This window comes from Oceanobacillus jordanicus, assembly GCF_022095695.1.
Classification (GTDB): domain Bacteria; phylum Bacillota; class Bacilli; order Bacillales; family Amphibacillaceae; genus Oceanobacillus_B; species Oceanobacillus_B jordanicus.
In genome coordinates, this window is record NZ_JAIFZM010000001.1 from 230,340 (window position 1) to 288,010 (window position 57,671).

48 protein-coding genes (2 of these 48 cut by a window edge) are annotated in these 57,671 nt (G+C 41.1%); 32 read left to right on the plus strand and 16 right to left on the minus strand.

All coding sequences use genetic code 11. The features are described from left to right. Positions 1-278 carry the 3' end of a Cof-type HAD-IIB family hydrolase gene (locus K3T81_RS01165; protein ID WP_238017651.1) on the plus strand. Its footprint begins 568 nt before the window's first position, so the window shows 278 of its 846 coding nt (coding positions 569-846); its start codon lies beyond the left edge, outside the window; it ends in the stop codon at positions 276-278. A 90-nt stretch (positions 279-368) separates the two neighbouring features. Here K3T81_RS01165 and K3T81_RS01170 read toward each other — a convergent pair whose 3' ends face one another. Continuing rightward, positions 369-1,175, minus strand: a complete 807-nt coding sequence (locus K3T81_RS01170) for an N-acetylmuramoyl-L-alanine amidase (protein WP_238017654.1) — start codon at positions 1,173-1,175, stop codon at positions 369-371. A 207-nt stretch (positions 1,176-1,382) separates the two neighbouring features. Here K3T81_RS01170 and K3T81_RS01175 point away from each other — a divergent pair, with 207 nt between their 5' ends. Beyond that, a complete protein-coding gene (locus K3T81_RS01175) occupies positions 1,383-1,532 on the plus strand; it encodes a GNAT family N-acetyltransferase (RefSeq protein ID WP_238017656.1) in 150 nt (49 codons plus the stop codon). Between the two features lie 17 nt (positions 1,533-1,549). Next, positions 1,550-1,894: a GNAT family N-acetyltransferase gene (locus K3T81_RS01180; RefSeq protein WP_238017659.1), complete on the plus strand. Its 345-nt coding sequence runs from the start codon at positions 1,550-1,552 to the stop codon at positions 1,892-1,894. Between the two features lie 51 nt (positions 1,895-1,945). On the opposite strand, the gene K3T81_RS01185 is transcribed toward K3T81_RS01180, so the two are convergent. After that, on the minus strand, positions 1,946-3,415 hold the full coding sequence (locus tag K3T81_RS01185) for a potassium/proton antiporter (RefSeq protein ID WP_238017661.1): 1,470 nt from the start codon (positions 3,413-3,415) through the stop codon (positions 1,946-1,948). Positions 3,416-3,583: 168 nt separating this feature from the next. Here K3T81_RS01185 and K3T81_RS19445 point away from each other — a divergent pair, with 168 nt between their 5' ends. The 3 genes from K3T81_RS19445 to K3T81_RS01195 all read left to right on the plus strand — a co-directional run bounded on the left by K3T81_RS19445 (position 3,584) and on the right by K3T81_RS01195 (position 7,008). Further along, positions 3,584-3,715, plus strand: coding sequence for a hypothetical protein (locus tag K3T81_RS19445; RefSeq protein ID WP_259343671.1), 132 nt, complete (start codon positions 3,584-3,586; stop codon positions 3,713-3,715). A 409-nt stretch (positions 3,716-4,124) separates the two neighbouring features. Continuing rightward, positions 4,125-5,222: a glycosyl hydrolase family 8 gene (locus K3T81_RS01190; RefSeq protein WP_238017663.1), complete on the plus strand. Its 1,098-nt coding sequence runs from the start codon at positions 4,125-4,127 to the stop codon at positions 5,220-5,222. Between the two features lie 88 nt (positions 5,223-5,310). Next, positions 5,311-7,008 carry a methyl-accepting chemotaxis protein gene (locus tag K3T81_RS01195; RefSeq protein ID WP_238017955.1) on the plus strand — a complete coding sequence of 566 codons (1,698 nt, stop codon included), beginning with the start codon at positions 5,311-5,313 and terminating at the stop codon, positions 7,006-7,008. Between the two features lie 46 nt (positions 7,009-7,054). Here the strand turns inward: K3T81_RS01195 and tatA are convergent, their stop codons facing one another. From tatA to K3T81_RS01210, 3 genes are all read right to left on the minus strand, one after another. Then, positions 7,055-7,237: a twin-arginine translocase TatA/TatE family subunit gene (gene tatA / locus K3T81_RS01200; protein ID WP_106898196.1), complete on the minus strand. Its 183-nt coding sequence runs from the start codon at positions 7,235-7,237 to the stop codon at positions 7,055-7,057. Positions 7,238-7,270: 33 nt separating this feature from the next. Next, positions 7,271-8,986 (minus strand): GMC family oxidoreductase, encoded by a 1,716-nt coding sequence (locus K3T81_RS01205; RefSeq protein WP_238017665.1) that lies wholly within the window; start codon positions 8,984-8,986, stop codon positions 7,271-7,273. Positions 8,987-9,058: 72 nt separating this feature from the next. Then, positions 9,059-9,808 (minus strand): gluconate 2-dehydrogenase subunit 3 family protein, encoded by a 750-nt coding sequence (locus K3T81_RS01210; RefSeq protein WP_238017667.1) that lies wholly within the window; start codon positions 9,806-9,808, stop codon positions 9,059-9,061. Between the two features lie 115 nt (positions 9,809-9,923). On the opposite strand from K3T81_RS01210, the gene K3T81_RS01215 reads away from it, so the two are divergent. After that, positions 9,924-10,580: a hypothetical protein gene (locus K3T81_RS01215; RefSeq protein WP_106898193.1), complete on the plus strand. Its 657-nt coding sequence runs from the start codon at positions 9,924-9,926 to the stop codon at positions 10,578-10,580. A gap of 241 nt (positions 10,581-10,821) precedes the next feature. Here K3T81_RS01215 and pstB read toward each other — a convergent pair whose 3' ends face one another. The 4 genes from pstB to K3T81_RS01235 form a co-directional block, all read right to left on the minus strand. After that, positions 10,822-11,640 (minus strand): phosphate ABC transporter ATP-binding protein PstB, encoded by an 819-nt coding sequence (pstB, locus tag K3T81_RS01220; protein WP_106898192.1) that lies wholly within the window; start codon positions 11,638-11,640, stop codon positions 10,822-10,824. Between the two features lie 39 nt (positions 11,641-11,679). Continuing rightward, positions 11,680-12,564 carry a phosphate ABC transporter permease PstA gene (gene pstA / locus K3T81_RS01225; RefSeq protein WP_106898191.1) on the minus strand — a complete coding sequence of 295 codons (885 nt, stop codon included), beginning with the start codon at positions 12,562-12,564 and terminating at the stop codon, positions 11,680-11,682. A gap of 1 nt (position 12,565) precedes the next feature. Further along, complete coding sequence (gene pstC, locus K3T81_RS01230) at positions 12,566-13,516, minus strand: phosphate ABC transporter permease subunit PstC (RefSeq protein WP_036577754.1); 951 nt, start codon at positions 13,514-13,516, stop codon at positions 12,566-12,568. A gap of 302 nt (positions 13,517-13,818) precedes the next feature. Continuing rightward, complete coding sequence (locus tag K3T81_RS01235; protein ID WP_238017669.1) at positions 13,819-14,829, minus strand: PstS family phosphate ABC transporter substrate-binding protein; 1,011 nt, start codon at positions 14,827-14,829, stop codon at positions 13,819-13,821. A gap of 259 nt (positions 14,830-15,088) precedes the next feature. On the opposite strand from K3T81_RS01235, the gene K3T81_RS01240 reads away from it, so the two are divergent. From K3T81_RS01240 to K3T81_RS01260, 5 genes are all read left to right on the plus strand, one after another. Next, positions 15,089-15,949: a Cof-type HAD-IIB family hydrolase gene (locus tag K3T81_RS01240; RefSeq protein ID WP_238017671.1), complete on the plus strand. Its 861-nt coding sequence runs from the start codon at positions 15,089-15,091 to the stop codon at positions 15,947-15,949. 35 nt (positions 15,950-15,984) lie between these two features. Then, entirely contained in the window at positions 15,985-17,190 is a 1,206-nt protein-coding gene (locus tag K3T81_RS01245; protein ID WP_238017673.1) for a winged helix-turn-helix domain-containing protein, read from the plus strand. A gap of 221 nt (positions 17,191-17,411) precedes the next feature. Continuing rightward, positions 17,412-18,884: a Na+/H+ antiporter NhaC family protein gene (locus tag K3T81_RS01250; RefSeq protein WP_238017675.1), complete on the plus strand. Its 1,473-nt coding sequence runs from the start codon at positions 17,412-17,414 to the stop codon at positions 18,882-18,884. Positions 18,885-19,149: 265 nt separating this feature from the next. Further along, positions 19,150-19,971 (plus strand): SPL family radical SAM protein, encoded by an 822-nt coding sequence (locus tag K3T81_RS01255; RefSeq protein WP_106898187.1) that lies wholly within the window; start codon positions 19,150-19,152, stop codon positions 19,969-19,971. Between the two features lie 237 nt (positions 19,972-20,208). After that, positions 20,209-20,853 (plus strand): SDR family oxidoreductase, encoded by a 645-nt coding sequence (locus K3T81_RS01260; protein ID WP_161464041.1) that lies wholly within the window; start codon positions 20,209-20,211, stop codon positions 20,851-20,853. Between the two features lie 51 nt (positions 20,854-20,904). Here K3T81_RS01260 and K3T81_RS01265 read toward each other — a convergent pair whose 3' ends face one another. Together K3T81_RS01265 and K3T81_RS01270 are read right to left on the minus strand one after the other, a co-directional pair. Then, positions 20,905-21,630: a DUF1538 domain-containing protein gene (locus K3T81_RS01265; RefSeq protein WP_238017678.1), complete on the minus strand. Its 726-nt coding sequence runs from the start codon at positions 21,628-21,630 to the stop codon at positions 20,905-20,907. Beyond that, positions 21,627-22,310 carry a DUF1538 domain-containing protein gene (locus K3T81_RS01270; RefSeq protein WP_238017680.1) on the minus strand — a complete coding sequence of 228 codons (684 nt, stop codon included), beginning with the start codon at positions 22,308-22,310 and terminating at the stop codon, positions 21,627-21,629. Before K3T81_RS01270 ends, K3T81_RS01265 begins: the two co-directional genes overlap by 4 nt. A 231-nt stretch (positions 22,311-22,541) precedes the next feature. Between K3T81_RS01270 and K3T81_RS01275 the strand changes: the two genes are divergently transcribed. From K3T81_RS01275 to K3T81_RS01295, 5 genes are all read left to right on the plus strand, one after another. Next, a complete protein-coding gene (locus K3T81_RS01275) occupies positions 22,542-23,801 on the plus strand; it encodes an argininosuccinate synthase (protein WP_238017683.1) in 1,260 nt (419 codons plus the stop codon). Beyond that, positions 23,798-25,210 carry an argininosuccinate lyase gene (gene argH, locus K3T81_RS01280; RefSeq protein ID WP_238017686.1) on the plus strand — a complete coding sequence of 471 codons (1,413 nt, stop codon included), beginning with the start codon at positions 23,798-23,800 and terminating at the stop codon, positions 25,208-25,210. Before K3T81_RS01275 ends, argH begins: the two co-directional genes overlap by 4 nt. A gap of 425 nt (positions 25,211-25,635) precedes the next feature. Continuing rightward, positions 25,636-28,278 (plus strand): cation-translocating P-type ATPase, encoded by a 2,643-nt coding sequence (locus K3T81_RS01285; RefSeq protein WP_238017956.1) that lies wholly within the window; start codon positions 25,636-25,638, stop codon positions 28,276-28,278. Between the two features lie 102 nt (positions 28,279-28,380). Next, a complete protein-coding gene (locus K3T81_RS01290; protein ID WP_161464937.1) occupies positions 28,381-28,752 on the plus strand; it encodes a CidA/LrgA family protein in 372 nt (123 codons plus the stop codon). Continuing rightward, positions 28,745-29,434, plus strand: a complete 690-nt coding sequence (locus K3T81_RS01295; protein WP_238017689.1) for an LrgB family protein — start codon at positions 28,745-28,747, stop codon at positions 29,432-29,434. The genes K3T81_RS01290 and K3T81_RS01295 overlap by 8 nt, the downstream gene beginning before the upstream one ends. Before the next feature lie 79 nt (positions 29,435-29,513). On the opposite strand, the gene K3T81_RS01300 is transcribed toward K3T81_RS01295, so the two are convergent. Then, positions 29,514-30,575, minus strand: a complete 1,062-nt coding sequence (locus K3T81_RS01300; protein ID WP_238017692.1) for an NAD(P)/FAD-dependent oxidoreductase — start codon at positions 30,573-30,575, stop codon at positions 29,514-29,516. Between the two features lie 141 nt (positions 30,576-30,716). On the opposite strand from K3T81_RS01300, the gene K3T81_RS01305 reads away from it, so the two are divergent. The 8 genes from K3T81_RS01305 to K3T81_RS01340 all read left to right on the plus strand — a co-directional run bounded on the left by K3T81_RS01305 (position 30,717) and on the right by K3T81_RS01340 (position 39,362). Further along, on the plus strand, positions 30,717-31,196 hold the full coding sequence (locus K3T81_RS01305; RefSeq protein ID WP_238017694.1) for a PaaI family thioesterase: 480 nt from the start codon (positions 30,717-30,719) through the stop codon (positions 31,194-31,196). 112 nt (positions 31,197-31,308) lie between these two features. Then, positions 31,309-33,234, plus strand: a complete 1,926-nt coding sequence (locus tag K3T81_RS01310) for an ATP-dependent DNA helicase (RefSeq protein WP_238017696.1) — start codon at positions 31,309-31,311, stop codon at positions 33,232-33,234. Positions 33,235-33,413: 179 nt separating this feature from the next. Continuing rightward, a complete protein-coding gene (locus tag K3T81_RS01315) occupies positions 33,414-33,944 on the plus strand; it encodes a D-glycero-alpha-D-manno-heptose-1,7-bisphosphate 7-phosphatase (RefSeq protein ID WP_238017698.1) in 531 nt (176 codons plus the stop codon). A gap of 126 nt (positions 33,945-34,070) precedes the next feature. Continuing rightward, complete coding sequence (locus tag K3T81_RS01320; RefSeq protein WP_238017700.1) at positions 34,071-35,117, plus strand: ArsR/SmtB family transcription factor; 1,047 nt, start codon at positions 34,071-34,073, stop codon at positions 35,115-35,117. Positions 35,118-35,150: 33 nt separating this feature from the next. Continuing rightward, positions 35,151-36,371, plus strand: coding sequence for an MFS transporter (locus K3T81_RS01325; RefSeq protein WP_238017702.1), 1,221 nt, complete (start codon positions 35,151-35,153; stop codon positions 36,369-36,371). A gap of 114 nt (positions 36,372-36,485) precedes the next feature. After that, complete coding sequence (gene desA / locus K3T81_RS01330) at positions 36,486-37,538, plus strand: Delta(5) desaturase DesA (RefSeq protein ID WP_238017704.1); 1,053 nt, start codon at positions 36,486-36,488, stop codon at positions 37,536-37,538. Positions 37,539-37,632: 94 nt separating this feature from the next. Further along, entirely contained in the window at positions 37,633-38,769 is a 1,137-nt protein-coding gene (locus K3T81_RS01335) for a sensor histidine kinase (RefSeq protein WP_238017706.1), read from the plus strand. Further along, a complete protein-coding gene (locus tag K3T81_RS01340) occupies positions 38,766-39,362 on the plus strand; it encodes a response regulator transcription factor (protein WP_238017709.1) in 597 nt (198 codons plus the stop codon). The genes K3T81_RS01335 and K3T81_RS01340 overlap by 4 nt, the downstream gene beginning before the upstream one ends. A 159-nt stretch (positions 39,363-39,521) precedes the next feature. Here K3T81_RS01340 and htpX read toward each other — a convergent pair whose 3' ends face one another. Continuing rightward, positions 39,522-40,397 (minus strand): protease HtpX, encoded by an 876-nt coding sequence (htpX, locus tag K3T81_RS01345; protein ID WP_161464699.1) that lies wholly within the window; start codon positions 40,395-40,397, stop codon positions 39,522-39,524. Positions 40,398-40,716: 319 nt separating this feature from the next. On the opposite strand from htpX, the gene wrbA reads away from it, so the two are divergent. Both wrbA and K3T81_RS01355 read left to right on the plus strand, forming a co-directional pair. Further along, positions 40,717-41,319, plus strand: a complete 603-nt coding sequence (gene wrbA, locus K3T81_RS01350) for an NAD(P)H:quinone oxidoreductase (protein WP_238017712.1) — start codon at positions 40,717-40,719, stop codon at positions 41,317-41,319. 787 nt (positions 41,320-42,106) lie between these two features. Further along, the gene (locus tag K3T81_RS01355; RefSeq protein WP_238017715.1) at positions 42,107-43,366 is read left to right on the plus strand and encodes a CYP152 family fatty-acid peroxygenase CypC; all 1,260 of its coding nucleotides are present in this window, start codon (positions 42,107-42,109) and stop codon (positions 43,364-43,366) included. A gap of 127 nt (positions 43,367-43,493) precedes the next feature. Here K3T81_RS01355 and K3T81_RS01360 read toward each other — a convergent pair whose 3' ends face one another. Further along, positions 43,494-44,621 carry a M14 family metallopeptidase gene (locus tag K3T81_RS01360; RefSeq protein WP_161464393.1) on the minus strand — a complete coding sequence of 376 codons (1,128 nt, stop codon included), beginning with the start codon at positions 44,619-44,621 and terminating at the stop codon, positions 43,494-43,496. Between the two features lie 110 nt (positions 44,622-44,731). On the opposite strand from K3T81_RS01360, the gene K3T81_RS01365 reads away from it, so the two are divergent. Further along, on the plus strand, positions 44,732-45,514 hold the full coding sequence (locus K3T81_RS01365; RefSeq protein ID WP_238017718.1) for an ion transporter: 783 nt from the start codon (positions 44,732-44,734) through the stop codon (positions 45,512-45,514). An 85-nt stretch (positions 45,515-45,599) separates the two neighbouring features. Here K3T81_RS01365 and K3T81_RS01370 read toward each other — a convergent pair whose 3' ends face one another. Continuing rightward, the gene (locus K3T81_RS01370) at positions 45,600-46,619 is read right to left on the minus strand and encodes an LLM class flavin-dependent oxidoreductase (protein ID WP_161464391.1); all 1,020 of its coding nucleotides are present in this window, start codon (positions 46,617-46,619) and stop codon (positions 45,600-45,602) included. Positions 46,620-47,180: 561 nt separating this feature from the next. Between K3T81_RS01370 and gltB the strand changes: the two genes are divergently transcribed. The 3 genes from gltB (at position 47,181) to rlmN (ending at position 54,587) form a co-directional block, all read left to right on the plus strand. Then, the gene (gene gltB, locus K3T81_RS01375; RefSeq protein ID WP_238017721.1) at positions 47,181-51,794 is read left to right on the plus strand and encodes a glutamate synthase large subunit; all 4,614 of its coding nucleotides are present in this window, start codon (positions 47,181-47,183) and stop codon (positions 51,792-51,794) included. A 33-nt stretch (positions 51,795-51,827) separates the two neighbouring features. Then, a complete protein-coding gene (locus K3T81_RS01380) occupies positions 51,828-53,315 on the plus strand; it encodes a glutamate synthase subunit beta (protein ID WP_238017724.1) in 1,488 nt (495 codons plus the stop codon). A 204-nt stretch (positions 53,316-53,519) separates the two neighbouring features. Continuing rightward, entirely contained in the window at positions 53,520-54,587 is a 1,068-nt protein-coding gene (rlmN, locus tag K3T81_RS01385) for a dual-specificity RNA methyltransferase RlmN (protein ID WP_106898587.1), read from the plus strand. A 75-nt stretch (positions 54,588-54,662) separates the two neighbouring features. Here rlmN and K3T81_RS01390 read toward each other — a convergent pair whose 3' ends face one another. Next, positions 54,663-55,916 (minus strand): GGDEF domain-containing protein, encoded by a 1,254-nt coding sequence (locus K3T81_RS01390; RefSeq protein WP_238017726.1) that lies wholly within the window; start codon positions 55,914-55,916, stop codon positions 54,663-54,665. 206 nt (positions 55,917-56,122) lie between these two features. Here K3T81_RS01390 and K3T81_RS01395 point away from each other — a divergent pair, with 206 nt between their 5' ends. Next, positions 56,123-57,671 carry the 5' portion of a catalase gene (locus K3T81_RS01395; protein WP_238017728.1) on the plus strand. The gene runs 503 nt beyond the window's last position, so 1,549 of the gene's 2,052 nt are visible here — the first part of the coding sequence; its start codon is at positions 56,123-56,125; its stop codon lies beyond the right edge, outside the window.

Sequence of the window (57,671 nt, forward strand, 5' to 3'; positions counted from 1 at the left end):
TTACAACCTCAGGCAGGCAAAAGCTTGAAATTGGGCACCCAAAAGCAAGTAAGGGACATGCTTTAGAGCTCATCGCTGATTATTTTTCTGTACCGTTGGAGAACACGGTGGCAATTGGGGACAACTTTAATGATCTTTCCATGTTTGAAAAAGCTGGCATAAGTATCGCAATGGGGAACGCGGAAGTGGAAGTAAAGCAGCGATGTACATATGTAACAGGAGATCATGTTGAAGATGGCGTGGCAGAAGGATTTAGGAAATATATTTTAAATTCGTAATAGGGAAGAGGACAGTTCGTAACTGTCCTCTTTCTGTATAATGTGTGAAAAATGTACGTGATTCGGGAACGGGTCTGAGTATGAGTGTTTCTAGCTTTCACTTATAATATAAGCATCAGGTATACCAGCTTTTTTTACTTGATTAAGCTGATTTTCTGCATTTGACCGCTTAGAAAAAGCACCAGCTTGGACTCGAAACCACAGCACACCAGATAGGGTTAAACTATCCACATATGAGGTGATTCCTTTTTTCTTTAAAGCCTCAACTCGCTGCTCTGCATTCGCTTTGGATTTAAAGGAGCCTGCAATAACTTTGAATAACTGGTCATCACTTCCATTACCTTCTTCCTTACGCTGAAGGTTAAAAGCTTTAACAAGACCGTTGACATGCCCCTGGGCAACCCGTTGCCTCCATGAAGCGGTTCGCATTAAGGCAGCATCCTGTTGGTTGTCAATGAACCCATTTTCCGATAGCATTGCTGACATAGTAGATTCCCTTAACACGTGAAAATTTGCTTTTTTCTTGCCGCGATTGCTTAACTGATTGACTTTCGTTATTTCAGCGTGTAATACGTTGCGATATCCTGCGGTTTTGGAGGAATCAGATAAATTGCTGTGAATATAATCTTCATACCCTCTAGCACTCCCGTTAAAAGCATTACAATGAATGGACAGGAAATAGTCCGCTCCCCAGTCATTCGCCTCGTTTGTCCGTTGCTGCAAGCTTTTACTACTATCAGAGGAACGACTTAATCGGACATCCACATTGCGATAATCACTTACCAAAATGCTACGTATCCGTTGGGCAATATCTAGTGTAATATTCTTTTCACTCAAACCATTCCCCTGTGCCCCGGGGTCATTCCCTCCATGGCCGGGATCTAAATATAACTTCACTAAGAACGCCTCCTATCATTTTTTAAGCTCACTAACAGCTTATGAAATATGTCAGATTAACTGTTGGACAAACAACATCAGAATGACATAATTCCATGTCTGCCAATGCCCTTTTACTCCCTATTATCGAAAGAAATAGGCTTTTCGGGGCGTAAACCTAGCGTAACCTGTTAAAATAGAAAAAAATGGGCTTGTGGAGGGGTAGAAATGATAGAGCAAATAGATCTTAAAGAGATACCAGTATTGGTAACAGAGCATTATGTGCTTCGGGGTGTAGAGAAAGAAGATGCAAAAGAGCTATATCTCTTTATGGGGGATCAAGAGACAATGCAATATATTACGAGAAGTTTGCTCTAAAAAAGGAAATTCCATGGGTGATTCTAGACAAGGAAACTCGGAAAGTGGTTGGCCAATTCCGCTTTCATAAGTTGCATCTTTGGCATAAGAAGGCAGAGATGGGCGCGGTGATACGGAAAGAATACCAAAATAAAGGTGTCATGACCGAAGTACTTGAAGCTGTGTTAGACTTTGGCTTCCATACATTAAGGTTAAATCGTATCGTTGGGGATATATTTGCAGGAAATGAAGGATCAAGGAGACTTATGGAGAGGTTTGGTTTTAAAAAAGAAGGCGTATTGCGACAAACCGATTTTGATGGGGAAAAATATCATGATACGGTTGTTTATAGCTTACTACAGGCAGAATATAGAAGAATATAGTAGAGGCATTCGCAGGAAGTTAATCCTTTGAATGCCTCATTATACTTAACATTATGCTTCTGTAACTTTTGGCTTTTTCTCTTTCTTTTTGCCAATTAAGACGGCTTTTGCTTTTTCCCTACTCTTTTTGTGACTAAGAACGTAAAGCGTATCGTTCATATGAATGACGGAATTTCCTGTAGGTGTGATTAGCTCGCCCTCACGAATTATCCCAATAATTAACGTGTTATCAGGTAATATCAAATCAATCAGTGATGTATCGACTGCTGGTGACTTTTCAGTTATAGCAACCTCGATTATTTCTGAATCAGTTGTACCTAAGTTAATAATTTCGAGGCTTGGCAGTAAATCTTCTTTTTCTTTCCCCGTTAGATTAAGCTTTTCTGCCAGCCAGGATAGACTGCTACCCTGGACGAGAGCAGATATCAATACGACGAAGAAAACAGCATTGAAGATGAGTTGGCTACTCTCTATGCCCGCTATAATAGGGTATGTTGCTAGTACAATCGGAACAGCCCCTTTTAATCCTGCCCAGGAAACAAATACTTGCTCCTTCAAATTGTATTTCATGAAGACCAGCGAGAGAAAGACTGCAATAGGCCTTGCTACGAACATTAAGATGATAGATAGGGCAATCCCTTGCCAGAAGACCTCCAATAACTGACCTGGAAAGACTAATAACCCTAGCAAAATAAACATTAGAATTTGCATCATCCAGGCAAATCCCTCGTTAAACCGTAAAATTGTGAAGCGATAAAGGAGGTCATTGTTGCCTACAACGACAGCCATAACGTATACAGCAAGTAGTCCACTACCGCCAATTGAATCAGTTAAAATATAAGTGAGCGAGGCCATTGCTAAAGCAAGCACGGGATAAAGCCCAGCCGTATCAAGCTTGATATGATTGATAATGAGTACAGTTAACTTTCCAAGTGCCATTCCAAGTATTAGACCAAGCCCCATTTGCAAAAAGAAACTACCGACGGCTGTCCAGATAGAACTATCAGGTATTTGAATGATCTCAATAAAAGCGACGGTCAAAAACACAGCCATCGGATCATTTGAGCCAGATTCCGCTTCGAGGGTAGAAGTTAACTTGCGTTTAATATTTTTATTTCCTAATACAGAAAAAACTGCAGCGGCATCGGTTGAGCCAACGATGGCTCCGAAAAGCATACCTTCCAATAAGGAAAAATTGAGGATGTACATTGCAGCTAATCCCGCAATAGCTGAAGTTATGAGAACCCCGAAAGTTGCCAGGATACTTGCTGAGCCAATGATCGGCTTTATCTGGGACCACTTCGTTTGTGTGCCACCTTCAAAGAGGATTATAATAAGAGCCATTATTCCAATCAATTGGGTGATTTCAACATTTTCAAAGAATACAAATTGGTTCATGCCCATTCCGACAAGGAGGAACAAGACTAGTGAGGGTAAACCGAGACGGGTAGAGAATTTAGTGGCTAGAACTCCCATGAGCAACATAGAAGTAAATAAGAAAATCATTGTTTCTATTGACATTATATGAACAGCCCTCCGATGCAAAAAGATTATACTCTTCTATTTAATTTTAAACTTTATTTCAGAAAAAACAAAACATAACGCACTTTAATAGCTAATTTTATATCCATGTATATAAATGACAGTCTGCGTAAAACTAAAAAAACCCTAGAAAAGGAGAATGTGCAAATGGACGAGAAAAATAACCAGTTCAAGGAAAACAAAAATCATGGTGAACACCGTAACGGACGAAAAAGCCAATATAAAAACAGCAATTCAAAAGGCGGAGACGAACCAAATCAATTTATCTCAAAAAAGTAGAACGTTTAGAGGTGACCATCCAGTAAGTGGATCGGTCGCTTTTTCATTTTTTAAGGAAGAGGATTGTCCAATAATGACCTCTCTATATATAAATGTATGCTGTTTCCCTAATCTAAAGGACTAAAAAGGGTTGCATTCTATATAAAGTTAGTGTAAGTTCTTTATATAGAACGAAGGGTTATAACAGTCTATAATCTCCGTAAAATTACTTAAGTAGCAAAGTTTGTTTAAGAATAAGGGGGATTACTTAACTTTTTTGTTCTTTATTGAGTACGAAATTAATTGAAGTGTTAAACAAGAAGTCACCTGGTATAAAACAAAACGGTTTAAGCAGGAGGATCTAGTTAGAAAGGACCGTTCTGCATAGTAGGAAATCATTCAAACTAGGAGAAGATAAGAGGTGCGGACAATGCTAATCCAAGTATTTATTGCCATCATACTCGTTCTTATAATCATAAATGTGTTGATTAATCTAAAAGGCGAAAAACATACCGAGGACAGCGTTATTACAGAACAGTTTATTGTAAAGTGGTTGAAGAATGATAATGGCACATTGGCGACATATATCAAGCCTGACAAGCAGTTGGATGAAGACCTTGTTTCAGGTAGAGAAGCTCTTTCAGAATCGCTTGGATTATGGATGCGTTATGCAATCGAAAAAGAAGATAAGAAGATGTTTGATAACGCCTATATGCAGTTGGTTAATCATTTTCTTAAGCAGGATGGAATGGTTTATTGGAAGTTGACGGAGAAGGGTAAAAGTGATGTGTACACCAATGCATTGGTAGACGATCTACGGATTATTGCCGCCCTGATGGATGCCAATAAGAATTGGCCAAAGAGTAGCTATCCATACAGTAAAACGGCAAAGCAAATCGCGAAATTTCTGAGTACCTATAGTAAAAGTGGAGATGTATTAACCGATTTTTATGATAAAGGAATGCGATACAATAGTAATTATCTTACCTTATCTTATATCGACACTGCGGCATTGAGGCAGATGAGAGGAAATGGACTCATAGCGGGTTCACTATATGAAGCTACTGTAGATGTCCTATTGCAGGCACCTGTTATAAATGGCTTTTTTCCAAAATCCTATCATGCCACAAGTGAGCAGTATATCTACGAAAATGAAGTCCATATGATCGACCAGGCGTTAACTGCGTACCAACTGTCTTTGGAAGGGGAGAACTCCGAAGTGTTTTTAGATTTTATTAAGAATGAGCTATCAGAGAATGGCAAGATATACGGTAAATATAATCGACAGACGAAGGTTCCAACAGTCGAATACGAATCTCCCGCAGTTTATAGCCTCCTCATCCTCTATTGTTTAGAGGTTGGAGCAAAGGAAGTAGCAGATGGACTGTATAAACGAATGCTTGATTTCCGAAATGTCGAGGCAAATGATCCATACTATGGTGGTTATTCCGTTTACAAGCAAAATACACATATCTTTGATAATCTTCTTCCATTACTAGCAGAATTGAATGTATCTAGTTCAAATTAACTATTCTTTACAAAGAATTTACAGTAACTTAATACCCCCTTGATATACTTTTAACAATAGAGTACTTGGGGGTGCACCATTGGGTAAAATGAAACATACTTTCTATTCAAAGATCAGACAAGCATTGACTAAGCTAAGTCTACGCAGTAGATTGCTCGTCCTTTTTATTTCTATTTTCATTATCTCGGTTTCCATAGTTGGCGCAGTTTCATATGTGAAAGCAAAAAATATGACGACGGAAACCATTGAAAACCGCTTACTTCGAGAAGCAGAGCTAATGGGTTATATAGCGGATAATTTAAAGTTTCTATATGTAAGTGATGAGACATATTTTCAACAGCAACTTGTGGCCAATATAAGGACACAGCAAGAAAAACTGTCTGATGAAGGGATCCAGTCAGACTTTTTTTACATAACAGACGGGAAAGCGACCCCCTTTGAAACAGGTGACCAAGGGCTTCATGCTGTACCGGATCAGATGATTTCCCAGATAACCAAAGAACAAAATGGCATTCTAAACGGACAAGTAAATGGGAAGGATTATACGTTTACTTTTCAAGAGATGGAGGAGATCAATGGTACCTATGTTATTGCAGTGCCTGTCGCTTCCTATATGGATCCTGTTCAGGAGATGGCTTATTCCACCATATTTGTAATAGCTATAAGTATAGCTATTAGCATACTACTGATCGTTTTGTTTGTTAGCAGTTTAACAAAACCGTTAATCGTATTGCGAAAAGCGATGAGACAGGTAAGGGAAGGGGACTTACAGCAAGCTGTTGCCATTGACACGACCTTACCGGAATTTATTTCTCTTAAAAAAAGCTATGACGCCATGATGGAGCAAATGGTACAGTTGCTACTCGATATACGAAAAACAACGTTACAGCTCCAAAAACACGGGAATGAATTACAGCAATCCTCTGAAGGGACGCTTGTCTCCAACCAGGAGTTAAACCAGGCAATTCACGTTGTGAAGGAAGGTGCAGAACAAACTGCTGCAAGTTCAGAGGTAAGCGCGGAAAACTTCCGAGAGATGAAACAACAAATGGAAGAAATGCTTGTCAATATGGACTCTGTCTTCAAAAGTTCTGATGACATGCACGCTTCTGCTGAGGCGGGTAACCAATCGATGTCTCAGCTAATTCAAACAGTACATAGCTTTGAAAAAGACTTTGCTCAATTGACGGAAACGGTACGACGGTTGCAAACGGACGCGAGGTCTATCAGTGACCTAGTTGGCTTGATTCAGGGTATTACAGAACAAACGAAGCTCTTGTCCCTAAATGCGTCGATTGAGGCTGCGCGTGCAGGTGAAGCAGGTAAAGGTTTTGCAGTGGTAGCAGAGGAGGTTGGGAAATTGGCGCAACAATCCTCACAAGCTGCCTCGCAGATTACTACTTCAATCCATAACATGGAAAGTATAACCAACCATGCAACGAGGGAGTTTGAACAAATGCTTCAAAAAACACATCACACACTGGAGATGTCAAACGGCTCACAAGTTTCCCTTGATACATTACTGAATGAAATCCATGATGTCGGCAGTAAATTAAGGGGAATGCAGAATGAATTAAGTGGAGTAAAAAAACAGTTACCTTCGCTGGAACAAATCGCAGCCGAGTTTTCCTCTGTATCACAGGAGACATTGGCAAGTGCGGAACAGATGCTAGGGAGCAGTGAACTGCAAGTACAATCTGTTAAGGCCACCCATGAAATAGGTTTAAAATTGAGTGCTACATCTGAATCCCTCTCTTCCAAAACAGAAAGATTTAAAATAGAATAAAAAAAACAACCAGGCAGCAGTCGTGCTATGCCTGGTTGTTTTTGAATTATTTCTTTGGTTCAGGTGCTTCCTGGTCATCATCATCTAAAAGCTCATTTGTGGATCGTTTAAATTCAGATAATGTTTTACCAAAAGCCGAGCCAATTTCCGGTAGTTTCTTTGGACCAAAAATAATGAGGGTAATGACCAAAATAATAATTAAACCTGGAATTCCTATATTTGATAACATCGCTCTCCCTACCTTCTTATAAGTATAGCTAGATTAGGCTAAAATACCGCCACTCTTCTGGTATTTAATAACCCCCTCAGCAGCCCGATATGCTAGCGCACCTACTGTATCAGTAGGATTGTATCCGCTGTTGTGCGGGAAAGAAGAGGCACCGACAACAAATAGGTTGTCCATATCCCACATTTGGGAGTAATTATTAACCGCAGAGGTGTTTGGATCGTCGCCCATGATCACTCCACCGGTATTATGGGTGGATTGATAGGTCGTAATATTGTACGGGCCAAGCTCTTTCATCGTATCAATTTTATCTGCGCCCATCTCTTTTAGAATTCCCTCTGCCTTTTTAGCGGTAAATTGTGCAAGATGGCGATCCTGGTCTTTGAAGTCATAGGTCATGCGGATGACAGGATCTCCAAAGGTGTCTTTATAAACGGGATCTAAATCAAGATAGTGCTGTTTAAATGGAAGGCTGGCGCCCATCGCGCTAACAGACAATGTTTTATTGATATATTTTAACGAATTTTGCTTGAATTCTTTCCCCCAAGTTGGTGATTCTTTTGGTATTGGGTTATTTTGAATTGGGCGTTGCCCAGTTTGGGTCAAGGCTAAATAACCTCCATGAAGGAAATCGACATCAGAGTGGTCAAAATTATCCCCATTAAAATCATCAATAACCATTCCTAGTGCGCCTGCCCCAGCAAAGTTGTTAAACTTTTCGTCTTCAAAATACCCAACTGCAGAGCCTTTAACAACTTGATAAGCATAGTTCTTTCCAACAACGCCTTTCCCTGTTGAAGGGTCATAAGGTTTTCCAATCTTAGAATTTAATAATAGTTTTACATTATTAAACACATAACTGGTTACCACGACAGTATCAGCTGGTTGTTCAATTTCTTCTCCTGTTGTCACATCCGTGTATCTAACTCCTGTTGCTTTTCCATCCTTATGTAGGATTCTTCTAACCCAAGAATGTGTCCGTAAGTCAAACTTTCCTGTCTGTTTTGCAACAGGGATGACGGTTACGACAGGGTCTGCTTTCGCTCCGTACTCACAACCAAACCGTTCACAAAAAGCACAATACTGACATGCAGCCCGCGAAATGCCATCCGGATTTTCATACGCCTCTGAAAGATTAGCCGATGGTACCGTATAAGGATGGTACTTTAATTTTTCTGTTGCTTTTTTAAACATCCTCATTTGAGGAGAATGCTTCATAGGAGGGGTTGGATACTTGTCTGAGCGTTTGCCGCCAAGAGGGTTTTCTTCTCCCGAAATACCTGCCATTTTTTCAAACTTATCATAATATGGCTCAAGTTCATCATATGTGATGCCCCAATCCTGGAGAGTCATATCTGCAGGTATTTTATTTTTACCATATCGTTCAATGGTTTTACTGCGGATCTCAAAGTCATATGGAAGAAAGCGAAATGTTTGCCCGTTCCAGTGAACGCCTGCCCCTCCTAAACCATCCCCGAGTAAAAAGGAACCATATTGTCTCATTGGGAGGGCACGTATTTTTTCATTCCCTCTGAATGTAAGGGTATCTTTAGATAAGTCTTGCATTAATTCATAGCGTAATGCGTAACGTAGCTCATCATGAACCATATAGTAGTCCTCTGTCTCACGCTCTCGGCCTTTTTCTAAGCCGACTACATTTAATCCCTGCTTCGTTAGCTCTGAGGCGATAATTCCACCAGCCCAGCCAACTCCTACAATTACAACATCTGTTTTTGGTAGTGTTTTAACCATCTTCTAACATACTTCCTTTCTTGTGCATTGGTTGCTTCTATTTCATGCTTGCCATTGCTACTTCGACTCTATTTACATATGGTCGCGAAGACTATTAGGAGGAATCTCTTTAAATTCACCTTCAATAATATCTGTGTAATTCATTTGGTTACCTGGATAGTCCCGCATTTTCCAACCATCCATATCCTTATTACCACCATAAAGGGGATCACTGTAAACGCCTTCTAATGTCATCGAACGCATTAATTGAAAAAAGTTTCCAGGTGAAATAGTTGTGATATTCACTTTTTCGTCTGCAAAATCAGTTAACACCTTATCTTGGTCTTCCTCGGAAAGTTCTGTGAATCCTGTATCATAGTTTTGGTGGCTATAATTTTGCATCTCTCTAATTCCGATTCTGTAAATCTCTCTGCGATTTAATCTTCCTTGATAGCCCTGTTCTTTTTCACCGTGGAAAAACGGTGGTTGCATGTAATCACGAGCATTAAAGCCGTAGGCGCCAGCTAATTGGTGATCAATGTAATATGCCACTCCAAGTTCCCGAGCTCCTGGCCCATTATCATCTTGTGGGAAGATGCGTTCTGTCGCAGCTTCAATGGTACGAAACTCTGCTTGGTTGAAATACATTAATGCTTGATTGAAATTTTTTGTTTCTTCCTGTTGTTGCTGAGTATCTTCTGCCGTATCTGCGTTCCAAGGGATAACACTCCCAAGTACCCCACCAACTGCAAGGCCGCCAACCGCAATCCCTGAATTACGTAGGAACTTTCTCCTGGATAGGTTCTCCTTTTCAGCTTGGTTATTATTCTTTTCTTCTGACATTGTTTTTACCTCCCTGCATATTGCTTGGGATTATTATGTCACCATAAATAACCATTCATGCATTTTTTTTAGTTGGGTATACTATCCCGTGAATAAGGAATGGAGGGTATTGAAAATGAAAATAGGTAAAATGAGTTTGCTAATTATGATGACAACAGGCCTATTGGCGGCTTGTACAGAAGGGGACAATGCAGAGGAAAGTACCGAACAACCCAATATGGAGGAAGTGGGTTATTCACATGAGAATATGAATGATCCAGATATTATTCCAGGAGTATCACGTGATAAGAAGGATACAACAAATAATAGCGGCAGTACCTATAGTGGAATGGGGCAAAACCTTTACAGTACAATTGGTACTTCTGGCGTGCATGAAGGTGGCATATCTTCTTATTTTGAATCAATTCTTGAAGGGGAAGGGATTACAGGAGTAAAAGTATTTGTAGTGGATGATTCAGTGATTCTTGCAAGAAACAAAGCGGAAAATACAAGCCATGAATATGACACAATGCAGCGTAATCTATTAAGTAATACAGAAGGAATGTCAGGGAAAGGTGAGCCTGATGGAGCGGGCAATGGAGCACAAATTGATGATAATTTAAGTCAAGCTATGAAGAAAATGGATGAGATGTTTAATGGGAATGTTAAGGTGTTGACCGTAACAAATCCAGAATCAGCTGATTTAATTGAAGGGATTAAAGAAAAAATAATGGATTCGTCATACGAAGAAGCTTCAAGTGATCTACTAGAATTACTAAACATGACAGAGTAAAGACTTATTGCATGGCACTACGGGAAGTTGTTGCCTAGTTTTGAGCACGCGTAGCTAAATGAAACAAAAGCGAAGGGCCTCGGTTTTCAGGGAACGCCGATTAAGTACAACCCGTCTTAAGTCAACGTCGGTATGACCCAAGTCCTCCGGGTCTACTTATAAACCTACAAGAAACCCTCTGCCTGGTCTAGACAGAGGGTTGTTTATATCGTTCAAGGGAAGAACAATGTATCGAGATTTTCTAACCAAAGCGCCCGGAAATATAATCTTCCGTTCTGCTGTCGGCTGGTTTTGTAAAAATGGTGTCCGTTTGGTCAAACTCAACCACTTCACCATTTAAAAAGAAGGCAGTTCTATCGGAAATACGTGCTGCCTGTTGCATATTGTGGGTCACGATAATGATAGAGTAATCTTTCTTTAATTCCTGCACAAGTTCTTCAATGCGGAGCGTTGATTTTGGATCGAGTGCTGAAGTAGGTTCGTCCATTAGAATAACATCAGGTTCGATGGCAAGACAGCGTGCGATACAGAGACGTTGTTGTTGGCCACCTGACAATCCATAGGCATTTTCTTTAAGTCTGTCTTTTACTTCTTCCCAAATAGAGGCTCCGCGAAGACTTTTTTCCACGATTTCGTCTAGAATTTTTTTGTTGCGAATTCCATGAATCTTAGGGCCGTAAGCGACGTTGTCATAGATAGATTTAGGGAATGGGTTTGGTTTTTGAAATACCATTCCTACCCGTGTGCGCAAATCTTCTACTTTAAACTTTTTGTCTAGAATACTCATGCCATTATAAGTGATCGATCCCGTGGTACGTACGGTTGGGACAAGCTCTACCATGCGATTAAGTGTTTTAATATACGTTGATTTTCCACAACCTGAAGGTCCGATAATCGCCGTAACCTCTTTTTCATAAATCGATAAGTTTATATCCTTTAAAGCGTGGGTCTCCCCATACCATAAGTTCAAATCTTTTGTATCGTAAACAACATTTTTATTTGGAAAAGTCTCTTCAGTATAATTGGTGAAGATAGGCTTGCTTGCAGTTTTAAGACTCATTAGAATACCTCCTTATATTTGCGCCAGAACGTTTGTTGACTAGTATCTTTGCTGAAATTTATTACGGATAATGACGGCAATCGAATTCAGGATAAAAAGCATGACCAGTAATACAACGATGGTTGCTGCTGCTAGGTTTGCATACTCTGATACAAGGGATGAATCAATTGTCCAGTAATAAATTTGCATCGGCATGATCGTAAAGGTGTCGAAAATGCCCCCAGGAAATGGTATCAACAATGCTGGTATTCCGATTACAGTAAGTGGAGCAGTTTCTCCAATTGCTCGTGATAAAGCGAGTATGGAACCTGTTAAGATCCCAGGGAGTGAAGCTGGCAGGACGATGTTTTTAACAGTCTGCCATTTTGTAGCGCCCATTCCGAAAGATGCCTCGCTTAGGTGTTGTGGAACAGCACGTATTGCTTCTTGGGAAGCTACGATTACGATAGGTAGGACGAGGAGAGATAAGGTAAGCCCTCCTGCAAGCACAACATTCCCTAAATCCATAGCTCTAACAAAAACAGTTAGCCCTAGTAAACCGTAAACAATTGATGGGACACCAGCTAAGTTAGCAATGTTTGTTTGAATAATAGCTTGGAATTTTCCTTTTGGAGCATATAATTCCAAATAAATAGCTGTGGCAACACCAAGAATTAGTGTAACTGGTATGACAACAATCATTAGCCAAAGTGTGCCTAGTATAGCACCCATAATACCAGCTCTGTCGGCGCTAGTCGAAAGCTTTCCTGTAATGAAATCCATATCAATCCAAGCAAGTCCCTGTGTTAGAACACGAATGATTAGGATGGCTAGAACGACGATTCCAAACATGGTTGCAAGAGCGAATAACGTCTTAAATATATTGTTTTTTACTAATCTGCGGTTCATTTTACTCTGAACTTGTTCCTGGTTTATATATTTCATTTTAATATTCCTCCCTAAACTTACGAGAGATGTATCTTGCCAGTAAGTTCATAATTAGGGTGAAGACAAAAAGTGTCATGGCAACAGCATAAAGGCTGTAATATATAGTCGATCCAGCAGGGGCTTCACCACCGGAGACTTCAACAATGTATGCAGTCATGGTTTGCATAGATTGTGTAACATCAAAAGTGAAGTTCTTTGAGCTACCACTTGCAATCGTAACAATCATTGTTTCACCAATTGCGCGGGATATCCCAAGAACGAAGGATGCGATAATTCCTGACAATGCTGCTGGTATAACAACACGGAAGGTTGTTTCCAACTTGGTTGCGCCAAGTGCTAATGCGCCCTCGCGCATCGCATTGGGTACAGAAGTCATGGCATCTTCAGAAAGGGAGGCGATCATCGGAATAATCATAACTCCCATTACAATTCCTGGACTTAGAATGTTTGTTGCTTCCAGTGTAGGAATAATCTTTTCTAGCACAGGGGTTACAAAGGTGAAAGCAAAGAATCCATAAACAATCGTAGGTATTCCTGCTAGCACTTCAAGTATAGGTTTTAAAACTCTTCTAACTTTGTCGGTTGCATACTCACTCAGGTAAACAGCGGTCATAATACCTATTGGACCAGCTACGAGCATCGCGATCACGGAAGATATAATCGTACCGTTTATTAAAGGTAATACTCCGAACTCAGGGTTTTGGCTTAGTGGCTTTAAAACTGTCCCGGTAAAGAACTCAGTAAAGGGTACCGCTTTGAAAAATGATATTGTTTCAGTTAGCAGGGTATATACAATGCCTATTGTAGTTAAAATCGAGATGGCTGCGAATAGAAACAGAAGTCCAGGAATCATTCTCTCTGTATAGTTGGACATATTGCGTTTCTGTTTCTTCTCGTCTATTAAATGCCGAATAGAACTTTCCTTATTCAAATCCCCGTTAGGTGTCATGGGATCGCGATCCCCCTTTCAATTTCCAGATACGTAATGATGTTACTTGTTCTCTTTATAAATTTAATTAAAAGTCACAATAAGATGAGAGCATTGGAAGCTCTCATCTTAAAATGAGTATGTTTAAGTGCGTGTTCAAAAAGGAGGATATAAAGGACCAAGAAGTTCGAGGCGGCGTAGCTTTGAGTACCGGAACGTATGCAATTAATACGTGAGGAACGAAAAAGCAAGCCAACGAAGAAATTCGATGTGTCATTTTTACCGGACTTTTTGAACAACCTTTTTAAGTTTTAATGAACATTTTATTTAAGTGCTTCTAGTTCTTCAATAAGTGTTTGAGCTTCATCCTCAGGAATAGGGGCGAAGCCTGTTTCGCCAGCGAATTCGTTGACATTGTTCATTACATATAGTGCATAATCAAGAACTTGTGGTTTTTCTTTTGCTTGGTTTACATTTAGGTAAGTAAACACTGGACGTGTGAAATCTGCATAGTCGCCATCTTCGGCAATTGTATCAAGTGAAGGTTCTACAGCGCCGTTACCGAAGTCCACGTTTACTGCTTGTAATGAATCTTGGTTGTTAGTATAGTAACCAAACCCGAAGAATCCGATAGCGTTTGGATCATCTGCTACTAATGTAACAAGTGTTGAATATTCTTGTTGTAGGTTGATATCACTTACTAGATCTTGTTCTTCAAGAATAGTTTCATAGAAGAACTCATAAGTTCCGTGATTTTCGTTAGGCCCTACAGGATTGATTTCTTCATCTGGCCATTCAGGATTAATATCAGACCAAGTTTCTACCCCGCCATCAGCAAGGAAAATACTCTTAATTTCTTCTGGAGTCATTTCAGTAGCCCAGTCATTGTCAGGGTGGATAACAACTGTTAACCCATCCAATGCGACTTTAAGCTCTTTTGTTTCAATCCCAAGCTCGTCCGCTTTGGCTTGTTCTTCATCTTTAATTTGACGGGAAGCATCATTGAAATCTGTTCCGTCTTCTACAAGGAATTTTTCAAAGCCAGCGCTTGTACCTGCGCGGCTAACTTCAACTGATACGCCTTCTTGTTCAGTTGTCATATATTCTTCAGCAAGTCGTGACATTAGAGGGTAAACCGTACCTGAACCGTCAATTACGACATTTCCTTCTAATTCTGCAGAGTCGCCTTCTGCGCTTGCCTCTTCTGAAGATCCGCTTTCAGATCCACTGCTTGTTTCGGAACCACTCTCATCCTCTGAGTCTGATCCACAAGCTGCTACAATTACAGCTAGACCTGCGATAAGCAGAATCATTAAAAACCTTTTGAAATTCATATAAATTGTCCTCCCCTTCATGCACTAATTAATTTTTGAAAGATTTTCTCTCTCAACTGCTAGTATAGTAGGGGAATGTTAAGTGAGTATGATCAGAATGTAAAGGTTTTGTAAATTAGGTAAAAAGTCCTCAGTAGATTAATAACGCTTGATGTTATAAGCGAATGAGAAGAACATGAGGTTGCATAGTGTGTATAATGGGGTTGCTACTAATTATGAACGCGCTAGTAAAAGGACATAAAGAATAGGAGAGCTAATCATGAAATTAATCGCAACAGACTTGGACGGAACACTATTAAACGCAAAAGGGCAGGTAAGCTTAGAAAATGCTAGAGCAATGAGAAGGGCTTTAGATCTAGGTATAAAGATAGTTGTGGCCACGGGAAGGTCCTACGGGGCTGCAAGAAAGCCTTTAAAAGAAGTAGATTTAATTGCTCCAGTAATTTGCTTGAATGGAGCTAATACATATTCGGAAAAGATGGAACTCTTAAGAGAAGCACCATTAGATAAGTCTACAGCACGAGAGGTACAATTGCGCTGTGAACAAGAGGGCATTTATATTGAACTCTTTACAAGCGATGGAGTCTATTCAACTAGTAGAGAAAAGTTTATACAAGTCATGATAGACATATTGCAGACAGCAAATCCTGATATGTCAGAGGAAGATATACGGAAAGATGCAGAGAAACGTTTTCAGAATGAGGACGTTCATTTTATTGAAAGTCACGACGAGCTGTTTGAACGAGAGTCTTTACAAATCCATAAAATACTCGCCTTTTCACTGGATAATAAAAAGCTCAAAGATCTGCATTCAATATTTGATTCTAATCCTGGTTTGGCAATCACTTCTTCAGGTGAAGTCAATCTTGAATTTAATCATCCAGACGCACAGAAAGGGATAGCTTTAGAAGAATTAGCAAAAAATATGGGGATTGAGATGAAAGATGTTATGACATTAGGGGATAACTTTAATGATGTGAGTATGCTCAAAATGGCTGGGCGTGGCGTTGCAATGGGAAACGCCGTTGAAGAAATTAAGGCACTATGTCAATATACAACTAAATCAAACGATGAACATGGTGTGGCATATGCAATTGAAGAGATGTTAAAAGAGTTGTAATGCAAGCTATGTATTAATGAGAGGTGTGGTGAACTGTGCAACCTTCCTATGTTACGAGTAAAGAAGCGGTAAGACGATTTCTTCTTGAAACGCAATACCTACTACCTGAAGAGGATCGGAAAATTTCTGTGATACAAATGATTCGAAACTTGGAGTGTGTGCAGCTCGACCCTGTAGCCTCAGTCGAGCGCAATCAACACCTTGTTCTTATGGCACGCGTTCCCGACTATCAACCGGATATGCTTCATCAACTACTCACTAAAGGGGATCTGTTTGAATACTGGGCAAATGCTGCATGTACGATACCTGTAGAAGATTACCCTGTATTTAAAGCGGTACGTTCTCGTTTACGGAAGCTGGTTCAGCCTGAACTTGAAAAGCTTTCACCTATAGTCCGACATATTCTAGACAGGCTAAAGGATGAGGGGGAGCTACCATCCCGTGCCTTTCGATCAGACGAGCGGGTCCATGGTGGCTGGGACACGGCCCAACCTAAAACAAAGATAACCTCTCGGGCATTAAATTTGTTGCTTGATGCAGGAATCATCCGTGTCGTTCGCAGAGAGGGATCAGAGAGATATTTTCACCTAACGGAAGAGAGTCTGCCACAATGGTTATTGAACCAAGCTGATAAAATAGAGGTAGAAGAGGCAGAGCGCGCATTGCTAGCAAAATATATTCGAGCGTATCGTGTGATAGATGCGCGTGATCCCCGGTTTGGCTGGCAAAAGCTTAAAGCAATGGAACGAAAACAAGCCATGGAGACGATGGTAGCTAGTGGGGAGGCCATTCGACTTACAATAGAAGGAATAAAAACAACGTACTACATATTAGCTGAAGATTTGGACCGACTCAAAAGACATGAAAGGACACCTAATCCGTTTTCCATTGAGCATGATGATGTGCGTTTTTTGCCACCATTAGATAATTTGCTTTGGCGACGTGACCGACTTGTGGACCTATTTGATTTTACCTACCGGTGGGAGATCTATATCCCAAAGGAAAAACGGCAATACGGTTACTATGCCATGCCAATCCTTATTGGAGATCAGCTTGTTGGAAGAATGGACCCTGGTCTTGACAGGAGTTCCAATCAGCTGCATATTCGCCAGCTCAAGCTAGAACCAACTATAAAGGTAACAAAAGAGCTTCATGGTAACATTTGGCAAGGGTTGGAGAGGTTCGCTGCAGCCCACTGCGCAAAAGGGATTACGTTAAATAAGAATATGTGCGACATTTAATGTGTTTAAAAGGGGGCCAAACGCTTCTATTCAACTCAAATCACATGTGATAGACTAGTAAAAATAAAGTGAAACTTCAATCAGTGGAGGGGTGTTCTTTCCCCACTGATTGTTAGTTGAATGAATCGGGGTGTTAGTGCCTGTTTACTCCCACTTCATGTTTTTTGAAGGGAGTCTTACGGACGGTTGCACCGGGATAAAAAAAGGGGAAGGGGATAGAGATGGCTGACAAGGAAGCATTAGACAGGGCTACAGGAAGCACCGAAGTAAAACAACTAGATTTCCGTTTGGGGGCTTTTGGAGCAGCGGTACCTTTATTGTTCTTTGTAATATGGGCGATTACTACTAGCGTGCTTCAACTTTCATCGGAAATTGGCCTTGTTCTTGGTGCAGTAATAGGATTAACATTAGGATTATTATTATCAAAAAGTAAATGGGAAGACTACGCGCAGGGGATGTTTGATGGGCTTGCCCAACCAATCGGTGTGATTGCAATGGTGGCCTGGTTTTATGCAGGGATGTTTGCCCAAATCTTACAAGTCGGAGGATTAGTTGAAGGACTTGTTTGGATCGGGGCAGTTACTGGTTTGACAGGGGGCCTGTTTGTTGCATTAACCTTCTTGCTTGCCGCTACCTTTTCTACGGCAGTTGGGACAGGCTATGGAACAACCGTAGCATTTTGTACGCTAATGTATCCAGCTGGAATAGCGGTGGAAGCAGATCCGGTTATGCTGTTTGCAGCAATCCTTGCTGGAGCAGTATTTGGAGATAACTTAGCACCAGTGTCGGATACGACAATCGTGTCTGCCACGACGCAGGAGGCTGATGTCCCAGGGGTTGTACGTAGTCGTTTCAAATATGCTATTGGAGCAGCAATCCCTACCATTATATTGTTTGCCTTGTTTGGTGGAGGTGAAAATGCAACTGCGGATCAAGCTGCTATTGGGGCCATGATGGATCAGACTAATCCGAGCGGACTTTTAATGCTAATTCCATTTGCACTTGTATTAATTCTGGCCCTATCCGGCCAACACTTGATTACATCCTTAACATGGGGGATTATTCTAGCTATTCCACTAATTTGGGTATTGAAGTTAGGAACAATAAGTCAAATTATTTCATTTAATCCGGACTCAGACAATGTTGTAGAAGGTGCTTTAATTGAAGGGATTTCCGGTTATGTAAATATGGCAATCCTCATCTTGCTTATTGTCGCAGCTGCCCATTTATTAAAATTGGGCGGAACAATGCAGGTGATCACAAAAGGACTTGTGAAGTGGATTGGGAAATCTGTCCGAAAAGCTGAACTCTCCATGTGGGGAATTGTAGCGATGATGAATAGTGCGATTACCATTAATACAGCTGCTGAGATAGCCGCAGCACCATTTGTTAAAGAACTTGGTGAAAAATACCGTATTCACCGATACAGAAGAGCAAATATGCTAGATGCTGTTACCTCTGCATTGGGATACATTTTCCCATGGGGTGCACCTGTTCTTTTAGGTTGGACTACAATTCAGACGATGAAGGAAAAATATGAGTGGCTTCCTGTTGTGTCTCCAACAGAAGTTTTCCCGTTTGTCTTCCAGGGTTGGTTCCTTGTGATCGTTATGCTAATCGCTGCCTTAACAGGATGGGGATTGTGTTATGAAGGGAAAAATGGGGAAGAAGTAAAAGAAAGACCATCAGAATAACTTTAAAAAGGGATGGGGCCGGGACGAAAGTGTTTTAGTGAAAAGAAAATCCGAACTATGATTTTTATCATTTAGTTCGGATTTTCTGTTGCTTGAAAAAAATGGCATTCTAATCAGCGTAGGAAAATGCGAAGACTCCGACGGGAAGAAAGGCCTAGGTGAGACCCCGAAGTGCGTAGCACGAGGTGGCTCACCAGCCGCCCGTGGAAAGCGAAGTGTTTTTCCGGAGCGGTAATTAGAGATCCATTCATGAAAGGGTGATTGTATGAAACCGGATATTGCGTATAGGCAGCCGAAGTCTATTTTAAATAAAGGAAACGGTTATCTCTCTGGCTATAGCCATTCGCTTAATCCATATGCGGGCTGTACCTTTGGCTGTTCATTTTGCTATGTTCGGAAGTTGCCTGTTTCTTTATTCAAAGGAAAAGAGTGGGGAACATGGGTAGATGTGAAACAAGAGGCAGAGAAGGTTTTAACAAAAGAACTGATAAGGGAAAAGAAAAAGGGAGAAGTGACTATTTTTATGTCTTCTAGTACGGACCCATATCAGCCAGTGGAACGTAAAGAGCGAGTCACAAGATTTTTACTAGAAACGATGGTAGAGAATCAGCCGGATTTTCTTTTCGTGCAAACGAGAAGCCCGTTGGTCAGACGTGATATAGATATATTAAAACAATTTGGAGACAAGGTACGGGTCAGTATGACAATTGAGACAGATGATGAAGCTGTCCGCCAACATTTTACCCCTCAAGCCCCTAGCATATCCTCAAGGTTAAAAGCATTAGAAGATTTGAAGAAACATGGTATACGGACCCAAGCAGCAATTGCCCCTGTTTTGCCAAGTACAGAAAAATTCCCCTCTCTTTTAAATGGTATAGCGGACCGAGTATGTATTGATGATTTTTACATGGGAGATGGTAGTGGTGGTAAGCGGACAGAACGATTAGGGATCTTTGACTTATTTGATGACATCGATAAAAAGAATTGGACTGTGGATACCGCGTACAGGATAGTGGAAAACAGAATGTATGAAGTATTTGATAATGAAGATGTCTTAATTAGTCAGGAGGGATTTGCCCCATATTAAACAATCGGCAGATTTATCCCGGTGCAAATCCGTAAGACTCCCACTTCAAAACATGTAGTGAAACCGTGGTGTTTAAGTGGGAGTAAACGGACGCTAACACCCCGATTCGTTTAACTAACAATCAGTGGGGGAAGAACGACCCCCCCCACTGATTGAAGTTTCACTTTATTGTGTACCAGTTCCATTTCATGAAATACTAGTAAATAAGAAGATATTATAATGGGAAGGGGGTTGACGATGAAACTGTTTTTAATTGGTGCAAACGGACAAATTGGCAATCAGGTATTGGAACAAATAAAAGCCAATGAGAAACATTCAGTTAAAGCAATGGTAAGAAAACAAGAACAACTTGAAAAATATCAGGACGCAGGGGTGGATGCCGTACTGGCCGACCTGGAAGGAAGCGTAGCTGATTTAGCTAAAGCGATGGAAGGGTCTGATGCTGTCATATTTACTGCTGGTTCTGGTGGTAATACAGGCGATGATAAAACCTTACTGATTGATTTAGATGGAGCGGTTAAAGCAATCGAAGCGGCAGAACAAAGTGGTGTGAATCGGTTTGTGATGGTAAGCGCCATGCAAGCCCATAATAGAGAAAACTGGCATAAGGATTTAAGAACCTACTATGTTGCCAAGCATTATGCAGATAGAATGCTTCGGAACAGTAATTTAACTTATTCCATTGTACGTCCTGGATTATTGTTAAATGAGCAGGGTACCGGTAAAGTAAGCATTGCGGAAAACCTAGGTCAAGGATCTATTCCACGTGAGGATGTTGCCAAGCTTGTTATAACGGCGGTGGATAACGAGAAAACCTACTATCGCTCCTTTGATCTAGCTTCAGGTGAACAATCTATCGAACAAGCAATAGAATCATTATAAGGAATCAGGGGGCAGCCGAATGATGGGCTGTCCTTTTTCGATTTATGTTATTTAGTGTGGTCTTTCCTTTCTACCAAATAGAATGCCTAATGTTAGCACGGATAAGATCGGTGCAAGGGCCACTAGCGCTACCATTCCAAACCCATCAAGCAAAGGATTTGTTTCACCAATTTCTCCTGCAATACCAACAAACATAGACAGAATAAAGGTAGCAGTCATCGGCCCAGTTGCAACTCCCCCTGCATCAAATGCTATGGAAATAAAGGCCCTAGAGGAGTAGCGCATCATAAGGAAGGCTGCTATGTAGCCGGGTAGAATGAAGACCCATAAAGAAATGCCGATAATAAGTCGAAGCATGGCCACAGCGACAGAAAGTCCCACCCCAATAGAGATGGTGTACAGAAGCAATTTTTGCGGGATATATCCCCTCGAGGCCCGTTCCACCTGATGGATTAATACATTGACAGCTGGCTCTGCATAGGTGGCTACAAACCCCAATAGAAAGCCAATCGGCAGGAGCAACCAAATAAAGTCATACGTGCCAAGTTCTGCTCCGATAAGCCTCCCGATAGGTAAAAAGCCAAGATACACACCTTGGAGAAACAAGGATAGACCTAAAAAGGTGAAGAGGAAGCCTGTCATAATTGGTAGGATTTTTTTAATTGAAAGCCGGAAGAGTTGCACCTGGAAGATAAAGAATAGGAAAAGCAATGGAGTTAAGGCTGCTCCAACCTCCAGCATCGTTTGCCCGAAGCCCTGAAATAGTTGTGAATTCATCCGTACACCACTCCTAATAAAAGTACGGCAATAATGGGACCAATGGAAGCAAGTGCAACAAGCCCGAACGCGTCTTTGGAAGCAGTATTTCTTTTCATAACAGAGGCCACTCCAACGCCAAGTGCCATAATGAACGGTACAGTTAATGGGCCTGTGGTTACACCGCCGGAATCAAAAGAAATAGGGACGTAGGAAGGTGGAGTAAGGCTTGCAAGTAGAAAAACAATCCCATAACCGGCTAATAAAAGATAAGCTAAGTTCATCTGGAAGATAATACGGAGTAACGCAAGACTAATAAAGATGCCAACCCCAAGTGAAACAGACAAAAGTAACACGGGCTTCGGTATCGCCCCTTCGGAAACAATTTCTACTTGGGATGATAGGATTCGCACATCGGGTTCAGCTATCGTAACGACAACTCCTAGTAAAAAGCCGATCCATACAACAACCCACACTTTATTTGTTCTAGGCAAAGCGGAACCAATCATCTCTCCTAGAGGAAGCAGACTCATATTAACCCCGAGTAAAAATAAAATTAACCCAACACTGACCATCATAACGCCTAGAATAAAGGGCATAAATTGTTCAAAAGGAAGCTGGATTATCGTGAATTGCAACAGTGTAATGACTATCGTAATAGGCAGGATAGAGAGTAGAACTTCTTTTACGGTTTCTTTCATCGTTATCCTCCTCTGTCTATCTTGCCTTCTATTTTAAGTTGTCCCTTAAAAAGCAGGCATTTCTATTTATATTCATGGACAAGCATTTTATTACTGCCTAGGTTCTTTAAAAACTGTAATCATTTAATACATTTTAACTATTTTTAAAAAAACGTCAGTTTACTGTTGAATAATTATCCATTATATTGCATAATAATTCATAAGATAAGCAAAGATGAAGGAGTGTTGACGATGGGGAAGGAAAAAATTGTTTTAGCATATTCAGGTGGATTGGATACTTCAGTAGCTGTAAAATGGCTACAGGATAAATATAATTATGATGTGATTGCTGTCGCATTAGACGTCGGAGAAGGGAAGGACTTAGAATTTGTTAAAGAAAAGGCATTAAAAGTGGGGGCGATTAAATCCTATGTTATTGATGCAAAGGAACTGTTTGCCAACCAATTCGTCTTACCTGCTTTGAAGTCGAATTTGCTTTACGAAGGAAAGTATCCTTTAATTTCAGCATTATCCCGTCCGTTAATTGCCAAAGTCCTTGTTAACATTGCAGAAAAAGAGGGAGCGATTGCGGTAGCACATGGGTGTACAGGAAAAGGTAATGACCAGGTTCGCTTTGATGTAGCATTCACAGCATTGAACCCTAGCTTGAAAATTGTCGCGCCTGTTCGGGAATGGGCGATGTCAAGAGAAGAAGAAATGAAGTACGCGAAGGAAAATGGCATTCCTGTACCAGTCGATATTGATAACCCGTTTAGTATAGATCAGAATTTATGGGGACGCAGCAATGAATGTGGCGTACTGGAAGATCCATGGGCAGAAGCGCCTGAGGAAGCCTATGACTTAACGGTCAACCCTGTCGACGCTCCAGACGTTCCTGAAACCATCCAAATAACATTTAAGGAAGGCACCCCCGTATCACTTGATGGGGAAGCATTATCATTAGACAAACTAATTTTAAAGTTAAATGAAATAGCTGGAAAACATGGTGTTGGTCGTATCGATCATGTAGAGAATCGTCTTGTGGGCATTAAATCAAGGGAAATTTATGAGGCACCAGCAGCCCTTACCTTGATTGCTGCACATCAGGAGCTTGAAGCACTGACATTACCACGTGAGGTGGCGCAATTTAAACCGACTGTGGAACAAAAGCTGGCCCAGACTGTCTATGACGGACTTTGGTATTCGCCACTAACAAATGCCCTAAAGGCTTTTATTGAAGAGACACAAGCCCATGTATCTGGAACAGTAAAAGTGAAGCTGTATAAAGGGCATGCACAGGTGGTTGGCCGTGAATCGGCACAGTCATTATATGACTTTGACTTGGCAACATATAATGCTGCAGATGCGTTCGATCATAATGCAGCTCTTGGCTTTATAAAACTATGGGGACTGCCCACAAAGGTTCATTCCACAGTAAATCAAACGTATGTAAACAAGGACGAAGCCATTGAAAAGGCGATTTTGGATGTTAAAGAAGCTGTTAAACCATGAAGCTATGGGGAGGGAGATTTACCAAACCAACGAACCAGTTAGTCGATGAATATACAGCGTCCATTCACTTTGATAAAAAACTGGCATCGTATGATATTAAAGGTAGTTTAGCCCATGTGGCGATGCTGGAAAAATGTGAGATCATCGATGAGAATGACGCAAAGGATATTTCAGCAGGTCTCAAGGTGGTTCTAAAAAAGATAAACAGTGGGGAAGCAGTTTTAAGTGAAGAGCAGGAAGACATCCATATGAACGTGGAAAAGCTACTTATAGATGAGATTGGTCCGGTCGGTGGTAAATTGCACACAGGCAGAAGCAGGAATGATCAGGTAGCACTTGATATGCGGCTCTACTTACGTGATGCCCTGATGGATATAAGTCAGCTATTGGCTGCATTGCAGGAGGCTTTGCTTCAACAAGCAGAAGAAAATAGGGACACTGTTTTACCCGGCTATACGCATCTACAGCGAGCGCAACCCGTGCTGTTTTCCCACCATATGTTAGCGTATGTCTTCATGTTGCAGCGAGATGTGGAAAGACTCGGTGACAGCTGGAAACGTGTTAACAAATCACCACTTGGAGCAGGCGCTCTTGCTGGTACTACTTTTGCGATTGACCGACAGTTTGTAGCAGATCAATTGGGGTTTGATGGCATATGTGAGAACAGCCTAGATGCGGTAAGCGACAGAGATTTCGTTGTAGAGTTTCTTGGGAATGCGGCGCTTATCTCCACCCACTTATCAAGGTTGTGCGAAGAGCTGGTTCAATGGTCTAGTGCCGAATTTAACTTTATTGAGTTAGACGATGCCTTTTGTACAGGTAGCAGTATGATGCCACAAAAAAAGAACCCAGATGTAGCTGAACTTGTACGTGGGAAAACAGGTCGTATATACGGGAATCTGATTGGAATGCTGACGACACTCAAAGGCCTGCCATTAGCATACAATAAAGATATGCAGGAGGATAAGGAGGGCATGTTTGATACAGTGGAGACATTAAAAGGGGCTCTCGCTCTTTTTGCCCCAATGATGGAGTCGATGCATGTTAAGCGGGAAAATATGTATGAAGCTGTACGAAATGACTTTTCTAATGCAACAGATTTAGCTGATTATCTTGTTGGAAAGGGTATGGCTTTTCGAGAATCCCATGCCGTAGTGGGAGAGATTGTGCTTCATTGTATCCAGCATAACAAGTACTTACTAGACATGAATCTGGAGGAAATCAAAGAATTTTCCACCATAATTGAAGCGGATGTATTTGATTTCCTGACACCAGAGGCCGTAGTGAATGCGCGAGACGTTGCTGGTGGAACAGCGAAGAATCGAGTGGAAGAACAAATTACGATAGCTAAAAAGAATTTACAAGATACGGAAACCAGACTTTCGCAATGGGCGGAACAAATTCATTAAGAAAAGCTGCCATTGATGTTTTAAAGGTTCTGCTTTGTTTTCTAGTCACCTATGTGCTAAACTAAAGGAAATTAATAGATGAATGACTCTCAAAGGGGAGTAGCGGGTGGAAATGGTTAACCATTTCCATAATAAAAGTCGTCATTACATGGCTCTTGCCATCGGCTTTATTGACAGTAAACTGTTCAGCGAGACCTTTGCCTAACTATAGGCAAAGGTCTCGCTTTTTTATACATTGGAAAGTGAAATTTCAGCCAGGAAGCAATGACAATTAGTTGAAACGTTGAAATTCCAAGTATAAGAAAAACCAAACTCATTCGCTAAAGCGCGAGCGAATGCTAGTTTTTCTAATAAATATTTTCAGTATACTTACAGTCATTTATTTTGATAACGCGTCAATACTAATTTGCAGGAAGGAAGATATGATGGACTATTATCAGAAAAAATCAGAAGATGTGCTGGATCAGTTTAATACATCTGAAAACGGACTTACGAGCGCAGATGTGAAACAATTGATAGATGAGAAAGGTTATAACGAAATTGAAGAAAAAGAGAGAGATCCAATTTGGAAACTGTTTCTGGAGACGTTTAAGGACTCTATGGTCATTGTCCTTCTAGTTGCAGCAGGAATTCAATTGCTCTTAGGTGAAGTAATTGAATCACTCATCATCTTCCTCGTACTTTTAATCAATTCGGTTATTAGTGTTGTGCAAACAAGAAAGGCAGAAGGATCCTTGGAAGCCTTACGAAATATGTCTGCGCCAGTTGCTCAAGTGATTCGAGATGGCACAAAGCAGTCCATTCCTGCACGAGAGCTAGTGCCAGGAGACATTGTTTTTCTTGAGGCAGGGGATTATGTTCCTGCGGATGGAAGGGTACTAGAAAGCGGGTCTTTAAAAGTCGACGAAGGAATGTTGACTGGGGAGTCGGAAGCTGTTGAGAAAGAAACGAGGACGATTAATGAAGAAGTAGCTCTTGGGGATCGGAAAAACATGGTATTTAGTAGCTCCCTCATTGTATATGGCCGTGGAAGTTTCGTAGTCACGGGGACAGGAAAAGAGACGGAAATTGGTAAAATTGCTGGTATGATCGAAACCGCGGAGGAAAAACAGACACCGTTACAACGTAAATTGGATCGTTTTAGTAAAAAACTTGGAATAGGGATTCTGCTTCTATGTATTCTGATTTTTGCTGTACAGGTCGGTAGAATTTGGTTTGGTGATAGTGATGCAGATACAACTACAGCTATTTTAAATGCGCTTATGTTCTCTGTTGCCATAGCAGTAGCAGCAATACCAGAAGCCCTTTCTTCCATCGTAACCATTGTTCTATCTGTTGGTACAAACAAAATGGCTCGGCAGCATGCCATTATTCGTAAATTGCCTGCAGTGGAGACACTTGGTTCTACAAGTGTCATCTGTACAGATAAGACGGGTACATTGACACAAAACAAGATGACCGTGATGGACCACTATTTACCTGGAAAGCAAAACACAGAGCTACCGGAGGATAAGGAAGATTGGGATGAAGCACAAAAACTTTTACTTTACACCGCTGTGCTGTGTAATGACTCCTATATCAATGAGGAAGGACAGGAGATAGGAGATCCCACAGAAACAGCGTTAATTCATTTCGCTAATAAAGTATATGGGGGCTATGAAGAGATTCGCGAAGCATATGATCGAGAGGAAGAGCTTCCTTTCGATTCTGACCGCAAACTCATGTCAACCGTTTATACGATTGATGGCACAAAACGTATGCTAATTAAGGGCGGGCCAGATGTCATGTTTGAGCGGGCGGCCTATGTACTTGTCGACGGGGAAGAAAAGCCAATGACAGATGAACTGTTAAATGATCTGCAGCAAGCAAATGAAAGCTTTTCTGAACAGGCACTCCGCGTCTTAGCATATGGGTATAAACGCTTGAAGGAAGATCAAGGACCAGTTGGCCATCAGGATGAAAAGGATTTTGTCTTAATTGGATTAACAGCCATGATGGACCCGCCTCGTGAAGCAGTTTATGGATCAATCGAGGAATCAAAAAAGGCCGGGATACGTACGGTCATGATTACAGGTGACCACAAAACAACCGCACAAGCAATTGGCCGTGATATCGGGTTAATGGATCAAGATGATATAGCTGTAACGGGCCAGGAACTTGATGCTATGTCAGAAGCAGAACTTGAAGAAAAGCTGGAACAGATTTCTGTTTATGCAAGGGTTTCTCCAGAGAATAAAATCCGCATCGTGCGAGCTTGGCAAAAGCGAAACAGTATTACAGCGATGACCGGTGATGGTGTAAATGACGCTCCTGCATTAAAGCAAGCAGATATTGGAATCGCGATGGGGAGCGGCACAGACGTTGCGAAGGATTCGTCAGCAATGATATTAACGGATGACAATTTTGTCTCCATTGTTAATGCAGTGGGCGTAGGTCGAACGGTTTTCGATAATATCAAGAAAGCTATCGGCTACTTGTTTGCCGGAAACCTTGGAGCGATCATTGCCATTTTGTTTGCTGTTATTTTCAATTGGGCAAATCCATTCACAGCATTGCAACTGCTATTTATTAATCTGGTGAATGATTCCTTACCAGCAATTGCGCTAGGTATGGAAAAGTCGGAGCCTGATGTTATGAAAAGGAAGCCGCGCAACATTGAAGAAGGAATCTTTTCAGGTGGAACAATGCGAGCAGTGTTGACCAGAGGAATACTAATTGGGATTGCTGTTATCATCTCCCATTATATCGGACTACAGCATTCCGATGAAATGGGTATTGCGATGGCATTTACTACACTTATTCTGGCCAGAACCCTGCAAACCTTTGCTGCACGTTCTAATGTGCAAACTGCTTTTGGTGCTGGGTTCTTCCGTAACAAGTATGTGATTGGTGCGGTAGCACTATGTTTAGTTCTTTATACGGTCACCATTATGCCATTTGCAAGAGATGTATTTTCCATCCCAGATACATTCGGGTTTCAGGAGTGGGGAATTGCAGCAGGATTATCATTGGTAGCGGTAATCTTAATGGAGGTTCTGAAAAAGATTATCAACACTGTTCAGAAATAGGAAAAGAAAATAGCGATAGAAAAGGTGAGCAGTTGCATACACGGCTCACCTTTTCTGATGCTATAATAACTATATTCGCTTAAAAATGGAGTGTCAGACATCATGTTAAATTTGGGAAAGATAATCCTTCATACGATTGTGTTGATTGGGTTTTATCAGGTGGGGTTGTTGATTCAAACAACGTTTCAACTGTTTGTGCCTGGTAGTGTAATAGGAATGATCCTGCTTTTTATATTTTTATCTTTGAAAGTGATAAAGGTTACATGGATAGAAAACGGGGCTCGTTTTATCGTAGATAATCTCGCGCTCTTTTTTATTCCGGTCACCGTTGGGATATTAGAATACTATGATGTGTTTGCGGGAAAAGGTGCATTGTTAATTTTAATTGCTTTAGTTAGTACGATGTTAGTCATGGGAATATCAGGGGCGACTAGTCAATGGTTGGTCAGACGGAGGGCAGAAGAGCATGATTGATTTTTTAATTGGCATAGCCGCCATTATTGGTACATGTATCGCGTATGTTTTTTCGGTACGTGTTCATAGAAAGTGGAATGTTACCATTACAGCGCCTGTGATCATTTCTACTGTACTCATTATTTGCGTGCTCTTAATATTCCGAATCCCGTATGAAACGTATATGCTTGGAGGAGAATGGATCAATCATTTACTCGGCCCAGCAGTTGTTGCGTTAGCATACCCCTTATATAATCAACGAAATACCCTGAAAAAATTGTTAGTTCCCTTAATTGTTGGCACAACAATGGGAGCTTTAGTGGGAATTTCCTCAGGTGTTCTAATGGCAAGATGGGCGGGGTTTGAGGAAACGATTATTTATGCTTTAACGCCTAAATCGGTTACGACTCCTGTTGCCATGGCTGTCACGGAAACGCTGGGAGGCATCATTCCACTGGCAGCAGTATTTGTAATGTTTGCTGGAATTGGTGGTGTCATGATCCATAATCTTGTATTTCGGTTATTCCGTTTGGATCACTACCTTGGAAGAGGGGTTGGGATGGGCAGTGCATCCCATGCTATCGGTACAGCAACATTGATGGAAGATAGCCAATTAGAAGGATCTGTGAGTACAGTTGCCATGGTAATGAGTGCCGTGGTGGTCTCTATTATCTCCCCAGCTCTTATCTCGCTATTATTATAATTTATGAAAACCCAAGTCTACTATCGGCTTGGGTTTTGTTTATACATGGTCACTAAAAGTCTAGCAAATACTAGTATTTCTAATGTCGTTTGTTTAACCATAAAACACCGGACTTCGCCAGTCTTGGCAGGAGGCCTGTCATCGGTTTTTGCATCATGTTACCAAAACCATCGGACTTACCTAATGATCCTAGTGTCCCTTTTAATTTTATTTCCTTCGGTTTTTTCGGTTCTTTATCGTGTAAAACAGCTAGTAAGACCTCTGCAATTTGTTCCCCTTGCTGACCAGCAAGCTGAGCGCTTGGAGAGTATTCAGACGATGCACAATCCCCGACTACATAGACGTTTGGATGATCTGGCACCTGATAATAGTCATTCAGGATGACCTTTTCCTGTGTATCCTTCTTAAAAGGAAGTTCTCTTACAAGGTAGTTCGGCTGTACACCTGCTGTCCAGATTGTTACATCGTTTACATAACATACACCATTATTACAAACCCCATCTTTTTCCACGTATTCCACGTTGGAATGATGCAAGACGTCTACCTCGTTTTTCACAAACCATTCTGCAACATATTCTTGAATTTTACTATCGAAGGCTTTTAATACAGAGGCCCCACGATCAAGCAAGCGAATGTTTAAGTCTGATCTGCTTTCTCTAATTTCTGAAGCTACTTCGATCCCACTAAGTCCAGCTCCTACCACGGAGACTTTTCCATAGGCCTTTAAATTACAAACCGCAAGCCCTGCTTTTCTAGCCTTTTCAAACGTTTGTACACTATGAGTGAATTCTTCTGCTCCTTCTATGCCATGATAATTGTCTTCACATCCGAGCCCAATTACCAAGTAATCATAGGATAAGATTTTACTAGAATCTTTAAACGAAATCTGTTCCTTTTCCGTGTCAACCTTCATAATTTCTCCATAAACATATTGAACGCGGTCATCATCTGGAAAGCTTAAACGAACGTCCTTCTCTGCAGATGTCCCAGCAGCTATCGTGTAAAACTCTGTTTTAATAGAATGATATGGATTTCTATCCACTAGGGTGATCTCAATAGATTCCGGTAACTGATGCTGTAATAATCCGAGAACTACTTTTAATCCCCCATATCCTCCACCTAATACGACCAATCGCTTCATAACAAAACCCCATCTCTAAGTACAGAATAAATATGTATAATTCTATTTTAGCGAATCTGTAAGCGTATGTCACCATAAGACTGAATTCTTCACAAATCGACATATCCTTTATGCTATACTACGGAAAAAGGAGGGGTTTTCATGGCAGAACGGATTAGTACAGCTATTCAGGACACCTATGATGAAAAATATTCCTGGTGTTACGGCTGTGGGAGATTAAACGAACAAGGCTTACAAATTAAGACGCGTTGGGAAGGGGAAGAAACCGTAACGGCCTATCTTCCACGCGCAGAGCATATGGCTATACCCGGATTTGTCTATGGTGGATTGATCGCTTCTATTATCGATTGCCATGGCACTGCCTCAGCGGCGATGGCCCTGCATCGGAAAAATGGTTTTGAGCCAGGGGATGGGCCGGAACCTCCGCGGTTTGTTACGGCATCTCTTCATATTGACTATCTTAAGCCAACCCCACAGAATGTTTCGCTTACTGCAATCGGTAAGGTAGAGGAGATACACCCTAAGAAGTGGCGGGTCCGTACGGAAATGTATGCAAAAGATACACTTTGTGCAAAAGGAGAGGTTATTGCAGCGATTATGCCCAAAACCTTTATAAAGTGAACCTTCATTTGCTCGAAGCTTTCACATGTGTCGGAAAAGATATAGCAAGTGACAGAAGCATCTAAATCACGTATAATTACTCTTTTAAACCATGTTAAAAGAGGAGTATTACATGACGAAACCAAATGCGCTTCCGTTTACTGTTTCAAAGACAGAAAATTTCTTTGACCGGCTTGGGGATTATGTTGGAGATGTATTTTATGATATCCTGCCGGAAAAAGGGTATGAGCTACGGGATGAACAAATATATATGGCCTTTCAACTGGAACAGGCTTTTAAGAATAAACGCACTATTTTCGCTGAAGCAGGCGTGGGAACTGGTAAAACCTTTGTGTACTTGCTATATGCGATTTGTTATGCGAGATACAAACGAAAGCCAGCGATCATTTCCTGTGCGGATGAGACGTTAATTGAACAGCTTGTTAAAAAGGGCGGCGATATTGAAAAGTTAGAAGAAGCGCTAGGCCTGAACATAGATGTTCGTCTTGCCAAGGCGAGAGAGAATTATGTCTGTATGAAAAAGCTTGATCCTATTGCGAATAAAACGGCTGATGAGGACATTCTCCGGGTACATGATGAGATTCCTGATTTCGTATTTGATACTGGGGCATCCATGCAATCCTTTGAACGATATGGGGATCGAAAGGAATACCCTTGGGTACCAAACGAGAAGTGGGAAGAAATTGGGTGGGACCAATTACAACAGTGCTCGACCTGTGAATGGCGTCATCGAAGTGGACAAACGTTGAACAGAGAATACTATCGTCATGCTACTGACTTAATTATTTGTTCACACGACTTTTATATGGAACATATTTGGACAAAAGAATCACGTAAACGAGAAGGGCAAATGCCTCTCCTTCCAGAATCAAGCTGTGTTGTTTTTGATGAAGGGCATCTTTTAGAATTTGCTGCACAGAAAGGTCTCACATATCGCTTTAATTTTCATGCACTAAGTAAGGTGCTGACTGGTTATATGGGACAGGATGTAAGGGAAGAGTCCCTTTACTTAATTGAAGACATAATCGGTATGAATGATGACTGGTTTGATTTACTGGAAGAGAGCGCGGTAGCTGTTGAAGGGTCAGAACGTCATGAGATAACCTTCAATAGTAAGTTAAAAGAACTTGCTGAAAAGCTTCATCATAACGTACAGGAATTACTGGAGCAGCTTGTCTTTGACGCTGAGCTCTTTACCATCGATGATTACCACATTAAAATCATTGAAGAATATTTAGAGTTTTTCTCTTATGGATTATCCATCCTAATGCGAGATGATGAAGGCATTTACTGGCTGGAGAAAACAGATAGCGAGACAAGTCTCGTCATCATGCCGAGACTAGTGGAGGAAGTTCTAAGGAAAGAAGTGTTCTCCCAGGACATTCCGTTCGTATTCTCTTCTGCTACATTGGCACAGGGAAAAGACTTCACATATCTAGCAGACAGCCTTGGTATCACGTCCTACGATTCCTTCTCCGTTAATTCGCCATTTGATTATGAAGAAAAAATGCAACTGTCTAGTCATGTCGAGGTAGATATACTTGAGAAATTTGAAGCGATTCATAAGGACATCAAAGAGAATAATGGGAAAACCTTGGTGCTGTTTGCAACGGCTCAGGAGATGAAGGCATTTCGCAAATGGGCAGACGAACAGCAATGGGACTTCCCTGTGTTGTATGAAGGGGACAGAGAGATTAGTGAGACAGTCAAAAGCTTCCAACTCGATGATTCAGCTGTACTTTGTGCCTACCATCTTTGGGAAGGACTGGACGTTCCAGGGGAAGCACTGACCCAAGTCATTATTGCATCCCTGCCGTTTCCACCAAAAGACCCTGTTTTTCAGGCGAAACGGAAGCATGTGGCCAATCCAGAGGCAGATGTAGATGTGCCTTATATGTTGCTTCGCTTACGCCAAGGTATTGGACGATTAATTCGGACAAGCAACGACCATGGGACTATTCATATCTGGATGACAGAGGAAGATAAGCAGAAATACTTCGCGGAGATTCAAAAAGTATTGCCTGTAAAGATCACATAGAATGATTTAGATTAAAGTCACGCATTTACGCGTGGCTTTTTTATGAGGAGTTTTTTATGTGGGCATAAAGTGAAACGCCCCTGCTGTTGAGTTGATAGTTAAATGCCGCTCTATTCAATTGCTTGTATGTATACCATGCTTAAGACAAAACTATAGGGTGAAAGGAGTGCGTTTTTCAAATGAATAAGGCTGTATTTTTAGATCGTGATGGTGTAATCAATGAAGTTTTAACAGATAGAGTGAAATTTGTGAACACGCCAGAGGACTTTTATTTGCTGGAGGGAGCAGGGGAAGGGGTACATCTGCTTCAAGAAGCTGGTTACAAAGTTTTTGTTGTGACTAATCAAGGCGGCATTGGGCTCGGATTTATGGATGAAAAAATGCTGCATAACGTGCATGACCATATGAAGGAAGAATTGCGATATTATGATGCACATATCGACGAGATTGCGTACTGTCCACATAAACCACATGAAAATTGCCCTTGCAGAAAACCAAAGCCTCAGATGATTCATGATTTGGCAAGAAAATGGGATATCGCTTTGGATAAGAGCTACATGATTGGGGACCGCGAGCCAGATATTATTGCTGGTAAGGAGGCTGGAACGAAAACGATACTTGTCGGCACACGGGATAAAGAGAAGGTAAAGGCAGATTTGGTATTTGAAGATTTGTTGGAAGCGGCGAAGCATTTAACTGATTCGCTTTAATAACTAAAACATAGAACATGTAAACCTGCTTTTGTGGAGCAGGTTTTTTTATGAAAGTAAATCATTCTAAAAATATTGAACAATAAATTCTAATAATATAGAATGTGGGAAGGAGGTAGGTATGAGATGGATTTAATAAATGCAACGAGTCTGAAAAGAAGAACCTATCAAATCGATGTAAAATGCTCTTTACTGTGGGAATGTGCACTTGGTATAGCTGCTGTAACAAATACACCCTTACTGGATTCCTTGGAAAAACCGATGCAGTACTGGAGAACGGTTAGAGATTCCTTTTCTGAGGAAATGAGGCAGCAGTTAGGATTGGTGGAGAAGCACAACACATGGAAGGCTTTGCTACAGGTGCTACATCAAAGAGATTTTTTAGATCTAGAGGATTTTGCAGCTTTTGTCCATAGCCTAGATGGAAAGGAATTCCGCTATATATGTATTCCTTTTGTGGGGGTTGAGGAACAAGAGATAAGGAGAGATGCTGCCGATGGAAACCAGGAAGCAATGGAGCAACTACAAACGAAGACAGAGGAAAATCCGTTCTTTCCTCGTTATATTGAATATATTTGTAAAGTAGCTGTGGAAGATCTGAAACGTCATTTGGTAGCAGTGATGACCGGATGGTATGACGCCATTATAGCTCCCGATAAAGAAAATGTGCAGAAAATCCTTCATACCGATATAGAAGCTAAATGGTTAGCAAAAGAGAAAATGCCATCAGAAGCATTGGTATCCTGGGCTACCTCTGGAATTAACTATGCAGCAGAACCTGGAGTCCATCGTGTGCTTTTAATCCCACATATGATTTATAGGCCGTGGAGCATTGTAGCCGATTTAGAGGGTACTAAAGTGTTTTATTACCCAGTGGCAAATGAGAGCATAGCTCCTGAGGATCCATATATGCCAAATGATTTTCTCGTACTGAGGCATAAGGCTTTAGGAGATGAAATGAGGTTGCGCATGGTAAAGCTTTTATTTGAAAAGAGTCGTAGCTTAAATGAATTAACAGGTTTATTGAAGCTTGGAAAATCAACTATTCATCACCATCTTAAAATACTTCGCTCTGCTAAATTGGTAGAGGTAAAGAACTCATGTTATGTCCTGAAACAACATGCGCTTTTCTCTCTCTCAGAGGAACTGGAATTATACATTCACCAAGATTAATCAGGTAGTCGTAAATGAAGGGCTGGCAATTAGATGAATGTATTAAGAAATAAAGCATTTACAAGAATCTGGCTGGGAAATGCCATTTCGGAATTGGGAGGATCATTTGGCACGTTTTGCAACAGTCTACTTATTTTTACATTGACAGGTTCCACGATGGCCTTAGGAAGCATGTGGCTGCTTTATTTTCTGCCATCCCTTATATTACAACTATTTATTGGGCCTTATATTGATCGATGGAGCAGAAAGTGGATTATGGTTATCGCTTTATGGAGTCGAGGGTTCTTATTTGCTTTGCTTTTCCTTCTCTTCATAACAGATATGCTTCAAGTTTGGCACATATATGCTGTGCAATTGGCTGTTGGCCTCATTACACCACTATATATCCCAGCTAACCAGGCAATTTTGCCATCTATCATCCCAAAGGAACAGTTAGCTACTGCCAATGGATATGTGGATGGGACAAACCGTCTTATGATGTTTATAGCCCCTGTTACAGCAGGGGTTGTAATAGAGTACATAGGAATACAGTCCACTATGCTATTTGTTTGGACCTTTCTCGTTGTTAGTGGTTTTTTACTTTTACCGATTCATGAAAAAAGGGTACATCATCCTGTCCGTAGTACATGGTTACAGCAATTCACCGAGGGGCTACAATACTTCTTTAAGCAAAAAATTATTGTCTGGCTTGGTGTTTTCCTTGCATTTGTGCAATTTGGAGTAGGAGTGACGATGGTAATAAACCTTCCTTATGTTACGTATGAACTGAATGGAAATACTGTGGAATATGGATATTTCATGGCGGGTTTCCCACTGGGGTATGTGCTCGGTTCTATTCTGGTAGGAAAGATTAAAAAAGGAACTCGAAGACAAATCATGCTTGGGGCTTTAACAACTGGAGGAGCAACCTTTATTATTCTGGGTTTCTCCACCTCTTATCTCCTTGCAGTTACAACAGAGGTGATAGGTGGGATAGCCATGGCCGTTTTCAATATACATAATCTAACGCTGTGCCAGAAGCTAGTTCCAAAGCGTTTAATGGGGAAGGTGTTTTCTGTGCGATTACTCATTATTAGGGGAGCGATGCCCCTCGGTGTGCTTTTAGGAGGTGTAGGCAGTACATTATGGGGGATAAGGCCGTTGTATATATTAATCGGCGGAATAATATGTGTAGCAGCTCTCCTAGGAATGCTCCTACCCCAATTTGCATTATTAAATCAACCAAACTTAGAAAAGGAAAGCAATATATCCTGAAAAACATGACAACTGTCATATATGCTTCTTGACGTTTATGACTTATAAAATCGCGCTAATTTTTATATCCTATATATAAGAGATAGATCGTCATCTAAACGTAGGAGGATATGTATGAGTAAACAAAAACAGGCTCAATTAAGAAACAGTGTGAAAACTTTTGCAGGTTCAGATCGTAGGGCTAGTATTATACAACTTCTAAACACGGTACTTCCTTTCTTCTTGTTATGGTTTCTTGCCTATCAGAGTCTAGCTGTTTCCGTGTGGCTTACACTAGCATTAGCTGTTGTTACATCAGGATTTGTCATTCGAATCTTTATCATTTTCCACGATTGTACCCATGGTTCATTCTTCCAGGGGAGTAAAGCAAACCGAATAGTCGGCACTATCACAGGTATCATTACCTTGTTTGCCTTTGAAAAATGGAAAAGAGACCATGCCATCCATCATGCTACAAGCAGTAACTTGGACAAACGCGGCACAGGTGATGTATGGGTTATGACAGTGGAAGAATACAAAGCAGCCTCATTTTGGGGAAGACTCGCATACCGCTTATATCGTAATCCGTTCGTTATGTTCGGTTTAGGACCGATTTACTTGTTCCTAATCGCCAATCGCTTTAACCGAAAAGGTGCAAGGAAAAAAGAAAAAATGAATACGTATTTAATAAATGCTTCAATCGTGTTGATATATGCATTGTTAATCTGGGCGATTGGCTGGCAGGCATTCTTGATTATCCAGCTGCCTATCCTGTTTATTTCGGGCTCTCTCGGAATTTGGCTGTTCTATGTACAGCATCAGTTTGAGGATTCCTACTTTGAAAATGAAGCAGAATGGGATTATGTAAAAGCTGCCGTAGATGGAAGCTCCTATTATAAATTGCCAAAAGTTATGCAATGGTTAACTGGTAACATTGGATATCATCATGTTCACCATCTTAGCCCGAGAGTACCGAATTACCGATTAGAAGAAGCCCACGAATCCACACCACCGCTTCAAAAAGCGACGACGATAACACTGAAGACTAGCTTGCAGTCAATTCGTTTTCGTTTATATGACGAGGCGAGTCGAACGTTCGTTAGCTTTAGAGAAGTGAAGGCGTTATTGAAAAACCAAAAGACTAACCTGAAGTTAAACGCAGGTAAGACAAGCTTTCAGGAAGAGTAATCATACAAAACCCTTCAAGATGTCTTGAAGGGTTTTGATTTGCCTTCTTTTGGTATAGTATAGAGAAAACAGCAAAGGTAAAGAGGTGTCATCCATGCAAAATTGGTATCATATTTTCCCGAAGAATACAGGGCTTAGTGCGTTTGCATGGCTTGTTTTTTGTTTGCTTCCTTTTTATTTTATTTTCCGATCGACCTCTCTTGTGGAAACATTGCTAGGAATTGTGATGATTCTGCTCTTTTTCGCAACCTATCGCCTTTCTTTTATTAAAAAGGGTTGGACAGTGTATGTTTCTGTTTCTATAGAAATGGCGATTAGTATAGGTATGATTCTCTATTTCGGCTATGTCTATTTCTCGCTATTCCTGGCATTTTACATAGGTAATATAGAAAATAAAGCAGGTTTTCTCGTTCTCTACATTGTTAACTTTGTTACAACCGTTTCGGCGGTCAGTGTTGGTTTTCTTATGCAAAGCCCGCAATTTATTGCCCAAACTCCTTTTATTGTAGTTAGTATCGTCGGTGTAATCCTTCTTCCCCTCACGCTAAATAGTCGGAACAAACGGGAGCGGCTCGAGAGGAAGCTGGAGGATGCAAATCAGAAGATATCCAGATTGATGGTAATCGAAGAGCGGCAACGGATTGCTAGAGACCTTCATGATACACTTGGCCAGAAGCTTTCCCTTATCGGGTTGAAAAGTGACCTGGCAGGAAAAATTATAGAACGCGATCCAGAAACAGCCAAAAAAGAAGTCGAGGATATTAATCAAACAGCACGTATGGCACTCAAAGAAGTTAGAGAAATGGTATCTGATATGAAAAACGCAAAACTTAAGGATGAGGTCATTCATGCAAGACACATTCTTGAGGCTGCAGGTATTTCTTTTCAATTCAATAGAGAAGACACAAATAATGAGTTGCCACTTTTAGTGGAAAATGTGCTAGGAATGTGTTTAAAGGAAGCTGTGACCAATGTGGTAAAACATAGTAAAGCGACAGCATGCCAGGTTAAAATTAGCAATACCGCAAGCGAGCAGGTCCTCATTATCCAGGATAATGGGGTAGGATCAATAGAAAACAGTGAGATCCAAAGAGGAAACGGCCTTCAGGGTATAAGGGAGAGGCTGGATTTTGTAAATGGGAATCTGTCTATCGACACAACAAATGGCACAACCCTCACGATAAAGGTTCCTAAGGTGATTCAGCAAAAGGGAAAGGAAGGACTTGAATGATACGAATTGTCATTGCAGAAGATCAAGGTATGCTGCTCGGTGCGCTAGGTTCCTTGCTTAATTTGGAAGAGGATATGGAAGTGATCGGGAAAGCGAAGAATGGGGAAGAGGCAGTCAAAATGGTGAAAAGCCTTCAGCCGGAGATTTGCATTATGGACATCGAGATGCCTGTAAAAAGTGGACTTGATGCAGCAGAACAGCTGAAAGACGAACCCTGTCACATCATTATCCTAACGACCTTTGCACGAAGTGGGTATTTTCAGCGGGCACGTTCTGCCAATGTGAGTGGCTATTTATTAAAAGATAGTCCTAGTGAGGAGTTAGCAGATGCAGTACGCACCATTATGGATGGCAGACGAGTATATGCGCCAGAATTAATTGATATGGCGTATCGCGAGGAAAGTCCTTTAACAGATAGAGAAGAACAGGTGATTAAACTCATTGCTGATGGAAAGACGACGAAAGAGATAGCCAAGGAACTGTATCTTACCACAGGTACAGTACGAAACTACGTGTCGGTCATTTTAGATAAGCTAGGGGTCAGCAATAGGATAGAAGCGATCTCTAAATTCAAGGAGCAGGGCTGGTTCTAGTATTGTAGATAAAGGATCTCTAAAGCCAAAAAAGCCATCTCTTTAGAAAGAGAAGGCTTTTTGTATTTTTATGAAATTATAGTTGTAAGCAAAGCTAAGTTGCTTCGATTTAAGAAAAACATCACATTCACTTAAGGACGAATGCTAATTTATCTAAAATTAAGATAAGCGGCGGATCCGTTCATTAAGATCTGGATGGGTGGAGAAGATACTTGATTTACGTTTTCCATTAATCTTTAATGTAGAAACAGAAGTATCATCACCGCGTACACGGTTAGCATATGCTTTTAATGATTCGAGTGCGTGCTTCATTTTATCTTTACCAGCTAGGTCTGCGCCCCCACGATCGGCATGGTATTCGCGGTGACGTGAGTAGGCATAAACAACCAAGCTTCCAAGTATTGAGAAAATAATTTGGAAGAAGATAATCGCAAGGAAGTGGACAATTGGTGCAAGTTCTTCCTTAACAAATCGTGTAACGGCAAATGCAGCAATTCGTGCAAGGAATACAACAAAGGTGTTGACGACCCCTTGTAATAGCGTCATCGTTACCATATCTCCATTCGCAACGTGAGCCACTTCATGCGCGATAACGCCTTCTATTGCATCGTCGTCCATTTCGTGAAGTAATCCTGTTGAAACGGCAACTAGGGAACGCTTTTTAGAAGGCCCTGTAGCAAAAGCATTTACCTCGCGTGAATCATAAATTCCTACCTCTGGCATGTGCATTAATCCGGCTGTGCGTGAAAGTCGGTGTACCTTTTCGACAACCTCCCGCTCAGACTGAGATAAGGCGCCACTTGGATCAAGGACACGAACCCCCATCATTTTCTTTGCCATCCATCTTGACATAGCTAGTGAAATAAACGAGCCAGTAAAACCGATAACAGCACTAAAAATAAGTAAAGTGCCAAATTGAATGGTGCCATCTGGTCCAATATAATTCCACGCGCCAGGTATTAGCATGAAAATAATTGAAATGGTTGCTAGTACTAAAACATTCGTTAGTAAAAAGTAAAAAATTCGCTTACCCACGTCCTCACCCTTTATAATAGATTTTGAGATTTTTACAATGTTTGCAGTGAATTTGTGAAGCCTTCACATAGTCCCATTATATCCTTTGATAGGGGAGTTATCAACAAATAACCTAAGAATTTGTAGTGCTTTGGGCATAATACTTACTTATTATAAGCTTGTTATTTGACTTCACTTTCTTTCTCTATTACGATAGTGACGTAAAGTAAGCAGTTTATTATGATATAGTTTGCCTTGCATAAATTGTGATGGCAAGTGAAAAATATAGGCTGGGTACATTACAACTAACATAATTTAAAAGGCAGAAGGAGATCGAACAATGGCAAACGTAAAATTAGCAGTAATTTATTATAGTTCTACAGGAACGAACTATCAAATGGCAAAATGGGCAGAGGAAGCAGGAAAGGAAGCTGGCGCAGATGTACGTGTAGTAAAAGCACCTGAATTAGCTCCTGAAGCTGCAATTGCTTCAAATCCTGCATGGAAAGAGCATTATGAAGCGACAAAAGATGTACCAGAAGCAACTTCTGATGATATTGAGTGGGCAGATGCAATTATCTTTAGCATGCCGACACGTTTTGGCAATGTTCCATCTCAAATGAAACAATATATTGATTCACAAGGTGGTCTTTGGGCTACTGGTAAAACAGTTAACAAAGCTGTTAGTGTCATGGTTTCAGCATCAAATGCACATGGCGGACAAGAAGCAACAGCACTTTCCTTCTACACTACAATGATGCACTGGGGTGCAATTATCGTAGCACCTGGCTATACTGATGAGTCGATTGCCCCTGCAGGTGGAAACCCATACGGAACAAGCGTAACGCAAGGACAGGATGGGAAAATGGTTGAAAACGTTGAACCAGCAGTGAAGCACCAAGTAAAACGTACCGTTGAGGTTGCTGCAAAACTAAACAGTTAATATAGAGATGAATTTTGAGAGGGCTGATGGTGACATCAGCCCTTTTCTTTTTTATAAAAAGCTTTTTCAGACGGTGGCTGATCCCAGATCATACGAGCGTTTCAATCAACCACACGAGCGGCTCAATCGCTCATACGAGCACTTCAATCAACCACACGAGCGGCTCAATCGATTGTAGGAGAGCTCCAATCAACCACACGAGCAGTTCAATCGATCGTAGGAGAGCTCCAATCAACTACAAGAGCACCTCAATCAATCATAAGAGTGTTCCAATCAACCACACGAGCGGCTCAATCGATCATAGGAGCACTTCAATCAACCACACGAGCAGCGCAATCGCTCATAGGAGAGTTCCAATCAACCACACGAGCGGCTCAATCGATAGTAGGAGCACTTCAATCAACCACACGAACGGCTCAATCGATCATAGGAGCACTTCAATCAACCACACGAACGGCTCAATCGCTCATAAGAGTGTTCCAATCAACCACACGAGCGGCTCAATCGATCATAGGAGCACTTCAATCAACCACACGAGCGGCTCAATCGATCATAAGAGTGTTCCAATCAACCACACGAGCGGCTCAATCGATCATAGGAGCACTTCAATCAACCACACGAACGGCTCAATCGCTCATAGAAGTGTTCCAATCAACTCCACAGTTCAAACTACACTACCTTAGAAAACACTACACTCAATGAATTTACCTTCTCTCCCTGTTTCAGAAATTCAGACATGGGTAAACTTAAATTAATAGCAAATATAAGCGAAGGAGTTGTCATATAGGTGAATTCAGGTAAGCAAATACCAACAGAAAAAGGCATGGACCATAGTGTGGCATTATTGCGAGAGGGATATCGCTTTGTTCCGAATCGACTCCAAAGATTTCGCTCCGATATATTTCAAACCCGCATGATGGGCGGTCAAAAGGCTCTTTGTATTAGTGGAAAACAAGCAGCCGAATTATTTTATGATAATGAACGTTTTAAACGCCAAGGGGCAGCACCAAAGCGAATTAAAGAAAGCTTGTTTGGTGTAGGCGGTGTGCAAGGAATGGATGGGGAAGCTCATCGCCATCGAAAGCACTTGTTTATGTCGCTTATGACCAAGGAAAGTCTGAAGAAGATTGCAGCGATTTGCCGAGAAAAATGGCAACAATCAGCTACGGAATGGGAAACGATGGATTCGATTGAATTTTTCCCGGAGGCAGAAAAGATTATGTGTCGAACAGCCTGTGAGTGGGTCGGTGTACCACTGTGGGCTAAAGATCTCTCCATACGCACTAAAGATCTTAGTGACATGATCGATGCATTTGGTGCAACAGGCCCACGTCACTGGAAAGGCCGGGTGGGTAGAAATCGAGCTGAAAAATGGATTAGAGACATAGTAGAACGCGTTCGCAACGATGAATTGTATGTAGAGGAAACAAAGCCATTATATGTTGTGGCGTGGCATCGTGACCTTCATGGGAATCTACTTGATACACAAACCGCTGCTGTTGAAATTCTGAACCTTTTACGGCCGATTGTGGCAATTGCCCGGTTTGTTACGTTTGGTGCGTTAGCGCTTTATGATTTTCCTCAAACGAGAGAAAAACTAACACATGAGGATGGACAATACGCTAAGTGGTTTGTGCAAGAAGTACGTAGGTACTATCCGTTTGCACCCTTTACAGGGGCATTAACAGCGATAGACTTCGACTGGCAGGGGTACCATTTTAAAAAAGATACCTTAGTCATCTTGGATATATACGGAACAAATCATAGTCCAGAACTTTGGTCTGAGCCAAATCGCTTCAAACCAGAGCGGTTTAAAGACTGGCAAGGAAGTCCTTTTGACTTTATCCCACAGGGTGGGGGAGATTATGATAGGGGTCATCGTTGTGCTGGTGAATGGTTAACCATTGAACTAATACAAACGAGTTTAACCTTCTTAACACAGGATCTTTCTTATGAAGTCCCACCGCAAGATTTATCATATAGTATGACGCGTATTCCAACACACCCAAAAAGCAATTTTATTATGGAAAATATAAGGGTTAAGTAAGGCTTGAGGATCCTGAAGGCTAAGCAGCAACCAATTGGCCACCAGGATCCTTTCATTTGTTTTGGCTCATTATATAAGAAAAAGATGATGCTGACTGCAACAGCATCATCTTCCAATTAGATACAGCTTAAGAAGAAAGTATCTTTTCCTCACCAAGTACTACTTTAACTGCTATTCTCGCTTCCTTAATGACATCAGATCGCCAAACCTCGTCTTGAGGATAGAACATTTCTTGGAATTCATTCAAAATATAGTTTCTATTGGATTCCTTTTCAGCACCTTCCCAATAAAGCTGGTTCTCTAAAACAATTGTCATAAGTTCTCTTAGTTCAGCTTTTTTGTCATCGCCAAATGTTCCAAATTCAAATAATGCAGAAAAAAGCTTTGTATCAGGGTAATTCTTTTTTTGCAAAGTATAAAAGTGTTGATTTGAATCGCCAACAACTTTCTTGTCCGAGAACTTCATAATATTTTTTAGTGGATAACGTGATTGAATCTCTTCCAGGTCTTGTTCCTCATCTGGCGGAACGACCATTGTTAATTCGTTACTTGGTCCTAAAGCAGTATGCCAATCCATGTGGACAATATGATTATATTGTTCAAGCAGATCTACTTGTAAAGATCGTACGTATTTTGCGGACTCCTCTAAAGCCTTCCCACCATAATATACACCACGCTCAAACTCATATTGCCCCATGCTTTTAGCATGCTTCATGTTCGCATAGCCTTCTTTAGCGAGTGCTTTCGTCAGTGTCTTAAATAATCTGTTCTGTTCTTCAGTGATATCCTTGATCTTCCCATTTGGGAGGAAAAGCTCTTTTTCTTTTTCGTACTTTTTATTCACATCTATAGGTAATGGCCCTTCTTCTTCAATATAATTTCGATTCAGATCAATGTTGTTTTCTGTAACTCTGCGGAAATTCCGCATCCCCCAAGGGTTAATCGCATGTACGAGGCAAATGCCAGTCGTTTCTGGCTCTATGTGCTCTATACATTCCTCGACAAACATGTGAATACAAGCAGCGCCAGCATATCCTTCTATCCCATGCTCTCCTGATGAAAGTAGTGCAATCTTGTCTTTTTCACTTGTGGCGTCAGCACGGATGATATCAATGGTGTTGTCATCTGCTTCATTTCCGATGTTTATTGTCTCTAAGGAAGCATTGGGCCAGATGGATTTTACTTTGTCTAAGTGACTGCGAAAAACGGCTCTCGAGGTTTCATAATCTGTTTGAAAATAAGATTCCACTTTCATCTTTCCTTTCCATCTCTTTTTCTTCTCGATTCCCGTTTGGGCACATTTAAAACTAAAAGTGACAAATGAGGCACTACTAAGTAAAATGGATGAAGAGGGGGATAGCACACATGAAACAGATTAAACAGTTTTGTGGGCAGATTGCGGAGCATCCTTTGTTTACAAGGGTGATTATTACATTAATTGTTTTTAACGCACTGCTTGCTGGATTAGCCACATATAGCATCTTTGCTAATGCAGAGTGGATATACATAGCAGATCTAATCTTGATCTGTATCTTTTCAATAGAAATAGTTATTCGATTGCTTGGGGCAAAATCCTTTGGAGCCTTTTTTAAAGACTTCTGGAATGTATTTGATTTTATTATCGTTTTGCTTAGCCTCGTATTGGTAGGCTCTCATTATATAACCGTTCTACGAATTGTACGTGTCTTGCGAGTGTTGAGAGCAATCTCTATTATTCCATCACTGCGAAAAATAGTAAATGCATTGCTTCTCACAATCCCATCTATGGGGACAATTATGCTGCTACTTGGTTTGTTCTTCTATGTATATGGTGTGATTGGTACAACGCTGTTTCACGCAATTGCACCGGAATATTTTGGGACATTGCATGATTCGTTGCTAACGTTATTCCAAGTTATTACACTTGAGTCATGGGCTAGTGGCGTTATGCGGCCGATTTTGGCAGAGGACCCATCCTCATGGTGGTATTTTGTCACCTTTATTTTATTCGGTGCCTTTGTCATCGTGAATCTTTTTGTTGGTGTCATAGTAAATAATGTAGAAGAGGCTAACCGAGAGGAAACACCTTCACCAACAGACGTTAAATTGGCAGAGGTACAAAAAGAATTGGCTGAGATTAAAACGTTGCTAAAAAGAAGGGACGAATAATATTTTCTATGGAAAAAGCCGAACAAGTTCGCGTTAGTTTGCGCATGCTTGCTCGGCTTTTTTGATGATCAATGATTAGCAAGGATTAAGCTTCATCCATTAATTCTGCTACAATTTCATACGAACGTAAACGATCTTCCATATGGTAGATTTGGCCACTAATAATCATTTCATCTGCTTGTGTCTCGTTAAGAAATGCTTCGAGCCCTTTTCTCACCGTCTCTTTGCTACCAATAATGGTAGTTCGAGGATCGAGCGATTGTTCCACTGCAGCCTTCTCCATAGGCGTCCAAACTTCATCCATGTTTTCTACTGGTGGTTGAAGTTTTGTCGGATTCCCTTTGCGGATACTTAGGAATTGCTGTTGTTGGGATGTGGCGATATATTGAGCCTTTTCATCCGTGTCGGCTGCAATAACATTAACCCCTACCATTGCATATGGTTTCTCCATTTTCTCCGTTGGCTGGAAATTCTCCCGGTAAAGACGTAATGCAGGTATGGTGTATGCTGGTGCAAAATGGCTTGCAAAAGAAAACGCGAGCCCTTTTTGTGCAGCAAGCCTTGCGCTAAAGTCACTGGATCCAAGCAGCCAAATTGGAATATCTAATCCTTGACCTGGGACAGCTTTTACTCGTGATACAGGTTCGTCTGAGAAATAGTCCTGCAATTCATTTACTTGCATAGGAAAGTCCTCTACACTCATTCCAAGTGTTCTTCTTAGTGCATAGGCAGTAGCCTGGTCACTTCCAGGTGCACGTCCTAAGCCCAAATCGATTCTACCAGGGAATAAAGACTCCAATGTGCCAAATTGTTCGGCAATGACGATTGTGGCGTGGTTTGGCAGCATAATACCACCGGCCCCCACTCGGATTCTTTCTGTCTTTTCAGCTATATGCCCCATAATGACAGAGGTTGCAGAACTGGCAATACCAGGCATGTTATGATGCTCTGCAAGCCAATATCGGTTAAAGCCTAGCTTTTCCACATGCTGTGCCAACTGTACGCTATTTTGAAACGACTCTCGTGGATTACTTCCTTCTTTTACTGCTGCAAGATCAAGGACAGAGAGCGGTATATTTTGAAATGTTTTTGATTTTGTTGTCATCGTATTCACTCCTCACGATTTCTTATTAAGAAATATTACGTCTAAAATCACCAAACGTCCACTAATCAGCCTGCCAATTTTCTGGTAATAACAGACTGAAATATTTTAAAAGAAGTTGGTAAACTTAGTTTGTTTCAAGGTTTAAATTTAAAACAAAGAAACGAAAGAAAAATGTCATAAATTTAAAGTTTTTGTGAATTTTCCTGTAGTAATGTAAAACCCTTGTCTTTTATGCATTGTAAGCGTATATAAAAAGAGTGAATGTTGATTTGGTAGCGTTTACATTTATTGAATTTTTATAAAAATGCATGAACATAACTTATCAGAATTTTGAGTTAAAAAGTAATTTATGGTATGATATTTCTACTATCCTTTTTTACACGTTAGAAAAGTTAGAAATCTTAGCTATATAAGAATAGTCAGCATAGCTAACATTTTTAACTTCCACATTCGCTAAAAGATGAGCGAATGCGGATGCTCTAACCACCCTGGTTTGATCCCCCCGTATAAACTTTTTCAAGGACCAAAATGTACGCTTAAAGATAGAAGGGAGATGTTGTGATGACAAGGAATGGCTTCCCGCAAAGGCAGGGACTTTATCATCCGGATTTTGAGCATGAGGCATGCGGCATTGGGATGATTGCAAATATAAATGGTAAACCAACACATAATATTGTTCAAAATGCGATCAATATTCTTTGTAATTTGGAGCATCGAGGTGGGCAGTCAGCTGACACGAGCACAGGGGACGGAGCAGGGATCTTAACGCAAATCCCAGATCGTTTTTTTCAAAAACAATGTGCCAAGGAAAATATTACGTTACCTAACAAGGGTGATTATGGAGTAGGAATGGTTTTCCTTCCCCAGGATCATGAGGTAAGGATGCGGAGCAAGGAATTGTTTGAAGAGATTATTGAACAAGAAGGGCAAACATTTCTTGGTTGGAGGCCGGTACCGACAAATGAATCATTCATCGGAAAAGTAGCAGCGAAAAGTAAACCAACTATACGGCAGATTTTCATTGAGAAGTCAGAAGATATTAAGGATCAGATGGCGTTCGAAAGAAAAATGTATGTGATCCGGAAGCGAATCGAACAGGAAGTGGCAAAGATTCCTGAGTATGATGACATTTATATAAGTAGTTTATCTTCTCGCACCATTGTTTATAAAGGAATGCTAATACCAGAACAGTTGGATGCGTTCTATATTGATTTAAACCATCCAGATTTTAAATCAGCATTGGCGCTAGTTCACTCACGGTTTAGTACGAACACATTCCCAAGCTGGAAACGATCACATCCAAATAGATATACCATCCACAATGGAGAATTTAATACATTGCGGGGGAATGTAAATTGGATGCGCGCTCGTGAGCAACTATGTGCATCAGAGCATTTTTCAGAAGAAGATATGGAAAAAATCCTCCCTGTAATTGATGCAGATGGCAGTGATTCCTCTATCTTTGACAATACATTTGAGTTTCTTCACTTATCAGGACGTTCCCTTGCGCATACAGCCATGATGATGGTACCTGAGCCATGGGCAAATGATGCGTCCATTAAGGAAGAAAAGCGTGATTTTTATGAATATCATAGTACATTAATGGAGCCATGGGACGGTCCGGCAGCACTAGTGTTTACTGATGGTAACCAGATAGGTGCCTGTCTTGATCGTAATGGTTTGCGGCCGGCACGTTATTATGTAACGAAAAGTGGGATGATCGTGCTAGGCTCGGAGGTTGGAGCACTTGATATTTTCGCAGATGATATTCTGTATAAAGACAGACTACAGCCTGGTAAGATGCTTCTTGTTGATTTGGAAAAGGGAATTATTGTCCCTGATGAAGGAATTAAAATGCAGGTTGCCTCAGAAGAACCGTACAAGGAATGGTTGAAAAATAAAATTGATCTTAAAGACATTCCTGAAGTCACGAATAACCAACCATCGTATAAGGGGAAGCAGTTACTTGAGCAGCAGTTCGCTTTTGGTTATACAAGAGAAGAATTGAATAAAATTATTAAGCCGCTAGTTGAAGATGGGAAAGATCCAATTGGTTCGATGGGCTACGATTCACCGCTTGCTGTTCTATCGAAAAAGCCACAGCTTTTATATAACTACTTTAAGCAATTGTTTGCCCAGGTTACGAACCCTCCTATTGATGCTATTCGTGAGAAAATCATTACAATGGTCGAAACAACAATTGGTGCTGAAGGAAATCTGGTTGCGCCTCAAGCTGACAGCTGTAAGCATATTCGCCTTGAAACACCAATCATGACAAATGGTCAGTTGGAGAAATTAAGAGTTCGTCAAATTGATGGGTTCCAGACCGCAACCATTTCCACTTTATTTAAACGTAGTAAAGCAGAGGGAAACCTTGTGCAAGCAATGGAAAAGCTATTTATTAAAGCAGATGAAGCGATAGCGGAAGGGACTACCCTGTTAATTCTTTCCGACAGAGGAGTAAGTGAAGGAAAAGTTGCTATCCCAGCATTGCTGGCCGTATCTGGGTTGCATCACCATTTGATCCGCAGAGGGATACGTACAAAAGTCAGTTTACTTGTAGAATCTGGGGAGCCTAGAGAAGTGCATCACTTTGCGACACTAATTGGTTATGGTGCGGAAGGAATTAATCCATATTTGGCCTTTGATACTATTCATGAGTTAGTAGATAAGCAAGAGTTAGAGGCTATTACACCTAATCAAGCTGTGGAACAGTATGTTCACTCTGTGACGGATGGTATTATCAAGATCCTTTCGAAAATGGGGATTTCCACTATCCAAAGTTACCGTGGAGCGCAGATCTTTGAAGCAGTTGGTATCCATACAGACGTAATTGATAGGTATTTCACCGGCACTGCCTCTCGTTTAGGTGGAATTGGAATGGACATGATTGAAAAAGAAACCATCATGCGCCATGAGAAAGCCTTCCAAGAAGCACGTGGTTCCAATTATGCCTTAGAAGCTGGAGACGAATTTCAATATAGAGGAAATGGTGAAGATCACCAATACAACCCTAAAACGATTCATACACTACAGCATGCTTGTCGTACTAATAACTATGATGTGTTTAAGGAATATACGAGCCTTTTGACTGATGAAACAAACAATCTTCAGTCACTACGAGAGTTACTAGCATTTAAAAAACGTACTCCGGTCCCAATTGAAGAGGTTGAGTCAGTTGAAGAGATTTGTGCACGATTTAAAACAGGTGCCATGTCCTACGGCTCGATTAGTCAGGAAGCGCATGAAGCACTGGCCATTGCCATGAATCGAATTGGTGGACGAAGTAATACAGGGGAAGGCGGAGAGTCTGCTGATCGTTTTACACCTGATGAAAACGGAGATTCCAGAAGAAGTTCGATTAAACAGGTTGCTTCGGGTCGTTTTGGCGTAAATAGTCATTATCTTGTGAATGCTGACGAGATTCAAATAAAGATAGCGCAAGGGGCGAAGCCAGGAGAAGGTGGTCACTTACCTGGTAAAAAGGTATACCCATGGGTTGCTGAAGTCCGCGGTTCTACACCTGGAGTTGAGTTGATTTCTCCGCCACCACATCACGATATATACTCTATCGAGGACTTGGCAGAGCTGATCCATAATTTAAAAAATACGAATCCAAATGCCAGAATAAGCGTGAAGCTTGTATCTGCTGTCGGTGTAGGAACGATAGCTGCAGGTGTTGCAAAAGGGAGAGCAGATTTAGTTCTAATTAGCGGTTATGACGGTGGAACTGGCGCAGCCCCGCGTACAAGTTTGAAGCATACAGGTCTTCCTTGGGAAATTGGCCTTGCTGAAACCCACCAAACCTTAATGCTGAACGGATTACGTGATCGCATTGTGGTAGAGACAGACGGAAAGATGATGACAGGCCGTGATGTCGTGCTTGCCGCCTTACTTGGAGCAGAGGAGTATGGTTTTTCTACAGCTCCGCTCGTTGTGCTTGGTTGTGTCATGATGCGTGTTTGTCATATGGATACATGTCCTGTTGGGATTGCCACACAAAATCCAGAACTCCGCAAGAAATTTATGGGAGACCCTGAGCATGTCGCGAATTTCATGCGATTTATTGCTAAAGAGGCACGTGAATTAATGGCAGAGCTTGGTTTCAGAACGATAAATGAAATGATTGGCCGTACAGATGTACTTGAAGTGAATGATGCGGTTGATCACTGGAAAGCGAAAGGAATCGACCTTAGCCCATTACTCTATCAGCCAGATCTTCCTGCCAAAGTAGGTAGATATGCGACTATAAAGCAAGACCATGGAATTGAGAGAACATTGGACTACCAAGAGTTACTTCCTAATTGCAGAAAAGCTATTGAAGAAAAGAGACCTGTGGAGTTTACTACCGCAATTCGAAACATTAACCGGGTTACCGGAACGTTACTTGGGAGCGAAATAACCAAATTATACGGTGAAGAAGGATTACCAGAAGATACAGTCAAGCTGAATTTTAATGGATCTGCCGGACAAAGCTTTGGTGCCTTTATCCCGCCTGGAATGACGTTACGTTTAATTGGGGATGCCAATGATTTTGTAGGAAAAGGCCTATCTGGTGGTAAAATTATCGTCCATCCAGATCCAATCGTGACATTCCCACCTGAGAAAAATACCATTATTGGAAATGTGGCATTTTATGGTGCGTCTCGTGGGGAAGCATACATTCGTGGAATAGCAGGTGAACGTTTTGCTGTAAGAAACAGTGGTGCCACCATCGTTGTAGAAGGTGTTGGGGATCATGGCTGTGAGTATATGACAGGTGGGAAGGTTGTTGTGCTGGGGACAGCAGGCAGAAACTTTGCCGCAGGGATGTCAGGTGGTGTTGCTTATATTCTCGATGAGGACGAAAGCTTCCACACCAAAGTCAATGCAGAGCTCGTAAATGTAGAGCAAGTCAAGGATAAAGAAGAACTGGATGCATTGTACCAGCACATTCAACAACATGTCCTTTACACGAATAGCTCACATGCTGAACGGATTTTAACCTATTGGGATAAATATATACCGCAATTTGTTCGGGTAATTCCAAAAGCTTATGTAAAAGTCCAAGATCGAATCAAAGTATTGAGAGAAAGTGGATTAACCAAGTTTGAGGCTGAAATGACAGCTTTTGAAGAAAGTAAGCAGCCAGTAGAAAAAACGAAAACCGTAACAGCAGTAGGCGCTCTGCAATAACGTGTTCCAAGTATAGAAAAGGAGGACCTATCGATGGGGAAACAAACGGCTTTTATGGAATATGAAAGAAAGGTCAGGGACGAGAGGGATCCTGAGGTCCGAATTAAGGATTGGAACGATTACACAATTCCGATGACAGAAAAGGAAGTACAAGTACAAGGGGCACGTTGCATGGATTGCGGCGTCCCTACCTGCCATGTGGGATTGGAGCTAAATGGGGTTACTTCAGGCTGTCCAGTTTATCACCTTATCCCTGAATGGAATAATCTAGTCTATGAAGGTAAATGGAAGGAAGCACTGGAAAGAGAGCATGAAATGAATAATTTCCCGGAATTCACAGGGATGGCTTGTCCTGCTCCGTGTGAAGGGGCATGTGTTCTAGGAATAAATGAACCACCTGTTGCAATAAGGACGATTGAACGGTCCATTATTGAGAAGGGCTTTGAAGAAGGCTGGGTTGTAGCTACGCCACCTGAGAAACGTACTGGGAAAAAGGTGGCTGTAATCGGTTCAGGACCAGCTGGGCTGGCTGCTGCAGCGCAACTTAACAAAGCAGGACACACAGTAACAGTGTTTGAAAGAAATGACCGTGTCGGTGGGTTATTGACTTATGGTATTCCGGAAATGAAGCTTTCCTATGATGTAGTAAAACGCCGTGTCTCTATTTTAGAAGAAGAAGGGATCACGTTTATTACGAATACGGAGGTTGGGAAAGACATTTCGGTGCAGGAACTTAAGGAAACTTTTGATGCTACCATCCTTTGTGGAGGAGCCACCGTGCACCGTGATATCCAAGTAGAAGGAAGTTCGTTAAAAGGAGTACATCCAGCAATGGATTTCCTGCATGCTAATACGAAGAGCCTCCTTGACTCTAATTTGGAGGATGAAAACTATATATCAGCTGAAGATAAAAATGTGATTGTAATTGGCGGTGGGGATACAGGAACAGATTGCCTGGCAACCTCTGTAAGACATAATTGCAAGAGTCTCACACAATTTGATATTTACGATAAAAAAGGGCTGGTTAGGGATATCGAAACGAATCCATGGCCTCAGTACCCGACAATACATCGTGTAGAATATGGACATAAGGAAGCCTCCAGTGTACTTGGTGAGGACCCTCGTGCCTATGCTGTCATGACCAAGAAATTTGTTGGTGATGAAACAGGCCATATTAAAGAAGTCCATACGATCAATGTAAAGCTTCGGTTTGACGAAAATGGAAATAAGGTACGAGAAGAAATCCCAGGGACAGAAAAAGTCTGGCCGGCGGACCTAGTATTAATTGCCATCGGCTTTAAGGGACCTGAGCAAGACCTTATTAGCAAAATGGAAGTTGAAACAACAGCTGGATCTACAGTGAAAGCAACGTATGGGGAATACACTACGAACGTAGATGGCGTTTTTGCTGCAGGTGACATGCGCCGTGGACAAAGCCTCATTGTTTGGGCAATAAACGAAGGCAGAGAAGTGGCAAGAGAATGTGATCGTTACCTAATGGGAGAAACAGTTTTACCATAAATATACACAAAACCACAGCCGTATAAGGCTGTGGTTTTTGGTTCTAGCTTGACAACTTGTGACATAAGGAGTAACATTCCTTCAATTGGGTTTGCAAGAGAAAGCGACATGAAGTAATATAGTATGGTAAGTAATTTGCAATGCTTTTTAAGTGAATTCTCTTCTCTTGAAGAGGAGTTACTGGAAATGAGGGTAAATATAAAAATGAGTAAACAATCCATTTATGGACTGACATATGATCAATTATCTGATTGGTTAATGGAACGGGGCCAACAACGGTTCCGAATTGACCAGGTTTGGAACTGGCTTTATAAAAAGCGTGTTGGCCAGTTTTCTGAAATGAAAAACGTCAATAAACAGACGATTGAGCTTTTAGAAGAAAATTTTGTGCTTCACACTTTGGATGAGGAAATTAAGCAAGAATCGCAGGATGGAACAATTAAATTTCTATTTAAACTTGCGGATGGCAATTTAATCGAAACCGTGTTAATGCGCTTCAATTATGGCTTGTCTGTTTGTGTTACGACACAGGTCGGCTGTAATATCGGTTGCACCTTTTGTGCAAGCGGATTGCTAAGAAAAAACAGAGACTTAACAAGCGGAGAAATTGTTGAGCAAATCATGAACGTACAGAAGCATTTGGATGAACGTGGAGACGGGGACAGAGTTAGTCATATCGTCGTAATGGGAATCGGCGAGCCTTTTGATAACTTCACAAATCTAATGGACTTCCTATATGTCGTAAATGATGATAGAGGATTAAATATTGGTGCACGCCATATCACTGTATCGACTAGTGGACTTGCGCATAAAATTTATGAATTTGCCGACACAGGTATTCAAGTAAATCTTGCTATCTCGATCCACGCTCCAAATAATGAGCTAAGAACGAGAATTATGAAGATAAACAAAGCATTTCCAATTGAAAAGCTGATGAAATCTGTAGATTATTACCTGGAAAAAACAAATCGCCGTATAACCTACGAATACATCATGCTACGTGATGTTAATGACCATAAAGAAGAGGCGGAGCAGTTAGCAAAATTACTGTACAACCATCGCCATTTAGCCTATGTTAACTTGATTCCGTACAACTCTGTTGATGAGCATAACCAATATCAGCGAAGTGAATCTGCTACCATTCAAGCATTCTTTGAGACCTTGAAAGAAAAGGGGATCAACTGTGGCGTTCGTTGGGAAAATGGCGCAGATATCGATGCAGCCTGCGGTCAGCTTCGAAGTAAGCAAATAAAGAAAACCAATGCAGTATAAGAAAAAACCTGAACCGGGCCTATTTAGTACCTGTTCAGGTTTTTTCGTATGATTGAGCATAAAGCGATTCACGACTTATTTAAACCTAGCGGATAATGGGAGGGTCGATGTACCATTTTTTGCTGTGACCCGATTTTTCCCCGTTTCTTTTGACTGTAACAGTAGATCATCTGCGTAGACGTAGGCCCGTTTTATCTCCGTTTCAGCCCCTGTTTTATAATAATATAACCCAAACGAGGCAGTATAGTTGATGTCTAGCTGTTCTGACTTGTATTCTGTGTGGACTGGACTGCTCTCGACATCCAGTCGTATTTTTTCCAAAAGCTCCACACATTGTTGGAATGAACGGTGCCTAAGGAAGATGGTGAACTCTTCGCCACCACTTCGGATTAAACAGTCATTTCCCTGGAGATTGTTCTGCAATGTAGTAGCATAATGCTGAATCACGTGGTCTCCTACCGCATGATTATACGTATCATTAATTCGTTTAAACGTATCGATATCGGAAACAAGTACCCCGATACATTCACCGCTTTTATTCAATTCCTGCATGATTTTATCCATATAGGTGCGATTATACACTCCTGTTAAGAAATCAGTATACGCCATTTGTTCAAATTGATCTCGCTCCAATTTATGCTGGATCGTTTGAGATTTCACCATGAAAGAGCGACTGACAAGATAGTTCAAAATAAATAGGGCAATTACCATTTCCCATTGCTGTTCCATGAGAAGTAGGACGAGCAACCCATTCGAAAATGCTGTTTTTCCCATGTCAAGCATGCTGCGGCTTCTTAAAAAGTCCCATGCTTCTTTTTTTGAGTTAATATCCCCAGTGAAGGAAAATATGGTAATTAAATATAGATCAGATAGTAAAGAGACAACGATTACAAGTAAAATTACTAATAGCCAAAACCCAAAGGGAATGGTCTGAAATGAAGGGTACAGGGCCTGAAAAAGGAAAAAGGCAATAGAGTTATTTAATGTAAATGCTCCAATATTGTAAAAGGTATGTAGAAATTCATCCGGATCAGCGGTGTTGGAGTATTTACGATTAAGGTAGACAATAAAGCGTTGAACAAATTCAAAAATGAACAGACCAAGCGGACCTGCCAACAGTCCAAAGGAAAGACCGTAAGAGATACCGTAGTCCATGTTTACTTTTCCCTTTTTAACAACAATAGTTAGGTTGGAGTAAAGTGTAGAAAAAAGCCAATATAATAGAATTGCTTTAAAAAACAATGGTTTACTTATTATAATCTCACCATAAAATAGTGCGACAATCAGCGAAACAATGAAAATACTTATTATAAATAGTTTCAGTCGCATACATAATCTTCCTTTCTAGAACGTAGGCATAAAATCCTACTTTCACTTTAATTTTAGCACATTTTTTTCCAATATGTTCGAAATATTATCATAATTATTTATTAATAGGACAGCCTTGTTGTTTATCACAATTATCCTCCGGGTAGAGTTTAGGGGAGAGTCTAGTTACAATACCATTTAACTAACATTTGAGGAGGCTAAGGCGCATGAGTGATAAGCGTAAAGTAGATGGCAACAGTAAAAATGAGCAACTGGAAGAATACCGAGTAGACGACAAAGGAAAAGAGCTAACTACAAATCAAGGATTAAAAGTAGCTGAAGATGAGTTCTCTCTTAAAGCAGGTGAAAGAGGTCCGACGCTAATGGAAGATTTTCATTTCCGTGAGAAGATGACACACTTTGACCATGAGCGTATTCCGGAGCGAATTGTGCATGCACGAGGCTATGCAGCACACGGGGAATTTGAATTATATGAATCAATGAAACCTTATACAAAAGCTAAGTTCTTGCAGGAACCGGGTTCTAAGACGCCGGTCTTTGTTAGATATTCGACTGTAGCCGGATCGAAAGGTTCTGGTGAACTGGCAAGGGATGTACGTGGATTTGCAACCAAATTTTACACAGAAGAAGGAAATTATGACCTTGTTGGCAATAACATTCCTGTATTTTTTATACAGGATGCAGTGAAGTTTCCGGACTTAATTCATGCTGTGAAACCAGAGCCGCATAACGGGATACCGCAGGCGGCATCTGCACACGATACATTTTGGGACTTCGTAGCAAACAATCAGGAAACAGCACACATGATTATGTGGCATTTATCAGATCGGGCAATCCCGAGGAGCTTCCGCATGATGGAAGGGTTCGGAGTACATACTTTCCGTTTTGTGAATGAGGAAGGAAAAGCACATTTTGTAAAGTTTCATTGGAAGCCAAAACTGGGAATCCACTCAACCGTGTGGGACGAAGCACAAAAGATTAATGGGAAGAACCCTGACTTCCATCGTGCTGATTTATATGATGCAATTGAAAGTGGCAATTACCCAGAGTTTGAATTTGGAGTCCAAGTTATCCCTGAAGAAGAAGAGTTTTCGTTTGATTTTGATATTCTTGACCCAACAAAGATTTGGCCAGAAGAAGATGTTCCTGTAAAAATCATTGGTAAGATGACTTTAAATCGGAATGTTGACAATGTATTTGCCGAGACAGAACAGGTTGCCTTCCATCCGGGGCATGTTGTTCCAGGGATTGATTTTACCAACGATCCATTACTACAGGGGAGGTTATTCTCCTATACAGATACACAGTTAATACGTCTTGGAGGACCTAACTTCCATGAACTGCCTATTAATCGACCTGTATGTCCTTTTCATAATAATCAGCGGGATGGGTACGGCAGACACACAATTAATAAAGGCCAAGTAAGTTATCATAAAAACAGCCTAGCTGATAATACTCCTGAGACCGTAGCTCCAAAAGACGGTGGCTATGAACATTACCAAGAGAAGATGGAAGGGAGAAAGGTGAAGGCAAGGAGCAATAGTTTTAAGGATCATTTCTCACAGGCTACATTATTCTGGAATAGCATGAGTAAACCTGAAAAAGAACACATTATAGAGGCTTTTTGCTTTGAGCTTGGGAAGGTGCAAAGCAAAGATGTTCAGCAGCAAGTAGTGGATATGTTTGCAAATGTTAATCTAGATATGGCCAGAGAAATAGCGGACAATATTGGTGTAAAAGAACCGACAGAGGGCG

What these genes read in the sequence shown, in the direction of transcription:
- K3T81_RS01175 (WP_238017656.1), top strand. Translation starts at nt 1,383, where the DNA reads ATGATAGAGCAAATAGATCTTAAAGAGATACCAGTATTGGTAACAGAG.
- K3T81_RS01185 (WP_238017661.1), bottom strand. Translation starts at nt 3,415, where the DNA reads ATGTCAATAGAAACAATGATTTTCTTATTTACTTCTATGTTGCTCATG.
- K3T81_RS19445 (WP_259343671.1), top strand. Translation starts at nt 3,584, where the DNA reads ATGGACGAGAAAAATAACCAGTTCAAGGAAAACAAAAATCATGGTGAA.
- K3T81_RS01190 (WP_238017663.1), top strand. Translation starts at nt 4,125, where the DNA reads ATGCTAATCCAAGTATTTATTGCCATCATACTCGTTCTTATAATCATA.
- K3T81_RS01195 (WP_238017955.1), top strand. Translation starts at nt 5,311, where the DNA reads ATGAAACATACTTTCTATTCAAAGATCAGACAAGCATTGACTAAGCTA.
- tatA (WP_106898196.1), bottom strand. Translation starts at nt 7,237, where the DNA reads ATGTTATCAAATATAGGAATTCCAGGTTTAATTATTATTTTGGTCATT.
- K3T81_RS01205 (WP_238017665.1), bottom strand. Translation starts at nt 8,986, where the DNA reads ATGGTTAAAACACTACCAAAAACAGATGTTGTAATTGTAGGAGTTGGC.
- K3T81_RS01210 (WP_238017667.1), bottom strand. Translation starts at nt 9,808, where the DNA reads ATGTCAGAAGAAAAGAATAATAACCAAGCTGAAAAGGAGAACCTATCC.
- K3T81_RS01215 (WP_106898193.1), top strand. Translation starts at nt 9,924, where the DNA reads ATGAAAATAGGTAAAATGAGTTTGCTAATTATGATGACAACAGGCCTA.
- pstB (WP_106898192.1), bottom strand. Translation starts at nt 11,640, where the DNA reads ATGAGTCTTAAAACTGCAAGCAAGCCTATCTTCACCAATTATACTGAA.
- pstA (WP_106898191.1), bottom strand. Translation starts at nt 12,564, where the DNA reads ATGAAATATATAAACCAGGAACAAGTTCAGAGTAAAATGAACCGCAGA.
- pstC (WP_036577754.1), bottom strand. Translation starts at nt 13,516, where the DNA reads ATGACACCTAACGGGGATTTGAATAAGGAAAGTTCTATTCGGCATTTA.
- K3T81_RS01235 (WP_238017669.1), bottom strand. Translation starts at nt 14,829, where the DNA reads ATGAATTTCAAAAGGTTTTTAATGATTCTGCTTATCGCAGGTCTAGCT.
- K3T81_RS01240 (WP_238017671.1), top strand. Translation starts at nt 15,089, where the DNA reads ATGAAATTAATCGCAACAGACTTGGACGGAACACTATTAAACGCAAAA.
- K3T81_RS01250 (WP_238017675.1), top strand. Translation starts at nt 17,412, where the DNA reads ATGGCTGACAAGGAAGCATTAGACAGGGCTACAGGAAGCACCGAAGTA.
- K3T81_RS01255 (WP_106898187.1), top strand. Translation starts at nt 19,150, where the DNA reads ATGAAACCGGATATTGCGTATAGGCAGCCGAAGTCTATTTTAAATAAA.
- K3T81_RS01260 (WP_161464041.1), top strand. Translation starts at nt 20,209, where the DNA reads ATGAAACTGTTTTTAATTGGTGCAAACGGACAAATTGGCAATCAGGTA.
- K3T81_RS01265 (WP_238017678.1), bottom strand. Translation starts at nt 21,630, where the DNA reads ATGAATTCACAACTATTTCAGGGCTTCGGGCAAACGATGCTGGAGGTT.
- K3T81_RS01270 (WP_238017680.1), bottom strand. Translation starts at nt 22,310, where the DNA reads ATGAAAGAAACCGTAAAAGAAGTTCTACTCTCTATCCTGCCTATTACG.
- K3T81_RS01275 (WP_238017683.1), top strand. Translation starts at nt 22,542, where the DNA reads ATGGGGAAGGAAAAAATTGTTTTAGCATATTCAGGTGGATTGGATACT.
- argH (WP_238017686.1), top strand. Translation starts at nt 23,798, where the DNA reads ATGAAGCTATGGGGAGGGAGATTTACCAAACCAACGAACCAGTTAGTC.
- K3T81_RS01285 (WP_238017956.1), top strand. Translation starts at nt 25,636, where the DNA reads ATGGACTATTATCAGAAAAAATCAGAAGATGTGCTGGATCAGTTTAAT.
- K3T81_RS01290 (WP_161464937.1), top strand. Translation starts at nt 28,381, where the DNA reads ATGTTAAATTTGGGAAAGATAATCCTTCATACGATTGTGTTGATTGGG.
- K3T81_RS01295 (WP_238017689.1), top strand. Translation starts at nt 28,745, where the DNA reads ATGATTGATTTTTTAATTGGCATAGCCGCCATTATTGGTACATGTATC.
- K3T81_RS01300 (WP_238017692.1), bottom strand. Translation starts at nt 30,575, where the DNA reads ATGAAGCGATTGGTCGTATTAGGTGGAGGATATGGGGGATTAAAAGTA.
- K3T81_RS01305 (WP_238017694.1), top strand. Translation starts at nt 30,717, where the DNA reads ATGGCAGAACGGATTAGTACAGCTATTCAGGACACCTATGATGAAAAA.
- K3T81_RS01310 (WP_238017696.1), top strand. Translation starts at nt 31,309, where the DNA reads ATGACGAAACCAAATGCGCTTCCGTTTACTGTTTCAAAGACAGAAAAT.
- K3T81_RS01315 (WP_238017698.1), top strand. Translation starts at nt 33,414, where the DNA reads ATGAATAAGGCTGTATTTTTAGATCGTGATGGTGTAATCAATGAAGTT.
- K3T81_RS01320 (WP_238017700.1), top strand. Translation starts at nt 34,071, where the DNA reads ATGGATTTAATAAATGCAACGAGTCTGAAAAGAAGAACCTATCAAATC.
- K3T81_RS01325 (WP_238017702.1), top strand. Translation starts at nt 35,151, where the DNA reads ATGAATGTATTAAGAAATAAAGCATTTACAAGAATCTGGCTGGGAAAT.
- desA (WP_238017704.1), top strand. Translation starts at nt 36,486, where the DNA reads ATGAGTAAACAAAAACAGGCTCAATTAAGAAACAGTGTGAAAACTTTT.
- K3T81_RS01335 (WP_238017706.1), top strand. Translation starts at nt 37,633, where the DNA reads ATGCAAAATTGGTATCATATTTTCCCGAAGAATACAGGGCTTAGTGCG.
- K3T81_RS01340 (WP_238017709.1), top strand. Translation starts at nt 38,766, where the DNA reads ATGATACGAATTGTCATTGCAGAAGATCAAGGTATGCTGCTCGGTGCG.
- wrbA (WP_238017712.1), top strand. Translation starts at nt 40,717, where the DNA reads ATGGCAAACGTAAAATTAGCAGTAATTTATTATAGTTCTACAGGAACG.
- K3T81_RS01360 (WP_161464393.1), bottom strand. Translation starts at nt 44,621, where the DNA reads ATGAAAGTGGAATCTTATTTTCAAACAGATTATGAAACCTCGAGAGCC.
- K3T81_RS01365 (WP_238017718.1), top strand. Translation starts at nt 44,732, where the DNA reads ATGAAACAGATTAAACAGTTTTGTGGGCAGATTGCGGAGCATCCTTTG.
- K3T81_RS01370 (WP_161464391.1), bottom strand. Translation starts at nt 46,619, where the DNA reads ATGACAACAAAATCAAAAACATTTCAAAATATACCGCTCTCTGTCCTT.
- gltB (WP_238017721.1), top strand. Translation starts at nt 47,181, where the DNA reads ATGACAAGGAATGGCTTCCCGCAAAGGCAGGGACTTTATCATCCGGAT.
- K3T81_RS01380 (WP_238017724.1), top strand. Translation starts at nt 51,828, where the DNA reads ATGGGGAAACAAACGGCTTTTATGGAATATGAAAGAAAGGTCAGGGAC.
- rlmN (WP_106898587.1), top strand. Translation starts at nt 53,520, where the DNA reads ATGAGTAAACAATCCATTTATGGACTGACATATGATCAATTATCTGAT.
- K3T81_RS01390 (WP_238017726.1), bottom strand. Translation starts at nt 55,916, where the DNA reads ATGCGACTGAAACTATTTATAATAAGTATTTTCATTGTTTCGCTGATT.